The sequence below is a fragment of the Streptomyces sp. SID11385 genome, assembly GCF_010548245.1.
In the GTDB taxonomy this organism is placed as follows: domain Bacteria; phylum Actinomycetota; class Actinomycetes; order Streptomycetales; family Streptomycetaceae; genus Streptomyces.
In genome coordinates this window covers 1-46,317 of sequence record NZ_JAAGLR010000565.1, presented here as the reverse complement: position 1 = coordinate 46,317, position 46,317 = coordinate 1, and the positions used below count along the sequence as shown (strand labels likewise).

Below are 46,317 nucleotides of genomic sequence, written 5' to 3'. Positions count from 1 at the left end.
CGGGCTCGGCCCGCGCACGCTCGCCCGGATTCCCGCGAACGCGCGGCAGGTCCTCGTGGTGAAGGGCGCGGGCCCGGACGCCAACCGGGGGACGGCCCGCCTGTACGCCCGCACGGAGGCCGGGGACTGGCTCCCCGGCCGCGCGCGCCCAGCCCGGAACGCGCTGCGCGGCTGGACGGACGACCACCGGGCGGGCGACCTGCGCTCCCCCGCCGGGGTCTACCGCATCGGCGACGCGGGCGGTCTCCTCCCGAACCCCGGCACGCACCTGCCCTACGACAGGTCGGACGAGTTCGCCGAGGACGGCACCGGCTTCACGGGCGAGTCCCTGGCGGGCGCTTTCGGTCACGTCCTGGCGATCGACTACAACCGGGTGGCGGGCGTCTCCCCCCTGGACCGCGCCCGCCCGCTGGGCGAGGAGCGGGGCGGCGGCATCTGGGTCCACATCGACCACGGGGGCCCGACCCACGGCTGTGTGAGCCTGGCCCGGACGGACCTGGTGGCCCTGCTGCGGGAACTGCGCCCGGAGTGGCATCCGGTGATCGCGATGGGGGACGGGGAGCGGCTGGCGCGGTGAGGGAGCGGTGGTCGTGACAGGCGCGTCAGCAGGCGGCGCGCCGGGGCGCGGAAGCGGGCGGCGGGGGGGAGGTACGGGCCCGCGCCCCCGCTGAGCGGCGGGAGGCGGGCCCGTACCGTCTTTCCGCGCGCCTCGCTCAGGCCCGCGGCAGCGTGAAGCTTCCCTCCCCCGCCGCCAGCGTCGTCGTGTACTGCCGCAGGTACGAGTCGAGGAACGGCGACCGGTCGCCCGCCGTGGCCACGTCGTCGGCGGGGTCGTCGAGGGCGAGCGCCAGCCGTGCGTCGTCCACGCCGATCGTCTCGCCGCTCGGCGTGTCCTGCCACGAGCCGCTCTGGATCGACCCGACCTCGACCCCGAGCACGTGCCCGGCCTTGAGCGTCCAGTCCGTCGCCTTCAGGTCCACGGAGACGCGCCCGCTCTTCACGAGGGACACCTGCTCGTCGAACATGACGGCCTTGCCGTCCGTGCCGACGTCGTAGAGCTTCAGCATGACGTTGCCGGAACCCTTGGCCTTGAAGGAGATGTTCGGCGTCCCGGTGATCCGGGTGTCACGGGCGAGCGGCTTCGACCAGGTGAAGTAGCTGGATGTGACGGCCCCGGCCTCCTGGATCGCGGCGAGACCCTTCGCGAGGCCCCGGGGTGCGACGGGGTCGAGCGCGGGAGCGTGCTCCATGTCGAAGTCCCGTGCCGCGCCGTTCCCCTGGGGGCTCAACGCCAAGGCGTCGCGCGCCGATGCGCCGCCGTCGTCCACGTAGGACCCGTTTCCGAGCCGCACGGTGGTGGTACGGGACGTGGTGGGCCAGGCGCGCTCGGCGCGCCAGGCGCCGGTCGAGTCCTCGATCGAGAAGGCGGGGTAACTCGCCTGCGGGCGCTTCCCCTTGAGGTACTGGTCGTAGAAGGAGAGGGTCTCCGCGTACCAGCCCTCGCGGCCCATCGCGAGGCGCCCGTCGCTCACGCGGTCGCCGCCGCGTACGTGGTCCCACTGCCCGAGCCAGCCGCGCTCGGGGCCGTGGTGGTTGTCCAAGTACTCCTGCATCTCCTCGGGTTTGGTGTTGTTCTCGACGAAACCCTGGGTGACGAAGAGGGGCGTGTCGCTGCCCTTCGCCTTGGCGGCGAGGTCACGGGCCTTCCAGTGCGCGGACTTCTGGTCGGCGATCTTGTAGCCGTCGGCGTTCTGCGTGAGGCACTCGGGGTGCTGGCGCTCGTACGTGGCGTTGGCGAGGTAGTGCGGGTCGTCGTCGGCCAACTGGGGCAGTGTGGCGATGGAGTTGTACGCGTTCGCGGTGCCGGTCACGTTGGGGCGCGGGACGCCGTTGGAGTAGATGTACTGGTACAGGTCCCACACGGGTTCCTGCGCGACGACGGCCTTCAGCGGCTTCTGGTCGAGGTCGTTGCCGATGAGCCCGGTGACGGCGTCGTAGGACTTCCCGTACATGCCGACCTTGCCGGTGGACCAGGACTGCTTGCCCGCCCAGTCGACGGCGGCCTTGACGTCGGCCTGCTCGCCCGGACCGCCCCAGTCGAGGCAGCCGGTGGAGCCGCCGAAGCCGCGCAGGTCGACCATGACGAAGGCGTACCCCTGCGTGAAGAGGTCGCTGCCCTCGATGAAGTCGTTGAAGCGGGCGGAGGGCCCGGTGTGCGTGAAGCCCTCGTCGTCGGTCTGCCCGGAGTGCCCGAAGTAGGGCCCGACGGAGAGGATGACGGGGACCTTCTGCCCCTTTTTCAGCCCTTCGGGGAGAAGGACGTCGGCGTGGAGCTGGGTGCCGGAGCGGTCGGAGGAGGGGAAGTACTCCTGCGTCCAGGCGGAACCGGCGGGCACGCGGTCGTTCTCGGCGTGGGTGACGCCGCCGCGCGGGCTCTCGTGGTGCGCGGGCGAGGCGACGGCGGGTCCGGCGAGGGCGAGTCCTGCGACGACGGCGGAGGCGGCGGCCAGGGCGATGGCGGGACGTCTGATCACGTGCAGCTCCCTGTGTGGCGTGAGGCGCGGGGGGTGGCGCAAGTGCCGCGACGGCCGCGCGTCGAACACGCGACCGACGACGAGGCAGCCTACGAGCGGTGCGGCCGCGCCTCAAGAGGGCCTTGTGACAAGCGAGTTAAGGATGCGGGCCCCGGAACCGGGGGATGTATCCCGCTATGACCTTGCTGGTGGCGACAGTCATCGTCCACGACCGCACGAGCGACGCGCTCCTCCTGATCCGACGAGCCGGGAGCAACGCCTTCGGCGCCGGACTCTGGGACCTCCCCGGCGGCAAACGCGAGCCGGGCGAACCGGTCACGGAGACGGCGGTCAGGGAGGTGGCGGAGGAGACAGGCGTCCAACTCCGCCCGGCTTCCCTGGAGGTGGTCCACGTCATCCACGGCCGCAAGGGCACGACGGCCCCGGACGGCTGGCTGACCGTGGTCTTCACGACGCACGAGTGGACGGGCACCCCGCACAACCGCGAGCCGGAGAAACACACGAGGGTCGAGTGGGTCCCCGCCTCGCGCATCCCCACCACCTTCGTCCCCGGCTCCCGCGCCGCCCTCGACGCCTACTTGACCGAGGGCCCCCGCCTGACCCTGCGGGGCTGGGCGGGGTAGCGGGGGAGGGTCAGCCCACCTCGTCCAGGCTCACGCACGTGTGTCCCGTCCCGTGCGCCGTCCGCACCGCGTTCCGCAGCGCGACCAGGTAGCCCGTCGCCTCCTCGCGCGGGCCGTGGTAGGTGAACTCCGTGGCCGGGTGGCGGCGGCAGGGCACGTCGCACACGCTCAGGGTAGCGGGGCGTACGGGGGCCTCCGGCGAAGGCGGGACCGTGCGATCGGTGCGCGGGCCCGCCCGCCAGGTGCCCGCCGCTGTCCGCGCCCGCGCGGCTCCGGCCCGTACCCGTTCCGCGTCCCGCAGCCCGTAGCCCATAGCCCGCGTCCCGCAGCCTGGCGCGGACGAGCGCCGTGACGCCCACCAGCACCGGTACGCCACCGAGCGCCCCCGCCGTCCTGAGCCACGCCGGGCCCCGGGGCCTCCCTCGCCTCAGCCGACCTTGTTCTCGGCGACCGCCGTGCCCGAGACGTGGATCGAGCCGCCGTAGAAGATGCCCGTGAAGACGGGCCGGTACGTGAGCTGGATGCGCACCTCCACGTGCTCCGCGTCCGCCTCCACGCACCCCGAGGCCGCCGCGTCCGCCCCCGACATCCCGCTCTCCGCCGCGAACGCGGCCACCCTGGCAGGGCAGTTGCCCGCGTTGATCGGCGCCTCGCCCTCGTTGCCGTACAGCGCCTCACGGTCGATGTCCTGCGCCGCGTACCGCGCGGCCTGTTCGGCGAGGTCGGCGGCGCGCTCGCGCTGCGAGATCGACAGTCCGCCGTCCACGACGAACGCGGCGAGGGAGAGGAAGACGAGGGCGAAGAGGATCACGGCGCCCGCGCCCGAACCCCGGTCCGAACGCAGCTCCCTTACACGAGACTTGAGATTATGGAGCCGCACCGTCACCCCGCCTTCCGCTTGTACGGGTCCAGCGGCGACGTCGCCTTCCCCGTCAGCGTCTTCGGCACGTTCAGCCCCAGCATCGCCAGCCCCCGCACCTGGCAACTGACCTCCACCGAGAAGAAGTCGGCGTCCTCGAAGCCGGCGCTCGTCTTGCGCACCTCGACGGGCCCCGCGCATACGTCGCTCAGGTCCGCCTCCGCCGCGCGCCGCGCCTCCGACATCGCCGTCCCCGCCTCCCACTGGAGCGAGCCGGACCTCGCCGCGTCGCGCGCCGCGCTGTCCACCGCCCCGCGCCCGTCGACGAGTTGACCCATCGCGACGAGTACGAGGAGGAAGAGGATCATCACGGGAGCGAGAATCACGACCTCGACGGTGGAGATGCCCCGGTCGTCGCCGAGGCGAGTCGCCCGCCACCCGCACCTGGCCCCGCCCCTCACTCCTCCCCCTCCCGGACGAACCGCTCCACGGGCCCCACCGACTGCGCGTGCACGGTGAGGCCGAGCCCGGGGAAGACGGACGGCACGCGCGCGGTGATCTCCACGCCGACCGTGTGCGCGCGCGGCTCGACGAGCTTCACGTCGGGGCCGAGGACGAGCGTGGGCCCGAGCTGGTCGATGTACGAGTCCGTGACCTCGCGGGCCGCGCCGCGCCACTCCCCCGGGTGCTCGTCGGCGGTCGCCCGCGCCTTGCGCGCCCCGGCCTGCGCCGCCGCCTGGGCGACGTGGTCGGCGAAGAAGTACAGCGCGAACTGCACCGTCGCGAAGATCATGAAGAAGAGGATCGGGGTCAGGACGACGAACTCGATGGCGGTCATGCCGGAATCGCCGCCGCGCCGGGCCACGCCGCGACCGGAGGCGTCCCCGCGACACCTCCGCAGCACTTCGCGCCCCCGCCCCACGTCCGCCCCCTCCCCCGTACGTCCCAACCGCCTTTCGTTCAGCAGGTCTTGTCGGCGCTCGCCCCTTCGATGCACTTCCCGACCTTGTCCGCGCCGCCCTTGAGCGCCGCGTTGAGGATCGCCGCGACGACACCGACGATCGCGACGACGACGGCGGAGATGATGACCCACTCCACCGCCGAGGCGCCCCGGTCGAGTTCACCGGAGGTGGCGCGGCGGTAGCGGGTCTGGAGGAAGGCCGCCAGGAAGGCGACGGCGGGGTGCGCGGAGCCGACGAGGCGCCGCGTGTAGAAGTTCTCGGTGGGTGCGTCGTGTTCGTTCATGGTGTCCGGGTCCTCTCCGGTCGGTACTGAGGTCGGTCGCTCCGGTGGACTCGCGCGCGTACGCGTGCGGGGCGCGCCCCGCGCCGTACGTGCGCGGCGGCGCTCACATCTGGAACACCCGCATCGCGGCGGGAAAGATCAGGAAGACCAGGAAGCCCGCGCAGAGCAGGAGTTGGGCGATGAGCATGGACTGCGACTTCTCGCCCGCGCTGCCCTCGATCTCGGCCATCTCGCGGTGCCGCATCGTCTCGGCGCGCGAGCTGAGGGAATCGCGCACCTTCGCGCCGTCGTCGGCGACGAGCGCCAACGACGAGGAGAGTTCTTTCAGTTCCTCGATGCCCAGTTCCTCGCCGAGCCGGCCGAGCGCGTACCACTGCGTGTGCCCGGTGATGCGCGCGTCCTGGAGCGCGTCGCGGATGCGGCGCGAGGCCCAGCCGTCGCTGACCTCGGCGGCGGCGAGCAGCGCTTCGGGCAGGCCGCGCCCGCCCGCGAGGCTCATCGCGACGAGGTCGAGGTAGGCGCCGATGACGCGCCGCAGGTCACGGCGCTTGTCCTGCGCGTCGCGGCGGATTTCCAGGTCCGGCAGGAAGAAGAAGAGGATGCCGCACAGGAGCGCGAGCCACACGGGAATCAGCGGGCTGCGCCCGATGCCGAGCACGGCGACGATCGCGAAGACGACGGGCCCGAAGACGAGCCCGGCGACGCCGAGCAGCACCTTCGTCGCCAGGAACCTCTCCCAGCTGCGATCGAGCACAGCCAAGTCGGCTCGCAAGGACCGGAGTTCCCAGCCCTGCTGCCGGTAGAAGGCGGCGAGGCGCAACCCGAGCGATGCGCGCGCGGAGGCGAACCTGCCGTCGTCCTCCTCGTGCTTGCCGCCCCGGTGCACGGGCGGCTCGTACGCGCCCCTGGCCCGCAGCGCGTCGACGCGCGCCACGGTCTGGAGCGGGCTGCGGGCCCCGGGCAGCAGGGCCCGTACGAGCACGTAGAGGCCGAGTCCGACGACGGCGCCCGCGACGACGGGCCCGATCCACTGGCTGTTCACCGGCGTACCGTCCCCTCGTGCTCGCCACCGCGACGCGGCGCCGTCCTGCCCCCGGGGGCACGTGGTGCGCTCAAGTCGGGCCGCGCGGGCTGTGGTTGCGTGTCCCGTACGAGGAAGCGTTCGGGGGTCTCGATGGTGGAGAGCTTGCGCAGCCACCAGAAGCCGAGCGCGAAGAGCCCGCAGACCCCGGCGAGCACGACCTGACCGACGGGCGAGTTGTACGGCGAGACGAAGTCCTTGTTGAAGATGGCCAGTCCGAGGACGAAGAGCACGGACACGGCCACGACGATCTGCACACTGCGGCGGGTCGCCGCGCGCTGCGCCATGACGCGCTGGCGCATGTCGACCTCCTCGCGCGCGGATTTCGCGAGCGCGCCGAGCACTTGGCGCAGGCCCGGTCCGCGCAGGCGGGCGTTGAGGATGAGCGCGGCGACGATGATGTCGGCCGAGGCGTCGTCGATCTCGTCGGCGAGGGACTGGAGCGCGTCGGGCAGCGGAGTGCGGGCGCGGAGCCGGTCGACGAGCGCTTCGAGGTGGGGGCGCAGCGCGGGCGCGGCGGCGCGCGCCGAGGCGGGGATGGCCTGTTCGAGTCCCACGGCGCCCGCGATGGTGTCGCGCAGGGACTCCGTCCAGGTGGCGAGTGCTTCGACGCGGCGCATCTGCGTGCGCTCCTCGCGGGCGCCGCCGAAGAGGCGGTCCCAGGTGAGGACGAGGACGCCGGCGCCGATACCGGCGATGACCCAGCCGGTCGCGACGAGCACCAGCACGCCGACGAGCACGGCGGCCGAGGCGCGGCGGCTGAGGAGGCGCGCGAGTTCGGCGCCGCGCTTCCGGCCTCCGTCCGCCCCGGCGGGCTTCGCGGGCAGCCCGTACAGCGCGACGACGAGCAGCGCGCAGCCGCCGCCCGCGAGCAGCCCGGCGCCGAGGGCACCGAGGACGCTCGGCGAGAGCAGGCCGCCGAAATCGCCGAACGCGTCGAGTCCGGCAGCGAGTTGGTGTCCGGCGGCGGGCGTGTCGTGGTACGCCTCCGCGAAGTCGTGGTTCATCCCCAAGCCCCCCGATATCCCTGCGCGACAAGGTCGTCGAGGCAGGAGACGGGCGCGTGCGGAACGACGCGGCCGTCCGGGGCCTCGGTGAAGATCTCGCTGGACAGGACGCGACCGTCGACACCGTTGACCTCGCGGATGGAGGTGACGAGGCGCTGGAGGCCGCCGCCGAGGTGGTAGGTGTTGCGGCGCTCGATGAAGACGACGAAGTTGATGGCGCCCGCGACGAGCATCTGGCTCGCTTCGACGGGCAGGTGCTCGGCGGCCTGGAGCGCGTACGTGGACACGCGGTTGAAGACCTCGGCGGAGCTGTTGGCGTGGATCGTGGAGAGCGAGCCGTCGTTGCCCTGCGACATCGCGTTGAGCATCGTGACGATCTCGTCGCCGAGCACCTCGCCGACGATGACGCGCGAGGGGTTCATGCGCAGCGAGCGGCGGACGAGTTCCGCCATCGTGATGGCGCCCTGCCCCTCGGAGTTGGGCAGCCGTTCCTCGAACGCGACGACGTTTGGGTGGAGTTCGGGGAAGGCGTCGAGGCCGAGTTCGAGCGCGCGCTCGACGGTGATGAGGCGCTCGGGCGGGGGTATCTCGTTGGCGAGGGCGCGCAGCAGCGTCGTCTTGCCCGCGTTGGTGGCCCCGGCGATCATGATGTTCTTGCGGGCGCGCACGGCGCAGGCGAGGAAGTGACCGATCTCCGGGGTGAGGGTGCCGTTGCCGACGAGGTCGGACATGAAGACCTTGCCCATGCGGGCGCGGCGGATGGAGAGCGCGGGGCGGCGCGTGACGTCCATGACGGCGGAGAGCCGGGAGCCGTCCGGGAGGCGCAGGTCGAGCTGCGGGTTCGCGGAGTCGAAGGGGCGCGAGGAGAGGCCGGAGTAGGCGCCGAGCACCTGGATCAGCTCGATCAGTTCCTCGTCGTTCTCGGCGACGGGCTCGCCGAGGACCTCGTGGCCGTCCGCGTAGCCGATGAAGACCTGGTCGTGCCCGTTGATGTCGATGTTCTCGACCTCGGGGTCGTCCAGGAGCGGCTGGAGCCGCCCGACGCCGAAGAGCGCCGCGTGCACGGCGGAGGCGTACCCCTCCTCGGTCTCCGCGTCGAAGGGGGCGCGGCCCGCGTTGATCTCCCCGCGGGCGTAGTCCTCCAGTATCTGCGCGATGACGGCGCGCGCGTACTGCCGCTCGTCCTCGCCGGACATCGCGGCGACGCCGTCGGCCTGGTCCTGGCGCCGCTGCTCGGCGATCCGGTCCCCGGCCTCCTGCCGGAACCGCTTGACGAGCTGATGATCGACCCCGCTCACCGGGGGGCTCCGGGGGCGGAACCGGGGCCGGGGGCGGAGCGGGTGCCGCCGGGGGCGGGGGCGGGTTGCGCGCCGGTGGGGTGCGGTTGTCCGGTGGTGTGCGGTTGTCCGGTGGTCTGGGGCGGTACGGGTGCGGGGGTGCCCTGCGTGAAGGGGGCGGTGCCGGGGGCGGGGGTGCCCTGCGTGAAGGGGGCGGTGCCGGGGGCGGGGGTGCCCTGGCTCTGGGCACCCTGGGCGCCCGGGATGACGGGCCCGCCCGGGGCCGGGCTGGGGCCGGGCGCGGTGGCCCACAGCGTCCCGTACCGCTGCTGGATGTCCGCGGAGACCTTCCGCGCGGACCGTACGAGGAGGGACTTGTCGAGGCGGCCCCGGCGGCGCCCGGCGAGCTGTTCGGCGCCGGACGCGTCCTCGGCGAGGGTGCCGACGACGCGCGCGCCCGACTGCGTGGCGTGCAGCATCTCGTCGAGCTGGTGGACGAGCTTGCCCGCGCCACCGCTCTCCGCCACGAGGACGACGCCGATGAGCGGAGTCCCGAGCTGGGCGGCGCCGCGCCGTTCGCCGTGCAGGCGGCGGGCGAGGTGGCTCGCGCGGTCGCGGACGCGGGCGAGGGACTCGGGCGTGGTGCGGGCGAGGAGAAGGACGAGGGCCGCGTGCGGGAGGAGGTCGAGCACGGGGCTGTCGCCGCTGATGCGCCCGCAGTCGGCGATGACGTCGGCGGGGGCGTGCGGCGAGTCCTGGAGCTGGGCGAACGCGCGGCCGAGGAGCGGCCACGTACCGCTGAGCCCGGCGGCCTGCTCGGCACCACCGAGCCCGACGAGCACGTCGAGCCCGCCCGCGAGGGCTTGCGCGTGGTCCCAGAGCTGATCGGGGGCGAGGCCCCGTCGGGCGGTCGCGGCGATCGACAACAGGCCCAGATTCGGATCGAGTTGCCCGCCGTGGGCGGCCGCGCTGCGGTAGACGAGATCGCCCCCGGCGGGGTCGGTCTCGGCGAGCAGCACGCGGCGGGGCCAGATCGCGGCGAGCGCGACGGCCGCCGTGGTGACCCCGGGCGAGCCCTTGTCCGCCGCGAGTGCGATGAGCGCCATGTCTCGTACCTCCTGGAGAACCGGCTCAGTCGCGCGAGCGGCCGGGCACGAGAACGACGGCGACCTCGCCCACGGAGGACGCCTGCGCGAGGGCCTGGGCCTCGCTCGCCGGGACCGAGACCGTGACGGTGCGGTCACCGGTGGCCAGCGCTTCGCCCCCCTTGGAGCTGCCGTCCGCGGCCTTCACGTCCGCCAGGGCGCTGAGAAGGGTGCGGTTGCCCGCCGAGGAGCCGGACTCCCCGGCGGCGGGGGCGCCCGCGTCCTTGCCGACGTGGTAGATCGCGACGGTGTCGCCGGGCTTGAGCCCGCCCGGGTACTGGCCCTCCTTGAGGGCGAGCCCGACGAGCGCCTTGCCCTCGTCCACCGTCGACTTGTTCTTGGCGATCAGCATCTCGCCGACGACGAGCGAGCCCTCCGGCAGCGCGGACCTCAGCTTGTACTTGCTCTTCGCCAGGTCGATCTGGTCCCAGGGCAGGTAGTGGACGGACTCGTCCTTCGCGACGAGGATGTCCGTGCTGTTGTCGCGGGAGAGCGTGCCGCCCGCCGGGATGTCCTTCGTCGTCCGCACGACGGAGACGCGGTCCCCCGCGTTCATGACGAGGAGCGTCGCGGCGAGGGCGCCCGCGAGGATCAGGAGCACGGCGAGCGCGGCGAGCGCGGGTTTGCGCTCACGGGGCGGGCTGGGCAGCCGTTCGCCGACGGCGGACTGCTGGGCGGGCGCGGGCGCACGGCCCGACACCCTCTCCTGGACCTTCACGCGCGTGCTCCCCGTATCCCCGCCGGCACCCGCGCAACTGCGCGGACACCGGTACGTTCCGTGACTCGCGGCCTCAACTCCGGCGCGCGCACGTCGCGTTGCCGCGTGCGATTCCCCCGCCGGTCCATCTCTTCACGGGCCATGTCAAGCCCCCGCACCGTACCAGCGGCACGGAGGCCGCTCAAGGCTCCTCGGGCCTCAGAGACTTGACCGAAACCGTCCCGAACACGCCCCTAACCCCCCTTGTCACAACGTCCGTTCACCCGATCTCCACTCCCCACCATCCGGAATCGTTCCATCCGCTTCCCTCCCCTCGAAGGAGTGAGCACCCGCTCCGCGCGTCCCCTTTCACCCCCACGGGGCCCTGCCCCGCCTCCCCCTACGCTCCCCACCAGCGACGAAAGGACCCCCATGGCCAAGGACGCCGAACTCACCTATGCCGAAATGCGCCGCGCCGCGGGCCGCCTCACGGAGGCGAGGACCACGATCGACGAGGACCTCGAAGCCCTGGAGCGCTACATCGAGCAACTGGTCCGCGACGGCTACACGACCCGGCGCAGCAGCGTGGCCTTCGAGGAGTCCTTCAAGGAGTTCAAGCGCGGCATCAAGAACACGATCCAGGGCCTCGACGGCATGAGCTCCTTCCTCCACCAGGCCGCCCAGTCCTACGAGGACCTGGACGCCGAGCTGGCGCGGGGGGTGGGGAGGTGAGGTGAGGGGGGCGGGGGTGGTGCGGGAGCCGGGCTGGGGGTCCGGGTTCGGGGGTCGCGGGTCGGGGTGACGGACTCGCCGCGGGCGCCCGTACCCCCGCGTCAACCTCACCCCCTCCCCTAACGAGTGATCGCAGCCCGCCCGGTCCCGTCCGCTCCCCCCACCTCACCTCCCCCTAGCCGAAAGAGAACCCGTGCCGGTCGCCCTCACCGTCGTGGACCCGCAGCTCGGTCGTACGGCCGACATCGTCCTCGTGGCGGACGACGGGACCGCTGTCGCCGAGGTCGTCGCCGCGCTGGCACGGCACACCGGCTCGCCGCCGGGCACCGCCGCCTTCGTCGACGGGCAGCCGCTCCGGCTGCCGCTGCGGGACGGCTGCGTGGTGAGCCTCGGCAGCCCCGGCGGGTGCGTGGGCGGTGAGCCGACGGGGCTCGTGGAGGTACGGGTCGCGGGCGGCCCCGACGCGGGCGGCGTGCACCGCCTGGGGGCCGGCCGCTACGTACTCGGCTCCGGCCCGTACGCCAGGCCCCGCGTCGCCGATCCCGAACTCCCGCCCGACGCGCTCACCTTGCGCATCGCACCGGACGGCACCTGCGCCTACGAGGCGAGCGCCGGGGACATCCGTATCGACGGTGCCCCCGCCCCGCGCACCGGCCCCTGGCCGCCCGGCTCCCAGCTCGCCCTCGCCGAAACCCTCCTCGCCTACGACCGCTACCTCCCGCCCGACGCCACCCTCACCCCCACCGAGAACGGCTCGGCACTCGCCTTCAACCGCCCGCCCCGCCTGCATCCACCGGCCCCGGCACACCGCTTCCGCCTCCCCTCACCCGTCCCGCCGCACGAGCCCCGCCCGCTGCCCTGGCTCATGGCGGCGGCCCCGGTGCTCTGCGCCCTCGTCTCCGTCGCGCTCTTCGGCCGCTGGTACTACCTCGCCCTCGCCGCACTCAGCCCCCTGCTCCTCCTCGCGACGCACTACCTGGACAAACGCCACGGCCGTACCTCGCACGCCGCACGCCTCAAGAAATACGCGGCCCACAAGGCCCGCATCGAGGCCGCCGCACAGGACGCCCTCTCCGCCGAGCGGCGCGCCCGTATCCGTACCTTCCCCGACCCCGCCACCGTCCTCGGCCTCGCGACCGGACCCCGCGCCCGCCTGTGGGAGCGCCGCCGCACCGACCCCGACCACCTCCTCCTGCGCTTCGGCACCGGTGCCCTGCCCTCCACCGTCGTCCTCGACGATCCCGCCGCCGACGAGCACGAGCGCGCCACTCCCCACCTCCTCACCGACGTCCCCGTCACCCTCCCCCTCGCCGCACTCGGCGTCCTCGGCATCGCGGGACCGGACGCCCGGGCCCTCGCCCGCTGGTCCGTCGCCCAGCTCGCCACGCTCCACAGCCCCCTCGACGTCCGCGTCCTCGTCCTGACGGAACCGGCGGGACGCCCCGACTGGGACTGCCTCCGCCACCTCCCCCACGCCCGCCCCCTCGCACCGGCGGGCCCCCACACCCTGATCGGCACCGACCCCGAGACCGTCGCCGCGCGCGTCAAGGAACTCACCCGGCTGCTCGACGCCAGGACCAAGGCGGCCAAGGAACAGGGCAGTTCGGCCCAGCGCCCCGACCCCGACCTCGTCGTCGTCTGGGACGGCGCACGGCGACTGCGGGAGTACGCGGGCGCCGTCCGCCTCCTCCGCGAAGGCCCGCCCGCCGGCATCCACTCGGTGTGCCTCGACGCCGAGGAGACCGGCCTCCCCGCCGAGTGCCAAGGGCTCGCCACCCCCGACCCCCGCCACCCGCACCGCCTGCGCGTGCGCCGCACCGGCTCCGACCCCGTCGACTCCGTACGGCCCGATCTCGTCCGTACCGCCTGGAGCGAACGCCTCTCCCGCGCCCTCGCCCCGCTCCGCGACCCGGGCCCCGGCACCCCCGACGCCGCCCTCCCCACCACCTCACGGCTCCTCCCTCTCCTCGCCCTCGACCCGCCCACCTCCTCAGCCGTGCAGGCGCGTTGGCTCACCCGCGCCCCCTCCACCACCGCTGTCATCGGCGAGTCGTACGAGGGCCCCTTCGCCGTCGACCTGTGCCGCGACGGACCGCACGGACTCGTCGCCGGCACGACCGGCTCGGGCAAGTCCGAACTGCTCCAGACCCTCGTGGCCTCGCTGGCCGCCACCAACACCCCCGAGCACCTGACCTTCGTCCTCGTCGACTACAAAGGAGGCGCCGCCTTCCGCGACTGCGACCACCTCCCCCACACCGTCGGCACCGTCACCGACCTCGACAGCCACCTCACGGAACGCGCCCTCGTCTCCCTGCGCGCCGAACTCCACCGCAGGGAACGCATCCTGGCCGAGGCGGGCGCGAAGGACATCGAGGAGTACGCGGCCGAGGTGCCGAGCCCCACCACCGGCGCTTCAGCCAGACGTGGCGTGGGCGGTACCTGCGACATGCCTGGCGGACCACCGGACGTGGCTGACGCGCCCCACGCCGGCGGTGTGGCTGGCGTGCCGGGCATGGCTGACACCTTCGCCGTGCCGGGCGTGGCTGACGCGCCCCGCTTGCCCGTCGCGGCAGACCCGCCCCGTGCGATCGGACCCGGCGTCCTCGCCGCCAAGCGTCGGCCGCCTCTCCCCCGCCTCCTCCTCGTCATCGACGAGTTCGCCTCGCTCGCCCGTGAACTCCCCGACTTCGTTTCGGGACTCGTCGATCTCGCCCAGCGTGGCCGCAGCCTCGGTATCCACCTCCTGCTCGCGACGCAGCGTCCCGCCGGGGTCGTCTCGCCCGAGATCCGTGCCAACACCACCCTACGGATCGCGCTCCGCGTCACCGACCCCGGCGAGTCCAGCGACGTCATCGACTCGCCCGAGGCCGCACACCTCTCGAAGACGACACCGGGTCGCGCCCTGGCCCGCCTGGGCCACGCCTCGCTCATCCCCTTCCAGACCGCCCGCGTCGCAGGCGGCGTTCCCCGCGCGACGACCGCACCCCGCACCCTGTGGACCCACCCCCTGACCTGGGAAAATCTCGGCCACCCCACTCCCGTACCACCCCCTTCCAAGTCCCTGGACGACGAGGGTCCGACCGACCTCGAAGCGCTCGTCACCGCCGTCCGCGCCGCCACCGCGGCCCTGGCCATCCCGCCACCGCACGCCCCTTGGCTGCCCCCGCTCCCGAAGCACGTCCCCCTCGGCAGCCTCACTTCGGCGGACGCCCCACCCGGCTCGGCGCCGTACGGCATCGAGGACCACCCGGCCACCCAGTCCCGCCGCCACCTCTCCCTCGTGCTCGACACCTTCACCCACCTCCTCATCGCGGGCTCCCCCCGCTCCGGTCGTTCCCAGGCCCTCCGCACCCTCGCCGGGTCCGTCGCCCGCGCCCACTCCTGCGCCGATGTCCACCTGTACGGCATCGACTGCGGCGACGGGGCTCTCGCCGCCCTCACCTCACTCCCCCACTGCGGAGCGGTCGTCGCCCGCCACGAGACCGACCGCGCGACCCGCCTCCTCACCCGCCTGACTGAAGAACTCACCAGCCGTCAGGCCCTGTTCACCCGTCTCGGTCACGCCGGTATCGCCGAGCAACGCGCCACCGCGCCACCCACCGAACGCCTTCCCCACCTCCTCGTCCTCCTCGATCGCTGGGAAGGCTGGCTCCCCACCCTCGGCGCACACGACCACGGCGAACTCACCGAGCAGATCCAGGCGTTGCTGCGCGAAGGCGCGAGCGCGGGTCTGCATCTCGTCCTCACGGGTGACCGCCAGCTCCTCCTCGGCCGCCTCGCCTCACTCACCGAGGAGAAGTACGCGTTGCGCCTCGCCGACCGCGCCGACTACAGCCTCGTCGGCATCCCGCCCCGCTCCCTGCCCACCCACATCCCGCCCGGCAGGGCCTTCCGCGCCGAGTCCGGTACGGCGACGCAGTTCGCCCTCCTCGACGCGCCTCCCGAAGGCCGCGCGCAGACCGCCGCGCTGACCGCGATCGGCGCGGCGACCACCGCGCGCGACAAAGCCGTTCCCGCCGCGCGCCGCCCCTTCCGCCTCGATGCCCTGCCGCCGCGTATCGCCTTCGCCGAGGCGTGGAAACTGCGAACCCCGGACCGGGGACCGCTGTGGGCCCTCGCCGGGGTCGGCGGCGACACCCTCACCGCGCTCGGCCCCGATCTCAGCACCGCACCACCCGCCTTCGTCGTGGCCGGCCCCACCCGTTCGGGACGCAGCACGGCCCTGTGTTCTCTCGCCCGTTCCCTTCACGCCAACGGCACCCGCCTCGTCCTCGTCACACCCCGCCCCTCTCCCCTCCGCGACCTGGCTTCACAGGCCGACGTGCTCTTCACCGGCCCCGGCCTGAAGGCCGCCGACCTCGATGCGGCCCTCGCCGGCGCCGAGGGCCCTGCGGTCGTCCTCGTGGACGACGCCGAGGACTTGGCCGACTGCGACGCTTCGCCCGTCCTCGCACGCCTCCTCCGCGAGGGCGGCACCCGCGCCCGTGCCCTCCTCCTGGCCGGTGAGGAGGACGAGCTGTGCGACCGCTACTCCGGCTGGCTCGCCGAAGCCCGCACGGCCCACCGCGGCCTCCTCCTCTCCCCGCGCTCCGCCTCGGCGGGAGACCTGGCCGGCCTCCGCCTCACCCGCGCCGACACCGGAGGCCCCGTGCTCCCGGGCCGGGGCCTGCTCCATCTGGGCGGCGGCGAGCCCGTCCGCGTCACGGTGCCGCACTGAGCACACGGCACAGCGGACACCGCACGGAAAGACCGCCGACGGCCTGATACCGACTTGCCCGGAACCGTAGCGGAAGCTGCGAGATGGTGCGTTGGACGAAAAAATCGTCTCACTCGGTCGAGTGAGACGATTTTTTAGTTTCCCGAAGTTATCCACAGATGTGGCGGATTGGGCTTGGGGCGGCTCGCAACCGCGAAAGAATGTTTACAGGGGAGCCCCCCGGGTGGGTGGGGGTATGCCCGCGCCCCACCGCGCCACCTCCCCGCGCCACGCCCCCACCCCGCCGGACAAACGCCCCATCCCACGCCCCCGCCCCACCAGCCCAAGGCTCACCAGCCCAGCCCCCGGCCACCCCACCCCCGACCGCAGTCCGCCACCCCACCCGCCGCTCCACCCGCACCGGCCCGTCTTGCGCCCAGAACGCAAGACCCACCTGCCCCCTTGGACGCCCGGCCCATCGCACCCATACGCGGCCACGGCTTCACTGAGCGGACGCACCGAGCCGGACGACGCGGCACACCACGGCACGGCTCGGGACCCCACCCCACGCGGCCCCACCCCACGCCACGCCAGCCACCCCCACCTCCGCACCCCACGGCGCCCCGCCCCCAGCCGCACGCCTTTCCACCACACGCCCCACCCTCACACCTCCCACCCCCTCCCCACGCCGCACCAGCCACGAGCCGCCAGCCGCCATCCGCCATCCGCCAGCCCCAAGGAGTCATCCATGCCGCTCCCCCCGCGGACCGGGCACGCCCCCTTCACCGTCGTCAACGCCCGCGTCTTCGACGGCATACGCGTCGTCGACGGCCTCTCGGTACGCATCGCGGACGGGCGCATCACGGACGTCGCACCGGCCGACGGCCTCGTCGTCGCAGCAGGCGACGAGACCGTCGACGGGACCGACGCGACCCTGCTGCCGGGGTTCATCGACTCCCACACGCACCCCGCGGGCGACGCGCTCGCGCTCGCGCTCCGCTTCGGCGTCACGACCGAACTCGACATGTTCACCGTTCCCGAGCGCCTCGGCGACCAGCGCGAACAAGCCGCCGTCCGCGACGACATGGCCGATCTGCGCTCCGCCTCGACGGGCGCCACCGTGCTCGGCGGGCACCCCTCGCAGTTGATCGGTCTCTCGTTCCGCGAACAGTTCCCCGTGGTCGAGGGCCCCGAGGACGCCGCGCGGTTCGTCGGGGAACGCGTCGCCGAGGGCGCCGACTTCATCAAGCTGCTCATCGACGACGGCACGGCCACCGGCCACCCCTCGCCCAGCCTGACCGAGGAGACGGCGCGCGTCATCGCGCGTACCGCGCACGAGTACGGGCTCCTCGCCGTCGCCCATGCGACGAGCGAGCAGAACGCCCTCGCCGCGGTGCGCGCGGGCGTGGACGGGCTCGTCCACGTGTACATGGACCGGCCGCCGCGTACGGAATCGATCGCGCGCATCAGGGACGCCGGTGTCTTCGTCGTGCCGACGCTCGTCACCATGGGTTCCATGGCCGGTGACCTGACGGGGCGCGCGGTGGCGGAGGACCCGCGTGCCCACGGACTCGTCCCGGACGCGTGGCACGCGAATCTCTGCCAGTGCTGGGATTTCGGTGAGCACCCCAGCTCCCTGCGCTACGCGCGGGAGGTGACAGCGGCCCTCCACCGCGCGGGCGTCCCGCTGCTCGCCGGTACGGACGCGGCCGACGTCGGCGTCCTCGGCACCGCGCACGGCGTGAGCCTCCACCACGAGCTGCGGCTGCTCGTGGAGTGCGGGCTCAGCCCCGCCGAGGCGCTCGCCGCGGCGACCTCCGTCCCCGCCGATCGCTTCCGGCTCGCGGACCGGGGCCGGATCGCTCCCGGCCGGCAGGCCGACCTCGTCCTCGTCGACGGTGATCCTGCGAGCGACATCGACGCCACGTTGTCCCTCCGGGCGATCTGGCGCCGGGGCACTCTCCTCGACCGCACGCGGCAGGCCGAGAGCGCCTGAGCCGTCATTCGGCGGAACGGGCCTGCGGAGAAAGAGCGGCACCTCGCGCCGCATTCACCTCCTCGCCCCGGGAATGTACGCCGTACGAGAAGTCCGGCCGGTCGTCCGCTTCCCTTTCCCGCTCCGGTCCACTGCCCCCGGCCGGGGAGTACGGCACGGCGAGAAAGGAGCAGGAAAGGCCGGTCGCGCATTCACGTCGCGGCGGCCCTCCGTATCCGTATCACGGGGAAATCGGCATCCCTATCGCTGCCCGCCAACAGCGGAATACACCCGGAGGAGTGAACGCATTCACGGCGACAAGCCGCAAACAGGGAAAGCGGAGCGAGTACCGCACGGCCGTACGTATGGCGCGGGCATCCCACACGCCCCCGGCGCCCCGCACGCCCCGGCATCTCGGCATCCCACACGACCCCGCGCCCCGCGCACCCCCGGCGCCCCGCGCACCACCAGCCCCCTCAAGCCACCCGCACATCCACCCGTACGTCCGCCGGGAACCCCGTCGTCGGTCCCACCCTCCGCGCGAACTCGCGCACGCCGCCCAGCTGCGGGGCCGCGAAGCGGAAGTCGAGGGTACGGAAGTAGCGCTCCAGCACCTCCGCGTCGAAGCTCTCCCAGCGCGCGGCCTGCTCGGCGACCTTCGCGACCTCGACGAGCGACAGGTCGCGCGATTCCAGGAAGGCGCGGTGCACCTCGGCGACGACCTCCGGCTCGCGTTCCAGGTAGTCGCGGCGCGCCGCGAAGACCGCGAAGACGAAGGGGAGGCCCGTCCAGTCCTTCCACATCTGCCCGAGGTCGTGGACCTGGAGGCCGAGGCGGGGCCCGTCGTGGAGGTTGGCGCGCAGCGCGGCGTCGCCGATGAGGACGGCGGCGTCGGCCTCCTGCATCATCAGGCCGAGGTCGGGCGGGCACGTGTAGTACTCGGGAGTGACGCCGTAGCGGTCCGCGAGGAGGAGCTGGGCGAGGCGCACGGAGGTACGGGAGGTGGAGCCGAGGGCGACGCGGGCGCCGTCCAGGTCCTCCAGCGGGCCCTTGGAGACGATCACGCAGGACATGACGGGTCCGTCGCAGCCCACCGCGATGTCCTGAAGTGCCACGAGGTCGTCGCTCGCCTTGAGGAACTCGACGAGCGTGATGGGCCCGATGTCGAGCGAGCCGCCGACGAGCTGTTCGCTCAGTTTCTCCGGCGTGTCCTTGGTCAGTTCGAGATCGAGGAGGGTGCCGGTGCGGGCGAGGCCCCAGTAGAGGGGGAGGCAGTTGAGGAACTGGATGTGACCGACGCGCGGACGGGCGGTCACGGGACGGTCGGTGACGGGACGGGCGGCGGCCGCGTCGTCGACGGCGGGCTGGTCGGTGGCGGGGGGCGCGGGGAAGTCAGAATGGTCCACATGGCGAGACTAGACCTCTAAAGGGGGAAGGAATCGGGCGGGCCGGGGGACTCGGGCGAACCTTGTGTTTTCGCGTATGTCAAGACGGCTTCACCCGGTTTCAGACATCCGGGTGAAGTGATCTTGCCCTCTATCGCTTTCCGGCGGCCCCATGCTAGGCTCGCCCGCAAGTTGCAGTTTGGTTTCCCTTGCAGTACAGAGCCTGCGGAGCATGTGACCGCGGGCTCTCGTCGTTTTCAGGGTATGCATTTGTTTATCGCACGTGCAGGTTCTGGAGCAGGGCAACCCTTTGGCCCAAGGAGGGCTTATGGCTACCGGAACCGTGAAGTGGTTCAACGCCGAAAAGGGCTTCGGATTCATCGCCCAGGAGGGCGGCGGCCCCGACGTCTTCGTCCACTACTCCGCGATCAACGCCAACGGCTTCCGCTCCCTTGAGGAGAACCAGGCCGTGACCTTCGACGTCACCCAGGGCCCGAAGGGCCCGCAGGCGGAGAACGTCAGCGCGCTCTGACACCGGTCTCGCGGAGCCCATTCGCGAGCGGTGGACCGGATTCCCGGTCCCGGACCTAGTACGCAGTACCCAAGAGGCCCTGTCTCCGCCCGGCGGCGGAGACGGGGCCCCTGTCTTGTACGGCGGCGGGAGGCGCCCCAGGGCACGGCTCACGCCCCAGGGCACAGCTCACGCCCAAGGCCACAGCTCCGCCCTCGCGCCCCCTCAACCGCGCAGACGGCTGACGAGCTGCGGCTCCCATCCCTCCCTCGGCACCGACGCCAGCAGCAGCCGCGTGTACGGGTGCGCCGGGGCGCTCAGGACCTCGGCGGTCGGGCCCTGTTCCACCGCCTCCCCCTTCCTCATCACCAGCACCTCTTCCGTCAGGTGCTCCACCACCGCCAGGTCGTGGCTGACGAAGACCAGGGCCACGCCCGTCTCCTCGCGGATCTCGCCGAGGAGTTGCAGGATCTGCGCCTGGATCGAGACGTCCAGCGCCGCCACCGCCTCGTCCAGGACGAGGACGCGGGGGCCCACCGCCAGGGCGCGCGCGATGGCGAGCCGTTGTCGCTGGCCGCCGGAGAGGCGGGAGGGGCGGGCCGTGGCCTCGCGGGCGCCGAGGCCGACCTGGTCGAGAAGGCTCCCGGCGAGGTCGAGGGGGCGGCCGTGGAGTTTCAGGGCGGTGCGGAGGCAGTCGGCCGCGGTCAGGTGCGGGTCGAGTGACACGTACGGGTCCTGGAAGACCATCTGGATCTCGCGGGCCCTCGCCAGGCGGGCCGCCGCACGGCGCGGGGTACGGGTCTCGCGCGGGCGCCCGTCGACCTCGATGCGCCCGGCGTCTGGACGGGCGAGCCCGACGAGCATCCGCGCCACCGTGGACTTGCCCGAGCCGGACTCGCCGACGATGCCGAGCGCCCCGGCGTGCGGCACGGTGAAGGAGATACCGGTGGCGGCGGTGAGCCGGCCTCCCCCTGGCAGCGGATACGTCTTGCGGAGCCCGTCGACGCGCAGTGCGGGCGACGTGCTCCCCTTCCCCGGCGCGGCTTCCGTGTCCTCGACGCCTGGCGTGGGCGCGGCGTGTTCGGTGGGCGTCATGACGTTGTCCTTTCCGTGGCCCCGGACAGCGCCGCCGACTCCGGCAGTCGGCGGCAGGCGGCGTGTCCGCCCTCCGCGAGCGGCAGGGCGCGGGGTTCCCACTCCGTGCAGGCCGCGTCCGCCTCCGTGCAGCGGGGTGCGAAGGGGCAGCCGGGCAGCGCGTCGGCGAGGGACGGGGGCCGGCCGGGCACGGGGCGGGGCGCGGTGGGGGTGCCGAGGGCCGGGGAGCAGGCGAGCAGTCCGCGCGTGTAGGGGTGGGCGGGGTGCGCGAAGAGGTCCTTCGCGGTGCGGGACTCGGCGACGCGGCCCGCGTACATGACGTACACGCGGTCGCAGTAGGCGGCGGCCAGGTGCAGGTCGTGCGTGATGAAGAGGAGGCCGAGGCCGTGCGCGGCGCGCAGGGTGCGCAGGAGGGCGAGGATCTCGGCCTGGGTCGTGACGTCGAGCGCGCTCGTGGCCTCGTCGGCGAGGAGGAGGCGGGGTTCGGCGGCGAGGGCGCCCGCGATGACGACGCGCTGGAGCATGCCGCCGGAGAGTTCGTGCGGGCGCTGGCGCAGGCGGCGTTCGGGCTCGGGGAGGCCGACGGCGTCGAGGAGTTCGGCGGCGCGGGCGCGGGCCTGTTCGCGCGGCAGGCCGGGGAGGCGTTCGAGGAGGAAGTCGCCGATGCGGCGTACCGGGTTGAGGGCGGCGCGCGGGTCCTGGTGGACCATGGCGACGGTACGGGAGCGGTGTTGGCGCAGGTCGTCGCCGCGCAGGGCGAGTACGTCGGTGTCGCCGAGGCGTACCGAGCCGCTCACCTCGGCGCCCCTGGGCCACAGCCCGAGCGCGGCCTTCGCCGTCGTGGACTTGCCCGAGCCCGACTCCCCGACGAGGCCGACCACTTCGCCGGGGGCGATGTGCAGGGAGACGTCGGCGAGGAGGGGGCGGGCGGTGCCGGGCAGGGAGAGCCCCAGCCCTTCGACGGTCAGGAGGGGTTCGCTCGTGCGCCCGCGTCTGGGGGTGTCGGTCATCAGTTCCTCCCGAGCCGGTCGGCGGCCCAGACCCCGGCGACGTTGAACGCGACGACGACGGCGGCGACCGCCGTGCCGGGGACGAGAGCGGGCAGCAAGGCGCCCTGGACGACAGCGGCTTGGCCTTCCTGCACCATCAAGCCCCAGTCGGAGCTGGGCGGCTGGGTGCCGAAGCCGAGGTAGGAGAGCGTGGCGAGGGACATGAGGGCTTCGCCGAAGAGGACGACGAGGTAACCGAGCACCGCGCGGCCCAGGTTGGGGACGAGGTGTGCGACGCAGATGCGCGCGCCGCCCATACCGAGGACGCGGTAGGCGTCGACGTACGGTTTGCGGGTCTCGGCGAGGGCGAGGGAGCGCGTGTAGCGGGCGATGGTCGGGGTGTAGGCGAGGCCGAGCGCGAGGACGGATGTCGTCATGCCGGCGCCGAAGACGGCGATGATCAGGACGGTGAAGAGCAGCCCGGGGAAGGCGTACATGACGTCGGTGGCGCGGGAGACGAGCGTGTCGGTCCAGCCGCCGCGCCAGGCGGCGAGCACCCCGAGCGCGACGCCGAGCAGCGCGGCGAGCGCGAGCAGGAGCAGCGGTGCGAGCAGGCTCGTACGGGCCCCGTACAGGACCCGGGAGAGGAGGTCCTGACCGGAGGCGTCCGTGCCGAGGAGGTGCTGTCCGCTGGTGCCCGCGAGGGAGGCCGAGAGGTCGATGGCGTCGGGCGCGTACGGGGCGAGGAGCGGGGCGGCGAGCGCGGCGAGGACGACGAGGCCGAGGAAGACGAGCGCGAGCGTGACCGACAGGGGGCGGCGGGGGCGGGCGAGGGGCCCGGGGGTGAGGGCGAGGGTCGTGGTGGTCATGCGGCGCGCGCCTCCTTGAGCCGCGGGTCGAGCAGGGGGTGGACGAGGTCGACGAGCGTCGTGACGACGACGTAGCCGGTGACCATGAGGAGCAGGACGGCCTGCGCGACGGGGAAGTCGTGCGTGTTGATGGCGTTGACGAGGAGCGAGCCGATGCCGCTGAGGCCGAAGGCGGTCTCGACGACGACGGTGCCCGCGAGCATCCCGGCCATGACGAGCCCGCACATCGTGACGATGGGGCCGAGCGCGTTGCGCAGGACGTGGCGGCGGATGACGAGCGCCTCGGGGAGGCCGGAGGCGCGTGCGGCCTCGACGTGGTCGGCGGCGTCCGCGTCGGCCATGGACTGGCGGGTGACGCGGCTGATGACGGCGAGGGCGCCGAGCGCGAGGGAGAGCGCGGGCAGGGTGAGGTGGTGGAGCGTGCCGGCGAAGCCCTCGCCGGTGCCGGTCACGGGGAACCAGCCGAGCTTGACGCCGAAGAGCGAGACGAGGGCGATCGCGGCGACGAAGGAGGGCACGGACGCGGCGAGCGTCGTGGTGCCGACGACGGCCGAGTCGACCCAGGTGGTGCGGCGCACGGCGGCGAGGATGCCCGCGCCGACGCCGAGGACGACGAACAACACCGTGGAGTAGGCGACGAGTTCGAGGGTCGTGGGCAGCCGGGCGGTGATGAGGTCGGCGACCTGGTCGCTGTACTTGAAGGAGCGGCCGAGGTCGAGGTGGAGGCAGTCCCACAGCCAGCGGCCGTACTGGACGACGAACGGTTCGTCCAGGTGGTACTGGGCGCGGACGCTCGCGAGGCGTTCGGGGGTGAGCTTGTCGCGGCCGCCCGCGAGGAAGGTCGCGGGGTCGCCGGGTGCCGCGTACACGGCGGCGAAGATGACGAAGGACGCGGCGAAGAGGGTCGCGACGAGGCCGAGCACGCGGCGCAGGCCGCGGCTGAACAGGGCGCGTGGCACGGGGAATCGGCCCCGGGAGGGGGCGGGACGGGCTGGGCTGGGCACGGCGGGGCTCACTTCGCCCGCTTGGCGCCGAGGTCGGCGGCCCACGGGTAGTAGAGGTAGGACATGGAGGCGGGTGGGCCGGTGAGTTCGTCGCCGAGGACGAGGATCGAGGGGACCTGCGCGACGGGTATCCACACGGCCTGCCGGGCGAACTCCGCCTGGACGTCCGTGGTGAGAGCGGCGCGCTTCGTGTCGTCGAGGGTGGCGAGCGCGGTGCGGACCTTGGTGTCGTAGGCGGGGTCCTTGAAGCCGACCCAGTTGTTGCTGGAGCCGGAGAGCCCGTTGTCGTAGAAGCCCATGGGGTCGGACTTGGAGATGTACCAGTCGCCGACGACGAGATCGACCTCGGCGCGCGCGGCGGGGTCGCTGTAGAACTCCTCGAACTGCGCGGGCGGTACGGTCTTGATCCGCGCCTTCACGCCGATGCGCTGGAGGGCGGCGCGGACGGCGTTGGCGATGACGGTGCGGCCCTGGGTGGCGTCCGTGCCGATGACGACCGGTTCGCCGGGGGCGCCGGCCTCCTTCACCAACTCCTTTGCCTGGGTGATGTCCTGGGCGTCGGGGGCGGCGGGCGCGTAGGCGTCGAGTTTCTTCTGCGCGGCCTCGAAGGTGTCCTTCTCGTACCCCCAGGCGCCCGAGCCGACCGCGCTCGCCCAGGGCTGGACGAGGCCGCCGTAACCGGAGTTGGCGATGCCGGTGCGGTCGAGCGAGAGGGAGAGGGCGCGGCGGAGCCTGGCGTCCTTCATGGGGCCGCGGTCGGTGGGGATGAGGTCGAGGGTGGACGTCGACGGGCCGTAGTGCTGGTCGAGGCCCTTCACTTTCCTCAACGCGGCCGCCGTGTTGGGTGATTCGGCGTAGGCGCCGTCGGCGGCGCCGGTCTTGAGGGCGTTGACGAGGGCGCTGTCGGTGGCCCAGTGGAAGACGACGCTCTTCGTCAGCGGCTTCTTGCCCCAGTAGTCGTCGTAGCGCTGGATGGTGACCGAGTCGCCGGACTTCCAGCGGCTGAGGGTGTACGGGCCGGAGCAGGCGTCGCCGTGCCCCGGGGTGCCGAACTCCTCGCCCTGGGCGGTGACTTCCTTCTTGCTGTAGACGATCCCGGCGTCTCCGGCGAGGGCCTTGGTGAAGAGGGCGTCGGGTGCCTTGAAACGGAGGGTGATCTCGCGGGGGCCCGTCTTCTTCATGCTCGACACGTTGTCGAACTCGTCGGACTGCTCCATCTTCTTGCCCGCGTGCCGCTCAAGGCTCCAGAGCACGTCGTCGGCGGTGAGCTTCGTGCCGTCGTGGAAGGTGACGCCGTCGCGGACGGTGAGGACGAGGGTGCGGTCGTCGGGGCGTGCGGCCTTGGTGGCGAGGAGCGGCTTGACGGACATGTCGGGCTGGAGCTGGAAGAGCCGCTCGCACACGTTGGTGAGGACGACGCGGCCCGCGCTGCTGCCCTGCGTGTCGAGGTCGAGCGAGTCGGGCTCGTCCTCCAGTATCCATGTGGCGCGCTCCACTTCGCCCTTCGCGGGCGGGCTCGTGGGGCTCAGCCTCAGTTTCGCGGCCTCGGCGGGCTTCCCGCCCCCGGTGGCGGCGGTGTCGGCCCCGCCGCAGCCGCTCGCGGCCAGGGTGGCCAGGGCGAGCAGCCCGGCGGCCGCCGCTGCTCTCCGCTTCGTCGTCGTCATGGGTACGTCGCTCCTGTGTGGTGGTGGCGGTATCGGGGCGTACGGGGGGTGCGGCGGGGACGGGGGGCCGGTACGTGGGGTGGCGCGGTCCCGGGCGGGGGGCGGGTCAGCGGGTGGTCTGCTCCCCGTACGGCCCGTCGTAGAGGTTCCAGGGCAGGTGCTGGTACTCCCGGTCGCACGGTGTGCCGGCCGTGACGTGGTAGTCGCCGCTGGTCAGGTCGACGCAGGAGGAGACGAGCGTCGACCAGTGCTTGACCTCGGGGGTGCGCGGGTCGGGGTGGGTGCACAGGGACTCGGGGTGTCCGAGGTGGTCCGAGAGCGCGTCCTTGATGATCCGCCGGGACTCCTCGGGGCCGCCCGACTCGCGCAGGCGGCGCAGCCCCTGGCGGGCGCGGGGGACGCGGACGAGCGAGTCGGAGGACATCGGGCGGTAGCCGCGCGCGGCGAGCGGGGCCGGGACACCGGCCTGGTAGTGGTTGCCGTGCACGAGGAGGCCGTCGTCGTCGGGGTAGAGCCAGCCGTGTCCGGCGGGCGTGGTCTCCAGGTCGATCGCGAAGCCCTCGCGGCACGTGAGGAGGGCGTTGCTGGCGATGTGGGCGCGGGTGCGGCACAGCACGTCGAGCGCGTCGGTGATCGAGTGCTGGTCGAGCACGGCGCGCCGTACGACGGTCTGCGGGAGGCCCACGGAGGCGTCGAAGCGCCCGCCGAGACCGTTGGCGTTGAGGGCGATCCCGGCCGAGTTGGCGCCCTGGCGGCCGATCTGCCCGGCCTCGACCTGCATGAGCAGCGTCGGCTTCGGGGGCTGCACGACACGGAGCATGACGACCGTTTCGCCCGCCTGGGCGCGCCAGTCCCAGTTCTGCCCGGCCCACACGTGCCCGTCGCCGCTCGCGGCGCCGTACGCGGCGAAGGAGGTGCAGCCCTCGGCGGGTTCCTCCGCGGCGTCGGCCGCGGCCATCGCGGCGAAGGACTTGTCGTACAGCACCTCGCCGCGCGCGTTGAGGGCGAGCACGTCGGCGAGCCCGGTGCCCGCGCCCTCGGCGATGCCGCGCATCTCCTCGACGTGGTCCGGCGCGTACTCCCGCACGGGGGCGAGCCAGCGTTCGGCGCGTGCGGTGACCTGGTCCCAGGTGAGCCCGGCGGAGTGGCCGAAGGCGGACTCGTAGTAGGCGAGGGCCTGGTGGAGGAGGGGGCGCACGGCCTCGCCGTACTGCCGGCCGCGTTCCCGGGGCGTGCCGGAGATCTCGACGAGGGGGAGCGTGCGGGCCGCCGCGGAGGGGGCGGGCGGCGGAGGCGGTGCCATTCTTCTCCTTCGTACGGGTGAATCGGGCGTCCTGGCCCTACGGGCCGGCCCGGCGTCCTGTAACGTCGATTTCAGAAAGCGACTCGACTGGAACGCTTGAACCAGGAGAGTAATACCCATCACACGAAAGTCAATGGCCGTAATGAATGTTTCAGCGGGGGACGAGGGCGCGGCACCCGGGCGGAACACGGGCGAGGACGGGGAGGGCACGGGCGTCGTCCGCCTGCACGCGGCGGTGCGCGAGCAGTGGGACCAGCTCTCCGCCTCCGAGCGCGCGGTCGCCCAGTACCTCACCGGGGCGCCACCGCAGCGCCTGCTCTTCGCCAGCGCCGCCCAGCTCGGCACCGCGAGCGGCACCAGCAACGCGACCGTCGTCCGCGCCCTGCAACGCCTCGGTTACGGCGGACTACCCGCCCTCAAGCGGGACTTGGCCGCCGACTTCACGGCGGCGGTCTCACCGGAGGAGCGCCTCAAGCAGCGCGTCGCACACGTCGGCAAGGACCTCGGCACCATCTGGGACGACGTCTTCGACGAGGCCCAGGAACGCATCGAGCACGCCCGCAGGCTCACCGAGCCGACCGCGCTGCGCACCGCGGTGGCCGTGCTCGCCGAGGCGCGCGAAGTGCTCTGCTACGGGGTCGCCGCCTCCGAACTCGCGGCCAGACACCTCGCGTTGGCGCTCGGCCGGATCGGCCACCGGGCCCGCTTCGTCGGCGCCACGGGCTTCGCGCTCGCGGACGCCCTCCTCGCGCTCGGCAAGGGCGACGCCGTCGTGGTCTTCCAGCCGGGCCGTGACCTGCGCGAGCTCTCGGTCCTCGTGGAACGGGCCCGCGCGGTCGGCGCCCGCACCGTGCTCGTCACGGACGAACTCGGCCCCGCCTACGCGGACCGCGTCGCCGCCGTCCTGACCGCCCCGCACACGCCGACGGGGATCACGGCGGAATCACTGCCCGCCCTCGTGGTGGCCGACACGCTCCTCCTCGCGCTCACCACGCTCGACGAGGAACGGGCCGTGGACACCAGCCACCAACTCAACCAGTTGCGCGAACAGCTGGTCCCAGGCACGGCACCGTCCGGCCGCCGGAGAAAGGAGGGCTGAACGGCCGCGGGGTCACCGTTCCCCGGCCCCCGGCCTTGCCGCCCACCACACGCCCACCGTCCCTGCCGCACGCCCACACCCTCCCTGCCGCACGCCCGCCGCCCTACACCGCATCGCCGCCGCACGCGCGCCGCTCTCCGGTCTCACGCCCACCGCTCCCCCGCCACCAGGCCGCCGAGGCCCGTCCAGGCGAAGTCCATCAGGGTGCGGGCTGAAGCGGTGGGGGTGAGGGCCGGGTCCTCCGCCGCGCGGGTGGCCAGGGACTCGGCGGCGCCGACCAGGGCGTGCGAGAGCCCGGTGATCTCGTGCTCCCCGAGGTCCCTGGTCCCGTCCGCCGCGCGGGCCGCGCGCGTCAGGAGTGCGGTCACGAAGCCGAGGACGCGGGCGCGCATCGCGTCGGCGAGGCGGGCGAAGGGCTCGCCGTGCGTACGGGACTGGATGTGCAGGACCCGCCAGCCGTCGGCGCGTTCGTCGGCGTAACGGAAGAAGGCGAGCAGCCCGCTCCACAACTGCCGGTCCGCCGGGTCCTCCTGGCCGACCGCTTCACTGATCGACGCGACCAGCGTGCGCGCCTCCCGCTCGACGCACGCCGTGAACAGCGCTTCCTTGGAATGGAGGTAGAGGTATACGAGAGGCTTGGAGACCCCGGCGGCCTCGGCGATCTCGTCCATCGAGGCGGCCTGGTACCCGCGCCGCCCGATGACCCGCACCGCCGCGTCGAGCATCTCCCGCTCCCGCTCGGCACGCGGCATCCGCCGCGCCCGCACCCGCGCCTTCCCGCTCACTTCCCCACCCCGTCCACCGGCCAAGCCTACGCGCGGCAGCGATCACCGGGACGGCGTGGGGGCAGAGCGCGAGGCGGGGTACGGGGCGGGGCCGCGTTCTCGCCGAACGCGGCCCCGCCCCGTACCCCGTACATCGGTCCCGTCGTCAGACCCCGACGGGCTGCTTGTCCTCGGCGGGCCGCTCCGCGGGGGCGGCCTCGGGCTCCTCGTCGAGGGGCGAGGCGTGCGCGTGGTCGTAGGCGACGCGGTCGAGGATCTTCTCGCGCGAGGCGACGATGATCGGCACGACGGACTGCCCGGCGACGTTGGTCGCGGTGCGCATCATGTCGAGGATCGGGTCGATCGCGAGGAGGAGGCCGACGCCCTCCATCGGGAGGCCGAGGGTGGAGAGGGTCAGCGTCAGCATGACCGTCGCGCCCGTGAGGCCGGCGGTCGCGGCGGAGCCGATGACCGAGACGAAGGCGATGAGCAGGTAGTCGCCGACACCGAGGTGGATGTCGAAGATCTGCGCGACGAAGATCGCGGCGATCGACGGGTAGATGGCGGCGCAACCGTCCATCTTCGTCGTCGCGCCGAAGGGCACCGCGAAGCTCGTGTACTCCTTCGGGACGCCGAGCCGCTCGGTGACGCGCTGCGTCACGGGCATCGTGCCGACCGAGGAACGCGAGACGAAGGCGAGCTGGATCGCCGGCCAGGCGCCCTTGAAGAACTGGAGCGGGTTGACCTTCGCGACCGTCGAGAGGAGCAGCGGGTAGACGCCGAAGAGGACGAGCGCGCAGCCCACGTAGATGTCGGCGGTGAACGTCGCGTACTTGCTGATGAGGTCCCAGCCGTACGAGTTGATCGCGTTGCCGATGAGGCCGACCGTGCCGAGCGGGGCGAGGCGGATGACCCACCACAGGGCCTTCTGGAGCAGTTCCAGAACCGACTCGCTGAGCGTGAGGATCGGCTGCGCCTTCTCGCCGATCTTGAGGATCGCGACCCCGACGACGACCGCCATGAAGACGATCTGGAGGACCTGGAGCTGCGAGAACGGCGTGATGATGTCGGTCGGGACGATCCCGGTGAGGAAGTCGATCCACGAGCCGGTGTGCTGCGGCTTCTCCCCGTCGGCCGGGGTGAGGCCCGTACCCGAGCCCGGGTTCGTGACGAGGCCGATGACCAGGCCGATCGCCACCGCGATGAGCGAGGTGATCATGAACCAGAGCAGGGTGCGCACGGCGAGGCGTGCGGCGTTGTTGACCTTGCGCAGGTTGGTGATCGAGATCAGGATCGCGAAGAAGACGAGCGGCGCGACGGCGAGCTTGAGGAGCTGGACGAAGATCCCGCCGATCTTCTCCAGCGTGGTGCCGAGCCAGGAGATGTCCTGGCCCCGAGCGAGCCAGCCGAGCAGGGCGCCGAGGACGAGACCGCCGAGGATCTGCGCCCAGAACGGGATCTTGGGAAGACGGGGGCGAGCGGACTGCGGGCGGTCGCTCTGCGCGGCGGCAGACCGATCACCCGAAGGTATGTTCGCGGACACGGACACACTCCGGTGAGGCGTGGGTGAAAGGAGGGGACGGGGGCGGTACGGGGGGAGGTGCTCAGCCGCGCGTGCGCACGGCGTCGCTCAGCCGCGCCGACAGGCCGCGCTGACCCGGCGACAGAGATCGACATGCAGCCGCGCCACGAGCAGCAGGCTGCTCCTGGGGTGGCGGGGTGTCGTCGCGCGAGTCATGTCCAGCACGTTAACACCAGCGCTTTGAGGCAATCAAAGCCTTACTTTGAGGCGGGCCGGGAAACGGCGCGTTCACGGGGGTCCGGGGGCGGACGCGGGGGTGCGCGGCAGGACGGCGACGAGCGGGCGCCGACATGCGAAATCGCCGCACCCCGGAGGAATGCGGCGACGGCGTAAGGAAGTTGAGGGGGCGTCAGGCGGGCGCGACACCGATTGGCGTGAACCGGTTCCCGGGGCCCGAGTGATTCGCGCCACAACGAGGGCGGACCCCGTGGAGGCGCGTCCCCTTCGGGGCTTTCGCGAGGTTCGCGTCAGGCGGCGCGGGTCCCGCTGCCCGCCGGACCGCCGGTGGAGCCGCTGGAGGCGCGGGCCGCGTCGTCGACCGCGTCCTCCGACTCCTGGCTCGCCTGGAGGTTCGCCTTGGCGCGGTCGACGCGCGCGACGATCTGCCGCGAGGCGTCGTCCCGTACACCGCGCAGCAGGACGAAGCTGAGCGGCGCGGAGATGACGAGCGCGAGGAGGATGACCCACAGGTAGTTGGAGTCGCCGAGCCCCTTCGGCAGGACACCGCTGTAGACGAGGGCCCAGACGACCACGAAGCAGCCAGCGAAGACGCCGAAACGCATCAGGGTGTAACGGAGCATGTCACTTCACTCTTCCGTCGCGAATGGGCCCATTGCGGGGGCAGGACGCATCCCCCAGTGAAGCACGCGGACCCGCCGTCGCTGTCAAGGGGGTGGCGGCGCGCCCGTCCGGTCAGGTCAGCGGCAGCAGCATGAAGATGTCGTCGCGGTCGTCGCCCGGGGCGACGCGGATGCTGCCCGGAATCCGCCCGACCTCCTTGTACCCGCAGCGCTCGTAGAAGCCTTCGAGACCCTGCCCGCCCCGGCACGTGAGGCGGATCGCCTCGATCCCGCCGAGCGAACGGGCGGCGTCGGCGGCGGCCTCCATGAGCGCCCGCCCCTCGCCACAGCCCTGGAGGTCCGGGTCGACCATGACGGTGTACAGCCACAGCCAGTGCCGCATGAGGCGGTGCGCGTTGAGCGTGAGGAAGGCGGTGGCCCGTACGACCCCGTCCTCGTCCTTCCCGACGAGCAGCCGACTGCCGCCCTCGGTCATGGTCACAAGCTGCTTCACGAGCTGCGGCCGGATCTCCTCCGGAGTCACAGGCGGCACGAACCCGACAGACCCACCGGCATTGGTGACCTTGGCCCAGAGACCGAGGATCTCGTCACGAAGCTTGAAATCGACGGCCGGATCGAGCGTGAAGGTAAGGGACATAGCCCCATGGTAATCCTTACCCGCACCCGCACCCCGGGCACGCCTCCCAACCCAGCCGCACCTCCCAGCACAGCCACACCACCCAGCCCAGCCCAGCCCACCCAGCCCAGCCGCACCATCCAGCCCCTCCGGCGTTTGAGGAGCGGGGCCCGGGGCGGAGCCCCGAAATCGGGGCCCGGGGCGGAGCCCCGAACACGGGGCCGCGGGGCAGCGCCCCGCACGGGGCCCGGGGCGAAGCCCCGGCCCCTCCCGCCCCTCAGACCCGCATGGCCTGCGGCTCGTCCCGCCGCCCCCGCTCCGGCCCCTCGTACTCCTTGAGAATCTCGTACCGCGTGTTCCGCTCCACCGGCCGGAACCCGGCGTCACGGATCAGGTCGAGAAGGTCCTCGCGGGTCAGCTTGTTCGGCGTCCCGAAGTCGTCCGCGTCGTGCGTGATCTTGTACTCGACGACGGAGCCGTCCATGTCGTCGGCACCGAACTGGAGGGCGAGCTGCGCGGTCTGGAGGCCGTGCATGACCCAGAAGACCTTGACGTGCGGCACGTTGTCGAAGAGGAGACGCGAGACGGCGAAGGTCTTGAGCGCCTCGGCGCCGGAGGCCATCGTCGTGCGGGCCTGGAGCCGGTTGCGGACCTTGCCGTCCTTCATGTCGACGAAGTCGTGCTGGTAGCGCAGCGGGATGAAGACCTGGAAGCCGCCGGTCTCGTCCTGGAGTTCACGCAGGCGCAGCACGTGGTCGACGCGGTGCCGGGGCTCCTCGATGTGCCCGTAGAGCATCGTCGCCGGGGTCTTGAGCCCCTTCTCGTGCGCGAGCCGGTGGATGCGCGACCAGTCCTCCCAGTGGGTGTCGTGGTCGACGATGTGCTGCCGGACCTCCCAGTCGAAGATCTCGGCGCCGCCACCGGTGAGCGATTCCAGCCCGGCGTCGATCAGTTCGTCGAGGATCTCGGAGGCGGGCAGCCCGGAGATGGTCTCGAAGTGGTGGATCTCGGTCGCGGTGAACGCCTTGAGCGCGACGTTCGCCGGGAGCGCCTTCTTCAGCTCGCTCAGCGAACGGGGGTAGTAGCGCCACGGCAGCGTCGGGTGGAGGCCGTTGACGATGTGCAGCTCGGTGAGACCGTCGCCCTCCATCGCCTTGGCGAGCCTGACCGCCTCCTCGATGCGCATCGTGTACGCGTCCTTCTCGCCCGGCTTGCGCTGGAAGGAGCAGTACGCGCACGAGGCGGTGCACACGTTCGTCATGTTGAGGTGACGGTTGACGTTGAAGTGCGTGACGTCGCCGTTCTTGGCGGTGCGCACCTCGTGCGCGAGGCCGCCGAGCCAGGCGAGGTCGTCCGAGGCGTACAGGGCGATGCCGTCCTCGCGGGTCAGCCGCTCACCGGCGCGCACCTTCTGCTCCAGCTCGCGCTTCAGTCCCGCGTCCATGCGGCCGCCTCCCATATGTCGTGTTCCGTGCCCTGCCACGCTACCCCGCGCCCGCCGCTCCCCCACGGGCGCCCGTTCACTCCTCCTCGGGCAGTTCCCCCACGCGGTTCTCCCACTTCGTGGAGAGGACGACGGTGGTACGGGTGCGCGAGACGCCCTTCGTGCCGGAGAGCCGGCGGATCGTCCGTTCCAGATCGTCGACGTCGCCCGCGCGGACCTTGAGCATGTACGAGTCGTCGCCCGCGATGAACCAGCAGTCCTCGATCTCGTGCAGATCGCGCAACCGCTGGGCGACGTCCTCGTGGTCGGCGGCATCGCTGAGGGAGATGCCGATGAGCGCGACGACGCCGAGGCCGAGCGCGGCGGAGTCGACGGTGGCGCGGTAGCCGGTGATGACCCCGGCCGCCTCCAGGCGGTTGATGCGGTCCGTGACACTCGGCCCGGAGAGCCCGACGAGCCGCCCCAGCTCCGCGTAGGAGGCCCGCCCGTTCTCCCGCAGGGCCTGGATGAGCTTCCTGTCCACGGCGTCCATATCCCCGATACCTTTCATTATTCGCGTCCCGGCGAGCTTATACATAAAGAATCGAAGGCCCTTACGGCAAGTTTCCTGCGAAATGCGCGTGGCGCGGAGGTGTGACTGCGGCATTTACGGCGGTACGGGCCCGGGGGCGCCCGCCCAGCCGTACCGCCCGGCCCCGCCCCCTCCTGTCCCGGCCACCGGCCCGGTCCGTCCAAGTCCCGCTTCCCGTACGGGCCCTACCCCTCCCGTACGGCCCGCGCCTCGCCCAGCTCGCCGCGCCACCTGCGGTAGAGCCCGTGCCGCACGCCCACCGCGTCGAGTACGCGCCCCGCGACGAAGTCCACGGCGTCCTGGAGGTGCGTGGCGCCCGCGTAGAAGGCGGGGGACGCGGGCAGGACGACGGCGCCGGCCCCGTCGAGAGCGAGGAGGTGTTGCAGCGTGGGGCGGCTGAGCGGGGTCTCGCGCAGGACGACGACGAGGGGGCGCCGCTCCTTGAGGGTGACGCTCGCGGTGCGCTGGAGCAGGTCCTTGGAGAGCCCGAGCGCGATGCCCGCCGCGCTGGCGGTCGAGGCGGGCACGACGAGCATGCCCTTCGCGGGGTACGAGCCCGAGCTGGGCCCGGCGCCGAGGTCGCCCGCAGGCCAGTGCCGTACGTCGTCGAGCGGCGGTACGGGGAAGGTCTGCGGCTTGCCGTCGGCGCCACGCGCGAGCCAGGCGCCGAGGTCCTCGCGCCAGTGGGCGTCGCGGAAGGAGATCCCGGTCTCGTCGAGCAGCGTGAGCCGCGCGGCCCGGCTCACGACGACGTCCACGCTCTCCCCCGCGTCGAGCAGCGCGCGCAGCACGGCGGCGGCATAGGGCGTACCGGAGGCACCGGAGACACCGACGACCCACGGGCGGCGCGGGGAGGCGGAGGGGTTGGCAGGACGGTCCGGCTGGGCATGCTCCACGGCGTCGAGCCTAGTCGGTGGGGGTGAAGGGGGCGTGCGAGAGGGGCGGCGGAGGGGCTTACCGGGCTGCGGGCAGCGCCACCCACCTGCGGACAGCGGCCGCCCGAGGACAGTGCCCGCCCACTCGCGGACGGCGCCCACTCACCTGCGGACAGCGGCCGCCCACCTGCGGACGGCGCCCATCCACCCCGAGGACGGCGCCATCCCCCCGCGGACAGCGCCACCCGCCCGAGGACAGCCCCCACCCACCCCGAGGACAGCGCCACCCGCCCGAGGACAGCCCCCACCCGCCCTGGGGGGCGACCCCAACACCAGTATTTCGCCCCCACACCCCCTCCCCCCACCCCTCCGCCAAATCTGTGGATAACTTCGAGGAAACCGCACAACGCCTCACCCGCAGGAGTGAGACGTTTTCTCTCGACGCCCGTGAACCTGTGGATAAGCAGAGGCGCGACACGCCCGGGATGCCGGTTTTCGGAGAAAGTGCGCAGGGATGGAACCGGGGGCGCCGCCCGGGCGTTCGGACAGTCGACAGGGGGAGGACTTCATGACGGCAGGCACCACTCCGGCCCGCACCGCCGCCGCTCGCGGGAGCCGCTTCAAGACGGCGGCCCTGCTCGCGGGCGGCTGGCTCGCGCTCCTGTGGCTCCTGGAGTTCTACGACCAGTCGAACGGGAACGTGCTCGACACGTACGGCATCAGCCCCCGCGACGTCTCCGAACTGCGCGACCTGATCCCCGCCGCCTTCCTCCACTTCGGGTACGACCACCTGGCGGCGAACAGCGTCCCGCTCTTCGTGCTCGCCTTCCTCACCGCGCTCTCGGGCGCGGGCCGGCTCATAGCCGTCTCGGCGGTCGTGATCATCGTGAGCGGCGCCGGCGTCTGGCTCCTCGCCCCGCCCCACTCCGTCACGGCCGGCGCCTCGGGCGTCGTCTTCGGCCTCTTCGGCTATCTGCTGGTACGGGGCTTCGTCGACCGCCGCGTCGTCGACGTCGTCCTCGGCCTGATCGTCGCCGCCGTCTACGGCTCGATCCTGTGGGGCGCCCTCCCCAACCAGTCCGGCGTCTCCTGGCAGGCCCACCTCTTCGGTCTCATCGGCGGCGTCCTCGCGGCCTTCGCCTTCCGCACCCCACGACCAGCGAAATGATCAGGCGCCGGAATCCACCGGGAGGCACTCGGTAGGGATACGCACCCGGCCCAGTACGGAACTGTCGAGCGCCACGACGGAGCCGTACGGAACCGTGTCCCGCGCGCGATAGCCGTCGGCCCCCGGCTGTGCGTACGTCACGCAGGTGGCGCGGTAGGGGTCGAGCACGACGTAGTACGGGATGCCCACGCCCGCGTACCGCGCCGGTTTGAGCGAGTGGCAGCGCTCCCGGGTCCCCGGCGAGGCGATCTCCACGATGAGCCCGGCGCTCCCCGGTGCGTGGACCAGCCGGTTCGCCTCCGCGTCGGCGCGCGGCACGACGGCGAGATCGGGGCAGAACTCCGTGTCGGCGTCGAAGGGGAAGACCGCGTCGCTGACGAAGCCCCAGCGGGCATCGGGGCACGACTCCAGCGCGACCCCCACGTGAAACAGCGTCTGCCGGTGGAAGGTCCGGACCCGTTCCTGTACGAGGGCGCCCCTGACCACCTCCGTGCGTCGGCCGGGGAAGGAGTCCTCCAAGCGGCCGAGCCACGTTGCCGGTTCCGTAGTGCTCACGGCCGAGCCCTGTCCCCGGGGCAGGCCCGCCAACCACCGCTCCCGCGAACCGGTCCCGGAGAGAGCCCTCAGACCGTCAGCCCCCGCACCGCCAGGTCCGCCAGCGCGCACACGAAGAGCGCGATGCCGATGAAGCCGTTCACCGAGAAGAACGCGCGGTTCAGGCGGCTCAGGTCGTGCGGGCGCACGATGGAGTGCTCGTAGACGAAGGCGATCGCGACGATCAGGAGGCCCAGCCAGAAGAGGACGCCCGCGTCCGTGAGGAGGGCGAACCAGACGAGGAGACCCGTCGTGACGACGGCCGAGGCGCGCGCGCCCCACAGCGCCGCCGGGATGCCGAAGCGCGCCGGGACCGACTTCACGCCGTGGGCGCGGTCGGCCGCGACGTCCTGGCAGGCGAAGATCAGGTCGAAGCCGCCGATCCACACGCCGACCGCGATCCCGAGCACGACCGCGTGCCACGACCACTCGCCCGTGATCGCGACCCACGCGCCGATCGGCCCGATCGCCTGCGCCAGGCCGAGGATCGCGTGCGGGAAGTTCGTGAACCGCTTCCCGTACGGGTAGACGACCATCGGGATCACCGCGAGCGGCGAGAGCGCGAGGCACAGCGGGTTGAGCAGTGCCGCCGCGCCGAAGTAGAAGGCGAGCGCGACGATCGCGCCGGTCCACGCGGAACGCACCGAGACCGCGCCCGTGACGAGTTCGCGGCCCGCCGTGCGCGGGTTGCGGGCGTCGATCTCGCGGTCGATGATCCGGTTCGCCGCCATCGCGAAGGTCCGCATCCCGACCATCGCGACGGTCACGAGGAGCAGATCGCCCCAGTGGATGTTCTCGTCCACCTGGAACATCGCGGTGAGCGCCGCGATGTACGCGAAGGGCAGCGCGAAGACCGAGTGCTCGATCATGACGAGCCGCAGGAACGCCGAGACGCCTCCGCGCGACTGGGGCGGTCGTGCCGCCGCTCCCCCGCCCACCGTGGCCTCGCTGCTCACAGCCCGTACTCCTTCCACCGCTTCGTGACCCGCTCGGCGATCTCCGGATCAGAAGTGATCATCTCCGGCCAGCCACCGTCACGCGTGTAGCCCTCCTCGGGCCATTTGCGGGTCGCGTCGATCCCGGCCTTGCCGCCCCAGAACTGCTGGTACGAGGCGTGGTCCAGGTGGTCGACGGGACCCTCGACGACGGTGAGGTCGCGGGCGTAGTCCGTGTTCCCGAAGGCGCGCCAGGCGACCTCGTGGAGGTCGTGGACGTCGCAGTCGGAGTCCACCACGACGATGAGCTTGGTCAGCGACATCATGTGGGCACCCCACACCGCGTGCATGACCTTCTGTGCGTGCTTCGGGTACTTCTTGTCGATGGAAACGATCGCACAGTTGTGGAATCCGCCCGCCTCCGGCAGGTGGTAGTCCACGATGTCCGGCACGATGACCTTCAGGAGCGGCAGGAAGAAGCGCTCGGTGGCGCGGGCGAGCGGCCCGTCCTCGGTCGGCGGGCGGCCGACCACGACGGACTGGAGCAGGGGCCGCTTCCGCATCGTGACGGTGTCGATCGTGAGCGCGGGGAAGGGTTCCTGCGGCGTGTAGAAACCGGTGTGGTCGCCGAACGGCCCCTCGGGGAGCGTCTTGCCCGGCTCCAGCCACCCTTCGAGGACGACCTCGGCGCGCGCCGGGACCTGGAGCGGGACGCTCACGCAGTCCACCATGTCGACGCGCTTGCCCTGCACGAAACCGGCGAGCAGGTACTCGTCCATGTTCCCGGGCAGCGGCGCGGTCGCCGCGTACGTCACGGCGGGCGGGCAGCCGAACGCGATCGCGACCGGGAGCCGTTCGCCCCGGCGCGCGGCCACCTGGTAGTGGTTGCGGCTGTCCTTGTGGATCTGCCAGTGCATCCCGATCGTGCGCGCGTCGTGGCGCTGGAGCCGGTAGAGCCCGAGGTTGCGGACGCCGGACTCGGGGTCCTTCGTGTGCGTGAGGCCCAGGTTGAAGAAGGAGCCGCCGTCCTCGGGCCACGTGAAGAGCGCGGGCAGCGCGTCGAGATCGACGTCGTCGCCGCGCAGCACGACCTCCTGGACCGGCGCGTCCTTCACCTTGCGCGGCGGTACGTGCGCCATCGCGCCGAGCTTGCCGAAGGCGTCCCGCACCCCCGTGAACCCCTGCGGCAGCTCCGGCTTGAGGAGGCCGCCGATCATCCCGGAGATGTCCTCGTACGACTTCAGGCCGAGGGCCTTCAGGAGGCGGCGGTCGGTGCCGTACACGTTCATCGCCAGGGGCATCGAGGAGCCCTTGACGTTCTCGAAGAGGAGGGCGGGGCCGCCGGCCTTGTTGACCCGGTCGACGATCTCACCGACCTCCAGGTGGGGGTCGACTTCGGCTTTGATGCGCGTGAGGTCGCCGTCGCGCTCCAGTGCGCGCAGCAGCGAGCGGAGATCGTCGTAAGCCATGCCGACCAGTATCCGGCACCCGTTAACCTGAGCCGGTAACGGGGCCCGGACGGGGCTCACGCCGCGAAGCGGGCGCCCGCGCGCAGAGCGCCACCGCGTCGCCTCGCACGACCGCCGCGACCCGCGAAGGAGAGCGACATGCTCCGGGTGCTCCTGATCCTGCTGCCGCTGGCGCTGTGCGTCTTCGCCTTCATCGACTGCGTGACGACCGCCGAGGAGGACGTCCGCTGGCTCCCGAAGCCGCTGTGGGCGATCCTCATCCTCCTCTTCCAGATCGTGGGCCCCGTCTGCTGGCTGATCATCGGACGGGAGCGCGGGTACGCGGCCGGGGCGGCCTCGCGCGCGGGCGGCGGGCGCGGCGGCTGGGTCGCCCCGGACGACAACCCGGAGTTCCTGAACTCGCTGCGCAAGGACGACCGGACATCGGCCCCCGCCGAGGACCGGCCGTCCTCCCCCGACGACGACCGGTCCTCCTCCCCGCGGACCGGGCCGGAGGTCCCCGCCCCCGCCGGAAGCGAGGACGACGCCGCCCGCCTCCGCGCCTGGGAGGACGACCTCCGCCGCAGGGAGGACGAGCTGAGGCGCCGGGACGCGGACGAGGACACGGGGAACGGGAAGGGCTGAGCCCGGCCCGCCCCACGGCCTTCGTACGATCCTCCAGCCCACCCGACGCACATCACACCCCTCCGCCCCGCCTTCCTGTACGAACCACCCACCTCCGTGCGCGAAACTGGACGACGGCCCCCGTCCGGACCACGCGAGCACCCGACGCGACCCCGCCCCGGCTCGTCCGCTCCGTCCGCCCGGCGAAGCCGCTCCCCCGTCGCCGCGGACCCGCCCCGCCGTGTGTCCGCACGTCCGCTCACCGAGGCCATGACCAGCACGCCCCCCGCCGCCCCCGCGGCCCCCGCCGAGGACCCGGCCACCACGAGGCCCGTCGGCGTCGTCGAGACCTCGGGCGCCGAGCCGATACCCGAGGCCGGGCGTCACGGCCACCCCCGTCAGCTCCTGTGGACCTGGGCCGCGCCGCAGGTCGGCTGGGCGACCGCGTACATCGGTGTCCTCGCCGTCGCCGCCTTCGGGCTCGGCTTCGGCGAGGCCGTCGCCGCGCTCGTGCTCGGCGCGGCGTTCGGCGCCGTCGCGCACGGGTTCCTCTCCGTGGACGGCCCGCGCTTCGGCGTCCCGCAGATGGTCCTCGGCCGGCTCGCCTTCGGCCACAAGGGCAGCGTGCTGCCCTCCACCGTGAACGCGCTCGTCTCCGGCATCGGCTGGTTCGCGATGAACACGCTCGGCGGGGCCTTCGCGCTCAACTCCCTCACGGGCCTGCCGCCGCTTCCGTCCCTGCTGATCCTCGTCGTCCTCGAAGTGGTCGTCGGGTACGTGGGGCACGACCTCGTGCACCGTTTCGAGCGGTACGCGCTGCCCGTGCTCGCGGTGATCTTCCTGCTCGCGGGCGTGTGGATCTTCAAGGGCGCGCACCTCGGCCACGCGGGTTCCGGCGGTGGTGTGGGCGCGTTCCTGCTCGCGTTCAGCGCGTCGTTCGGCTTCACGGCCGGGTGGAACCCGTGCGCCGCGGACTACGCGCGCTACCTGCCCCGAACGACCTCGCCGCGCGCCACCGGCTGGTACGCGGGCCTCGGCCTGTTCCTGTCCGTGTCCGTCGTCTCGGTGATCGGCGCCGCGTCCGGCACGGTCCTCGCCCCCGAGGGCGCGAGCCCGACCGACGCGTTCACCGGGCAGTTGCCCGGCTGGCTCGCGAACCTCACGCTGCTCGCGATCATCATCGGCGGCATGGCGGCCTCGACGCTCAACGTCTACTCGGCCTCCGTCTCGCTCGCCTCGCTCGCCGTGCGCAGGCTGCCGCGCGGCCTCAACCGCGCGACGCTCACCGCGCTGACGGGCGCGGTCGGCACGGTCGCGGCGTGGGCCTCGCTCGACGACGCGGGCCACGCCTTCGAGTCGTTCCTCCTCGTGATCGCGTACTGGACGGCGCCGTGGCTCGGCGTCGTCCTCGTCGAGCAGTGGCGCCGCCGCCGCACCCCCGGGACGCTGATCGCCCGTCGCCTCGCCGACCGCCGCCACACGAACGCGGCCGGGCTGATCGCCCTGCTCGCGGGCGTCGCGGTGTCGGTCCCGCTCTTCTCCAACCAGGAGATGTACGTGGGCCCGCTGCCCTCGCACTGGCCGGGCCTCGGCGACCTCACCTGCCAGGCCGGCTTCGCGGTGAGCGCCCTGCTCTACGCGCTGCTGGCCCGTACCCCGAAGGAGTCCTGATGCCCACGACGCTCACCACCGAACAGGCCCAGGAGTGGCTGCGCCCCGCGATCGAGGAGGCCCGCCAGGGTCTCGCCGAGGGCGGCGTCCCGATCGGCGCGGCCCTGTACGGCGCCGACGGCACCCTCCTCGGGCGCGGCCACAACCGCCGCGTCCAGGACGCCGACCCGTCCTCGCACGGCGAGACGGACGCCTTCCGCAAGGCGGGCCGCCAGCGCACGTACCGCGGCACGACGATGGTCACGACGCTCTCCCCGTGCTGGTACTGCTCGGGCCTGATCAAGCAGTTCGGCATCACGCGCGTCGTGATCGGCGAGTCCACGACGTTCAAGGGCGGCGAGGACTGGCTGGAGGAACAGGGCGTCGAGATCATCCGCCTGACGGACCCGGAGTGCGTCGACCTGATGACGGAGTTCATCGAGCGCTACCCGGACGTGTGGAACGAGGACATCGGGGAGGAGTGAGGGGCCTTCCCGGGACAGGGACGGGCCGGAGACGGGACGGGGACGGCCGGGGGACGCGCCCTACCGCCCCCGCCAGGCCCCTCCGCCCAGCCCCGCCTCGTCGCCCCGCCCCCGCCCGATCCCGCTGGGCCACCACGCCCGCCTGCCCAGGTCCCGTACCAGGGCCGGGACCAGCAGGGAGCGGACCACGAGCGTGTCCAAGAGGACGCCGAAGGCGACGATGAAGGCGATCTGGGCGAGGAACGAGAGCGGGATGACGCCGAGCGCCGCGAAGGTGGCGGCGAGCACGACGCCCGCCGAGGTGATGACGCCGCCGGTCGAGACGAGGCCGCGCAGGACGCCCTCGCGCGCGCCGTGGTGCGCGGTCTCCTCGCGGACGCGGGACATCAGGAAGATGTTGTAGTCCACGCCGAGCGCGACGAGGAAGACGAAACCGTAGAGCGGCACCGAGGCGTCCGTGCCCGTGAAGCCGAACACGTGGCGGAAGACGAGCGACGAGACCCCGAGCGTCGCGGCGAAGTTGAGGGCGACCGTCGCGACGAGGAGGAGGGGCAGCAGGAGCGCCCGCAGCAGGCCGATCAGGATGGCCAGGATGATCAGCAGGACGACGGGGACGATGAGCGTGCGGTCGTGGGCCGCCGTGTCCTCCGTGTCGATCTGCTGCGCGGTGTAGCCGCCGACGCGCGCGCTCCCGCCGCCCGCTTCCCGCACGGCGGTACGCAGAGCGCGGACGGCGTCCTTGGCCGCCCCGCTGTCCGGGGCCGCCTCCAACGTCGCGTCGATCTCCACGCGGCCCCGCGCGATCTGCGGTTTCCCGCCGGGACGGCCGTCCGCGCCGACCGGCGCCGCCGAGTCCACGCCCGCGACGCCGCGCGCCGCGCGTACGACGGCGTCGGCGCGGTCCGCGTCGGCGAGGATCACGGCGGGCTGGCCCGAGCCGCCGGGGAAGTGCCGGTCCAGGGTCCGCTGGGCGCTCACCGAGGAGGCGTCCCCGACGAACGTCTCGTCGAGCGGGACGCCCGAGGAGCGCAGGGTCGGGGCGAAGGCCGCGAGGGCGAGCAGGGCGACGGTCGTGGCGATCCACAGGCGGCGCGGGAGGCGGTCCACCCAGCCGGCGACGCGCGGCCACAGCCCGCTCCGACCACTCCGGTCGCCGTCCGCGACCGGCCGCTTGGGCCAGTACGCGGCCCGCCCGAGGAGGACCAGTACGGCGGGCAGGAACGTGAACGCCGAGAGCAGCGCGCACCCGATGCCGAGCGCCCCGACCGGTCCGAGCGCGCGGTTGTTGGTCAAGTCGCTGAGGAGCAGGGCGAGAAGACCGAGCGCGACGGTGGCCCCGCTCGCGGCGATCGCGCCCGCCGAGCGGCGCAGCGCGGCCCGGACCGCCACGAACCTGTCGCCGTGCGCGGTCAGTTCCTCGCGGAAGCGGGCCGTCAGGAGCAGCGCGTAGTCCGTCGCCGCCCCGATCACGAGGATCGAGAGGATGCCGCGCACCTGGCCGTCCACGCGCACGACGTCGTGGTCCGCGAGGACGTACACGAGCGCGCTCGCGACGGCGAGGGCGAAGACGGCGCTGAGGATGACGAGGAAGGGCATGAGGACGCTGCGGTAGACGAGCAGCAGGATGACGAGGACGGCGACGAGGGCCACGCCGAGGAGGATGCCGTCGATCCCGGCGAAGGCGTCGGAGAGGTCGGCCTGCGTGGCGGCGGGGCCCGCGATGCCGACCGTCGTGCCGGGCACCTTCTCCGCCTGCGCCCGGATCGCGTCGAGCGTGTCGGGAAGCCTGTCGCCGAGCCCTGGCCGCAGCGGTACGACGCCTTCGAGCGCCTCGCCGTCCTTCGACGGCAGCGCGGGGGACGGCCGCCCGAGCACGCCGTCCGTCCCGGCCGCCCGGCCGAGCGCCCGCGTGGCGGCCTCGCGGGCCCCGGCGCCGAGCCGCCCGCCGTCCTCGGCCGTCCACACGAGCACGGCGGGCAGCGACTCCTCACGGTCGAAGCGCGCGCGCTCGTCGAGCACCTTGGTGGACTCGGCGCTGCGGGGCAGGAAGGCGGCCTGATCATTGGTCGACACCTCCCCAAGCCGCCCGGCGTACGGGCCGCACACGGCACCGGCCCCCAGCCAGAGAAGGAGCAGGAGCAGCGGGACGAGCCAGCGGGCGGCGCGGGGCATGGGGGTCTCCTGGTGGCGACGTGGGCGGCGACCACACCGGTGCCGACGGGGCATTCTGACGCGGGGCCGGAGCCGTACGTCTGCCACGCGCCGCAGCCGCGAAACACGGGACACGCCAGGAGGACGGCGGACCCCGGCGCCGCCTCCCACGTGGCCGACCGGCCCCTCGCACCCCGCCCCCGGGCCGCCCCTCGCCCCGCCTCCCCGCCCCCGCTTCCCGCCAATCTCACTCTTTGCTTTCGCTTGATTGCTTTGCGATTGTTTGGTGCAGCGTTCACGTAAATCGCCTGATCCGCTTTCCCGGCGCCCCGGTTCAGTGGCTGCGGCTCGTCAGTGAGCCGTAAGTGCCCACGTCAGCAAGGGAAGTGGAATCGTCATGGCTGGAACGGGAATGTCCCGGCGGAGACTTCTGGGCTCGGCCGGGGCCGTGGCGGGTGGGGCCGCCGCGCTCAGTCTGCTGCCGCCGAGTGTGCAGGAGGCGGTGGCGGCGGGGCCGCGGCATGGGGGCTCGCTCGACGACGTCGAGCACGTCGTGATGCTCATGCAGGAAAACCGCAGCTTCGACCACTACTTCGGGACCATGCGCGGCGTACGGGGCTTCAACGACCCGCGCGCGCAGCGGCTTTCGACGGGCAAGTCCGTCTTCTACCAGCCGGACGACGTCAACCCCGACGGCTACACGCTCCCGTTCCACCTCGACACGCACTCCACGAGCGCCCAGGCCATCCCCTCCACGAGCCACGCCTGGTCCGTGCAGCACGAGGCGTGGAACAACGGGAAGATGGACAACTGGCTGCCCGCGCACCGCAAGGCGGACGGCAAGAACGGCCCCTACGTCATGGGGTTCTACACGCGGGAGGACATCCCCTTCCAGTTCGCGCTGGCCGAGGCGTTCACCGTCTGCGACAACTACTTCTGTTCCGTGTTCGGGCCCACCTGGCCCAACCGCATGTACTGGATGACGGGAACGCTCGACCCGAACGGCGAGCACGGCGGCCCGATCCTCAACAACACCGCGCCCGCCGGGGGTTACACCTGGACCACGTACGCCGAGCGCCTGGAGGCGGCCGGGGTGAGCTGGAAGGTGTACCAGGAGGACGACGACTACGGCTGCAACATGCTGGAGAACTTCGCGAACTTCCGCAACGCGAAGCCCGGCGACCCCCTGTACGAGAAGGGCGTCCGCCCGCAGCCCACCGGCACCTTCGAGGCCGACGCCCGCGCCGGCAAACTCCCCACCGTCTCCTGGATCATCTGTACCAGCGAGCAGTCCGAGCACCCCGACTACCTCCCCGCCGCGGGCGCCGACTACGTCGCCTCGAAGATCGAGGCCATCGCCTCCAACCCGGAGTTGTGGCGCAAGACGGCGTTCATCCTCAACTACGACGAGAACGACGGCCTGTTCGACCACGTCGTGCCGCCCACGCCGCGCCCGGGCACGCCCGACGAGTTCGTGCAGGGGCTGCCCGTCGGGGGCGGCTTCCGGGTGCCGTGCGTCATCGTCTCGCCGTGGACCGTCGGGGGGTACGCGGCGGGCGAGGCGTTCGACCACACCTCCGTGCTCCAGTTCCTGGAGCGCGTGACCGGCGTGCGCGAGCCCAACATCAGCCAGTGGCGCCGCCGCACCTTCGGCGACCTCACCTCCGCCTTCGGTTTCCGCTCCCCCGCCCCCCGTCCCCCGCACCTGCCCGAGGACACCGCCGAGCAGCTGGAGGAGGCGAAGCACGAGGTGGAGACGCTGCCGAAGCCGACCCTGCCGGGGACCTCGACGCAGAAGGTGCCGCGCCAGGAACCGGGCCGCAGGCCCCGCCGCTGAACGCCCGCGACACCACGAACGCCCGCCCCGTACGCGTACGTACGGCGGCGGGCGTTCGTGTGCCGCGAGGCGCAAGGGGCTCACACCCCCGCGTACGAGTGCTTCCCCGTCACGAAGATGTTGACCCCGTAGTAGTTGAAGAGCCAGCACGCGAAGGCGAGCAGCGCCAGGTAGGCGGCCTTGCGGCCCTTCCAGCCGGCCGTCGCGCGCGCGTGCAGGTACATCGCGTAGGCGACCCAGGTGATGAAGGACCACGTCTCCTTCGGGTCCCAGCCCCAGTAGCGGCCCCACGCGTCGCCCGCCCAGATGGCGCCCGCGATGATCGTGAACGTCCACAGCGGGAAGATCGCCGCGTTGATGCGGTACGAGAACTTGTCGAGCGAGGCCGCGGCGGGCAGCCGCGACAGCACCGACTGCGCGAACTTGCCGGGCGTGCCGCCGGCCGCGATCTTCGCCTCGTAGTGGTCGCGGAAGAGGTAGAGGATCGTCGCGACGGCGGCGACGTAGAACGCGGCACCGCAGAAGATCGCCGTCGAGACGTGAATCCACAGCCAGTACGAGTGCAGCGCGGGCACGAGCTGGTCGCTCGCCGTGTAGAGCACCGTCGTCGCGAGGCCGAGGTCGAGCAGCACCGTGAGGGTCAGCGGCAGCGTCAGCCAGCGCACGTTCTTCTTCGCGAGCATGAGCCCGAGGAACACCGCCACGGCCACGGCCGAGAAGGTGATCGAGAACTCGTACATGTTGCCCCACGGCGCGCGCCGCACCGAGAGCGCGCGGGTGAGGACGCCGCCCACGTGGATGAGGAAGGCGAGCACGATGAACGAGACCGACATCCGGCCCCAGATGTCGCCCTTCTCGCTCCCGCCCGCCGCGCCGGGCCCGTCCGGCACGTCGCGGCTGCCGGACGCGGCGCGCGTGACGACCTCCGGGCGTTCCAGGACGGCCGTGCTGCCGCCCTTGCGGACCGCGACGGCGGGCGCCGC

Annotated in this window: 42 protein-coding genes; 12 read left to right on the top strand and 30 right to left on the bottom strand. The window is 72.6% G+C overall.

Annotated elements, in window-relative coordinates; translation table 11 throughout:
- On the top strand, positions 1–577 hold a 577-nt coding region (locus tag G3I42_RS17260; RefSeq protein WP_164286958.1), incomplete at its 5' end, for a hypothetical protein.
- 136 nt (positions 578–713) lie between these two features.
- Here the strand turns inward: G3I42_RS17260 and G3I42_RS17255 are convergent.
- Positions 714–2,534 (bottom strand): CocE/NonD family hydrolase, encoded by a 1,821-nt coding sequence (locus G3I42_RS17255; RefSeq protein ID WP_164286955.1) that lies wholly within the window; start codon positions 2,532–2,534, stop codon positions 714–716.
- A 176-nt stretch (positions 2,535–2,710) separates the two neighbouring features.
- On the opposite strand from G3I42_RS17255, the gene G3I42_RS17250 reads away from it, so the two are divergent.
- The gene (locus G3I42_RS17250) at positions 2,711–3,157 is read left to right on the top strand and encodes an NUDIX domain-containing protein (RefSeq protein ID WP_164286953.1); all 447 of its coding nucleotides are present in this window, start codon (positions 2,711–2,713) and stop codon (positions 3,155–3,157) included.
- Positions 3,158–3,167: 10 nt separating this feature from the next.
- On the opposite strand, the gene G3I42_RS17245 is transcribed toward G3I42_RS17250, so the two are convergent.
- The 10 genes from G3I42_RS17245 to G3I42_RS17200 all read right to left on the bottom strand — a co-directional run bounded on the left by G3I42_RS17245 (position 3,168) and on the right by G3I42_RS17200 (position 10,489).
- On the bottom strand, positions 3,168–3,323 hold the full coding sequence (locus G3I42_RS17245; RefSeq protein WP_164286951.1) for a hypothetical protein: 156 nt from the start codon (positions 3,321–3,323) through the stop codon (positions 3,168–3,170).
- A gap of 261 nt (positions 3,324–3,584) precedes the next feature.
- Positions 3,585–4,037 carry a pilus assembly protein TadG-related protein gene (locus tag G3I42_RS17240; RefSeq protein ID WP_343244570.1) on the bottom strand — a complete coding sequence of 151 codons (453 nt, stop codon included), beginning with the start codon at positions 4,035–4,037 and terminating at the stop codon, positions 3,585–3,587.
- A 2-nt stretch (positions 4,038–4,039) separates the two neighbouring features.
- Complete coding sequence (locus G3I42_RS17235; RefSeq protein WP_164286949.1) at positions 4,040–4,477, bottom strand: TadE family protein; 438 nt, start codon at positions 4,475–4,477, stop codon at positions 4,040–4,042.
- Positions 4,474–4,920 (bottom strand): TadE family protein, encoded by a 447-nt coding sequence (locus G3I42_RS17230; RefSeq protein WP_164286968.1) that lies wholly within the window; start codon positions 4,918–4,920, stop codon positions 4,474–4,476. Before G3I42_RS17230 ends, G3I42_RS17235 begins: the two co-directional genes overlap by 4 nt.
- Before the next feature lie 56 nt (positions 4,921–4,976).
- On the bottom strand, positions 4,977–5,261 hold the full coding sequence (locus G3I42_RS17225) for a hypothetical protein (RefSeq protein ID WP_007823446.1): 285 nt from the start codon (positions 5,259–5,261) through the stop codon (positions 4,977–4,979).
- Between the two features lie 103 nt (positions 5,262–5,364).
- The gene (locus G3I42_RS17220; protein ID WP_164286947.1) at positions 5,365–6,303 is read right to left on the bottom strand and encodes a type II secretion system F family protein; all 939 of its coding nucleotides are present in this window, start codon (positions 6,301–6,303) and stop codon (positions 5,365–5,367) included.
- A complete protein-coding gene (locus G3I42_RS17215; RefSeq protein ID WP_164286945.1) occupies positions 6,300–7,349 on the bottom strand; it encodes a type II secretion system F family protein in 1,050 nt (349 codons plus the stop codon). Before G3I42_RS17215 ends, G3I42_RS17220 begins: the two co-directional genes overlap by 4 nt.
- Positions 7,346–8,647 carry an ATPase, T2SS/T4P/T4SS family gene (locus G3I42_RS17210; protein WP_164286943.1) on the bottom strand — a complete coding sequence of 434 codons (1,302 nt, stop codon included), beginning with the start codon at positions 8,645–8,647 and terminating at the stop codon, positions 7,346–7,348. The genes G3I42_RS17215 and G3I42_RS17210 overlap by 4 nt, the downstream gene beginning before the upstream one ends.
- Complete coding sequence (locus G3I42_RS17205; protein WP_164286941.1) at positions 8,644–9,732, bottom strand: hypothetical protein; 1,089 nt, start codon at positions 9,730–9,732, stop codon at positions 8,644–8,646. The genes G3I42_RS17210 and G3I42_RS17205 overlap by 4 nt, the downstream gene beginning before the upstream one ends.
- A gap of 25 nt (positions 9,733–9,757) precedes the next feature.
- Complete coding sequence (locus G3I42_RS17200; protein ID WP_164286939.1) at positions 9,758–10,489, bottom strand: hypothetical protein; 732 nt, start codon at positions 10,487–10,489, stop codon at positions 9,758–9,760.
- Between the two features lie 411 nt (positions 10,490–10,900).
- Here G3I42_RS17200 and G3I42_RS17195 point away from each other — a divergent pair, with 411 nt between their 5' ends.
- The 3 genes from G3I42_RS17195 to G3I42_RS17185 all read left to right on the top strand — a co-directional run bounded on the left by G3I42_RS17195 (position 10,901) and on the right by G3I42_RS17185 (position 17,892).
- Positions 10,901–11,200, top strand: a complete 300-nt coding sequence (locus G3I42_RS17195; protein WP_164286937.1) for a WXG100 family type VII secretion target — start codon at positions 10,901–10,903, stop codon at positions 11,198–11,200.
- Positions 11,201–11,393: 193 nt separating this feature from the next.
- A complete protein-coding gene (locus G3I42_RS17190; RefSeq protein ID WP_343244568.1) occupies positions 11,394–15,917 on the top strand; it encodes an FtsK/SpoIIIE domain-containing protein in 4,524 nt (1,507 codons plus the stop codon).
- Positions 15,918–16,644: 727 nt separating this feature from the next.
- Positions 16,645–17,892 (top strand): amidohydrolase family protein, encoded by a 1,248-nt coding sequence (locus tag G3I42_RS17185; protein ID WP_164286935.1) that lies wholly within the window; start codon positions 16,645–16,647, stop codon positions 17,890–17,892.
- 455 nt (positions 17,893–18,347) lie between these two features.
- On the opposite strand, the gene G3I42_RS17180 is transcribed toward G3I42_RS17185, so the two are convergent.
- Positions 18,348–19,187, bottom strand: coding sequence for a menaquinone biosynthesis protein (locus tag G3I42_RS17180; protein WP_164286965.1), 840 nt, complete (start codon positions 19,185–19,187; stop codon positions 18,348–18,350).
- 397 nt (positions 19,188–19,584) lie between these two features.
- Here G3I42_RS17180 and G3I42_RS17175 point away from each other — a divergent pair, with 397 nt between their 5' ends.
- Positions 19,585–19,788 carry a cold-shock protein gene (locus tag G3I42_RS17175; RefSeq protein WP_008746266.1) on the top strand — a complete coding sequence of 68 codons (204 nt, stop codon included), beginning with the start codon at positions 19,585–19,587 and terminating at the stop codon, positions 19,786–19,788.
- A gap of 204 nt (positions 19,789–19,992) precedes the next feature.
- Here the strand turns inward: G3I42_RS17175 and G3I42_RS17170 are convergent, their stop codons facing one another.
- From G3I42_RS17170 to G3I42_RS17145, 6 genes are all read right to left on the bottom strand, one after another.
- The gene (locus G3I42_RS17170) at positions 19,993–20,862 is read right to left on the bottom strand and encodes an ATP-binding cassette domain-containing protein (RefSeq protein ID WP_164286933.1); all 870 of its coding nucleotides are present in this window, start codon (positions 20,860–20,862) and stop codon (positions 19,993–19,995) included.
- Entirely contained in the window at positions 20,859–21,872 is a 1,014-nt protein-coding gene (locus tag G3I42_RS17165) for an ABC transporter ATP-binding protein (protein WP_164286931.1), read from the bottom strand. Before G3I42_RS17165 ends, G3I42_RS17170 begins: the two co-directional genes overlap by 4 nt.
- Positions 21,872–22,720 (bottom strand): ABC transporter permease, encoded by an 849-nt coding sequence (locus G3I42_RS17160; RefSeq protein WP_164286929.1) that lies wholly within the window; start codon positions 22,718–22,720, stop codon positions 21,872–21,874. The genes G3I42_RS17165 and G3I42_RS17160 overlap by 1 nt, the downstream gene beginning before the upstream one ends.
- Complete coding sequence (locus G3I42_RS17155; RefSeq protein WP_164286962.1) at positions 22,717–23,667, bottom strand: ABC transporter permease; 951 nt, start codon at positions 23,665–23,667, stop codon at positions 22,717–22,719. Before G3I42_RS17155 ends, G3I42_RS17160 begins: the two co-directional genes overlap by 4 nt.
- Before the next feature lie 65 nt (positions 23,668–23,732).
- Complete coding sequence (locus G3I42_RS17150) at positions 23,733–25,388, bottom strand: ABC transporter substrate-binding protein (protein WP_164286927.1); 1,656 nt, start codon at positions 25,386–25,388, stop codon at positions 23,733–23,735.
- A gap of 106 nt (positions 25,389–25,494) precedes the next feature.
- Positions 25,495–26,691: a C45 family peptidase gene (locus G3I42_RS17145; RefSeq protein ID WP_164286925.1), complete on the bottom strand. Its 1,197-nt coding sequence runs from the start codon at positions 26,689–26,691 to the stop codon at positions 25,495–25,497.
- Between the two features lie 142 nt (positions 26,692–26,833).
- Here G3I42_RS17145 and G3I42_RS17140 point away from each other — a divergent pair, with 142 nt between their 5' ends.
- Complete coding sequence (locus tag G3I42_RS17140; RefSeq protein ID WP_164286923.1) at positions 26,834–27,790, top strand: MurR/RpiR family transcriptional regulator; 957 nt, start codon at positions 26,834–26,836, stop codon at positions 27,788–27,790.
- Positions 27,791–27,933: 143 nt separating this feature from the next.
- Here G3I42_RS17140 and G3I42_RS17135 read toward each other — a convergent pair whose 3' ends face one another.
- The 7 genes from G3I42_RS17135 to G3I42_RS17105 form a co-directional block, all read right to left on the bottom strand.
- Positions 27,934–28,575, bottom strand: coding sequence for a TetR/AcrR family transcriptional regulator (locus tag G3I42_RS17135; protein ID WP_164286921.1), 642 nt, complete (start codon positions 28,573–28,575; stop codon positions 27,934–27,936).
- A gap of 145 nt (positions 28,576–28,720) precedes the next feature.
- Positions 28,721–30,097 carry a dicarboxylate/amino acid:cation symporter gene (locus tag G3I42_RS17130; protein WP_164286919.1) on the bottom strand — a complete coding sequence of 459 codons (1,377 nt, stop codon included), beginning with the start codon at positions 30,095–30,097 and terminating at the stop codon, positions 28,721–28,723.
- Between the two features lie 506 nt (positions 30,098–30,603).
- Positions 30,604–30,936, bottom strand: a complete 333-nt coding sequence (locus G3I42_RS17125; protein ID WP_164286917.1) for a DUF4229 domain-containing protein — start codon at positions 30,934–30,936, stop codon at positions 30,604–30,606.
- A gap of 112 nt (positions 30,937–31,048) precedes the next feature.
- The gene (locus tag G3I42_RS17120; protein ID WP_164286915.1) at positions 31,049–31,573 is read right to left on the bottom strand and encodes a GNAT family N-acetyltransferase; all 525 of its coding nucleotides are present in this window, start codon (positions 31,571–31,573) and stop codon (positions 31,049–31,051) included.
- Between the two features lie 256 nt (positions 31,574–31,829).
- Positions 31,830–32,996 (bottom strand): aminofutalosine synthase MqnE, encoded by a 1,167-nt coding sequence (mqnE, locus tag G3I42_RS17115; protein WP_164286913.1) that lies wholly within the window; start codon positions 32,994–32,996, stop codon positions 31,830–31,832.
- A gap of 76 nt (positions 32,997–33,072) precedes the next feature.
- Positions 33,073–33,528 (bottom strand): Lrp/AsnC family transcriptional regulator, encoded by a 456-nt coding sequence (locus G3I42_RS17110; RefSeq protein ID WP_030997018.1) that lies wholly within the window; start codon positions 33,526–33,528, stop codon positions 33,073–33,075.
- Positions 33,529–33,752: 224 nt separating this feature from the next.
- Positions 33,753–34,463 carry a UbiX family flavin prenyltransferase gene (locus G3I42_RS17105; protein WP_164286911.1) on the bottom strand — a complete coding sequence of 237 codons (711 nt, stop codon included), beginning with the start codon at positions 34,461–34,463 and terminating at the stop codon, positions 33,753–33,755.
- A 547-nt stretch (positions 34,464–35,010) separates the two neighbouring features.
- Between G3I42_RS17105 and G3I42_RS17100 the strand changes: the two genes are divergently transcribed.
- Positions 35,011–35,610 carry a rhomboid family intramembrane serine protease gene (locus G3I42_RS17100; RefSeq protein ID WP_164286909.1) on the top strand — a complete coding sequence of 200 codons (600 nt, stop codon included), beginning with the start codon at positions 35,011–35,013 and terminating at the stop codon, positions 35,608–35,610.
- On the opposite strand, the gene G3I42_RS17095 is transcribed toward G3I42_RS17100, so the two are convergent.
- From G3I42_RS17095 to G3I42_RS17085, 3 genes are all read right to left on the bottom strand, one after another.
- Entirely contained in the window at positions 35,611–36,165 is a 555-nt protein-coding gene (locus G3I42_RS17095; protein WP_164286907.1) for a Uma2 family endonuclease, read from the bottom strand.
- 68 nt (positions 36,166–36,233) lie between these two features.
- The gene (mqnP, locus tag G3I42_RS17090) at positions 36,234–37,142 is read right to left on the bottom strand and encodes a menaquinone biosynthesis prenyltransferase MqnP (protein ID WP_343244569.1); all 909 of its coding nucleotides are present in this window, start codon (positions 37,140–37,142) and stop codon (positions 36,234–36,236) included.
- A gap of 14 nt (positions 37,143–37,156) precedes the next feature.
- Complete coding sequence (locus tag G3I42_RS17085; RefSeq protein ID WP_164286903.1) at positions 37,157–38,608, bottom strand: menaquinone biosynthesis decarboxylase; 1,452 nt, start codon at positions 38,606–38,608, stop codon at positions 37,157–37,159.
- A 138-nt stretch (positions 38,609–38,746) separates the two neighbouring features.
- Here G3I42_RS17085 and G3I42_RS17080 point away from each other — a divergent pair, with 138 nt between their 5' ends.
- The 3 genes from G3I42_RS17080 (at position 38,747) to G3I42_RS17070 (ending at position 41,346) form a co-directional block, all read left to right on the top strand.
- Positions 38,747–39,232 (top strand): PLD nuclease N-terminal domain-containing protein, encoded by a 486-nt coding sequence (locus G3I42_RS17080; RefSeq protein ID WP_164286901.1) that lies wholly within the window; start codon positions 38,747–38,749, stop codon positions 39,230–39,232.
- A 222-nt stretch (positions 39,233–39,454) separates the two neighbouring features.
- The gene (locus G3I42_RS17075) at positions 39,455–40,882 is read left to right on the top strand and encodes a cytosine permease (RefSeq protein ID WP_164286899.1); all 1,428 of its coding nucleotides are present in this window, start codon (positions 39,455–39,457) and stop codon (positions 40,880–40,882) included.
- On the top strand, positions 40,882–41,346 hold the full coding sequence (locus G3I42_RS17070; RefSeq protein WP_164286897.1) for a nucleoside deaminase: 465 nt from the start codon (positions 40,882–40,884) through the stop codon (positions 41,344–41,346). The genes G3I42_RS17075 and G3I42_RS17070 overlap by 1 nt, the downstream gene beginning before the upstream one ends.
- A 60-nt stretch (positions 41,347–41,406) precedes the next feature.
- Here the strand turns inward: G3I42_RS17070 and G3I42_RS17065 are convergent, their stop codons facing one another.
- Positions 41,407–43,518, bottom strand: coding sequence for an MMPL family transporter (locus tag G3I42_RS17065; protein WP_164286895.1), 2,112 nt, complete (start codon positions 43,516–43,518; stop codon positions 41,407–41,409).
- Positions 43,519–43,909: 391 nt separating this feature from the next.
- Here G3I42_RS17065 and G3I42_RS17060 point away from each other — a divergent pair, with 391 nt between their 5' ends.
- The gene (locus G3I42_RS17060; RefSeq protein WP_164286960.1) at positions 43,910–45,334 is read left to right on the top strand and encodes an alkaline phosphatase family protein; all 1,425 of its coding nucleotides are present in this window, start codon (positions 43,910–43,912) and stop codon (positions 45,332–45,334) included.
- 80 nt (positions 45,335–45,414) lie between these two features.
- Here G3I42_RS17060 and ccsB read toward each other — a convergent pair.
- Positions 45,415–46,317 (bottom strand): c-type cytochrome biogenesis protein CcsB (gene ccsB, locus G3I42_RS17055; RefSeq protein WP_164286892.1); only part of this gene is annotated, 903 nt, incomplete at its 5' end.

Excerpts from the sequence above, each read along its gene's own strand:
- G3I42_RS17225 (WP_007823446.1), bottom strand. The coding sequence starts at position 5,261 with ATGAACGAACACGACGCACCCACCGAGAACTTCTACACGCGGCGCCTC.
- G3I42_RS17160 (WP_164286929.1), bottom strand. The coding sequence starts at position 22,720 with ATGACCACCACGACCCTCGCCCTCACCCCCGGGCCCCTCGCCCGCCCC.
- G3I42_RS17175 (WP_008746266.1), top strand. The coding sequence starts at position 19,585 with ATGGCTACCGGAACCGTGAAGTGGTTCAACGCCGAAAAGGGCTTCGGA.
- G3I42_RS17145 (WP_164286925.1), bottom strand. The coding sequence starts at position 26,691 with ATGGCACCGCCTCCGCCGCCCGCCCCCTCCGCGGCGGCCCGCACGCTC.
- G3I42_RS17195 (WP_164286937.1), top strand. The coding sequence starts at position 10,901 with ATGGCCAAGGACGCCGAACTCACCTATGCCGAAATGCGCCGCGCCGCG.
- G3I42_RS17250 (WP_164286953.1), top strand. The coding sequence starts at position 2,711 with ATGACCTTGCTGGTGGCGACAGTCATCGTCCACGACCGCACGAGCGAC.
- G3I42_RS17060 (WP_164286960.1), top strand. The coding sequence starts at position 43,910 with ATGTCCCGGCGGAGACTTCTGGGCTCGGCCGGGGCCGTGGCGGGTGGG.
- G3I42_RS17215 (WP_164286945.1), bottom strand. The coding sequence starts at position 7,349 with ATGAACCACGACTTCGCGGAGGCGTACCACGACACGCCCGCCGCCGGA.
- G3I42_RS17125 (WP_164286917.1), bottom strand. The coding sequence starts at position 30,936 with ATGCTCCGTTACACCCTGATGCGTTTCGGCGTCTTCGCTGGCTGCTTC.
- G3I42_RS17165 (WP_164286931.1), bottom strand. The coding sequence starts at position 21,872 with ATGACCGACACCCCCAGACGCGGGCGCACGAGCGAACCCCTCCTGACC.
- G3I42_RS17150 (WP_164286927.1), bottom strand. The coding sequence starts at position 25,388 with ATGACGACGACGAAGCGGAGAGCAGCGGCGGCCGCCGGGCTGCTCGCC.
- G3I42_RS17070 (WP_164286897.1), top strand. The coding sequence starts at position 40,882 with ATGCCCACGACGCTCACCACCGAACAGGCCCAGGAGTGGCTGCGCCCC.
- G3I42_RS17085 (WP_164286903.1), bottom strand. The coding sequence starts at position 38,608 with ATGGCTTACGACGATCTCCGCTCGCTGCTGCGCGCACTGGAGCGCGAC.
- G3I42_RS17080 (WP_164286901.1), top strand. The coding sequence starts at position 38,747 with ATGCTCCGGGTGCTCCTGATCCTGCTGCCGCTGGCGCTGTGCGTCTTC.
- G3I42_RS17120 (WP_164286915.1), bottom strand. The coding sequence starts at position 31,573 with ATGTCCCTTACCTTCACGCTCGATCCGGCCGTCGATTTCAAGCTTCGT.
- G3I42_RS17170 (WP_164286933.1), bottom strand. The coding sequence starts at position 20,862 with ATGACGCCCACCGAACACGCCGCGCCCACGCCAGGCGTCGAGGACACG.
- G3I42_RS17100 (WP_164286909.1), top strand. The coding sequence starts at position 35,011 with ATGACGGCAGGCACCACTCCGGCCCGCACCGCCGCCGCTCGCGGGAGC.
- G3I42_RS17140 (WP_164286923.1), top strand. The coding sequence starts at position 26,834 with ATGAATGTTTCAGCGGGGGACGAGGGCGCGGCACCCGGGCGGAACACG.
- G3I42_RS17185 (WP_164286935.1), top strand. The coding sequence starts at position 16,645 with ATGCCGCTCCCCCCGCGGACCGGGCACGCCCCCTTCACCGTCGTCAAC.
- G3I42_RS17065 (WP_164286895.1), bottom strand. The coding sequence starts at position 43,518 with ATGCCCCGCGCCGCCCGCTGGCTCGTCCCGCTGCTCCTGCTCCTTCTC.
- G3I42_RS17110 (WP_030997018.1), bottom strand. The coding sequence starts at position 33,528 with ATGGACGCCGTGGACAGGAAGCTCATCCAGGCCCTGCGGGAGAACGGG.
- G3I42_RS17205 (WP_164286941.1), bottom strand. The coding sequence starts at position 9,732 with ATGGCGCTCATCGCACTCGCGGCGGACAAGGGCTCGCCCGGGGTCACC.
- mqnE (WP_164286913.1), bottom strand. The coding sequence starts at position 32,996 with ATGGACGCGGGACTGAAGCGCGAGCTGGAGCAGAAGGTGCGCGCCGGT.